This window comes from Nostoc sp. UHCC 0251 (genome assembly GCF_034932245.1).
Lineage (GTDB): Bacteria > Cyanobacteriota > Cyanobacteriia > Cyanobacteriales > Nostocaceae > Nostoc.
In genome coordinates, this window is record NZ_JAYGHD010000295.1 from 1 (window position 1) to 57,010 (window position 57,010).

Consider the following 57,010-nt stretch of genomic DNA (forward strand, 5'->3'; position numbering starts at 1 on the left):
TGGGGAATGGGGAATGGGGAATGGGGAATGGGGAATGGGGAATGGGGAATGGGGATGGAGCATTAGTTATTTCTTCCCTTGCTCCCCCTGCCTCCCCTGCTCCCTCATCCCCCTCATCCCCTACTCCCTACCCCCCACTCCCCACTCCCTCCTCTCCAGCATGATAGGAACTACGAACCAGAGGCCCAGAACGAACATGGTTGAATCCCATTTCCCATGCTAATCTGCCGAGTTGCTCGAATTCCTCTGGAGTCCAATATTTTTGGACTGGCAGATGTTCTAAAGAAGGACGCATATACTGCCCGATAGTCAAGCGATCGCACCCTACAGCCCTGAGATCAGCCATTGCCTCAACGACTTCATCATGTGTTTCTCCATGTCCTAGCATCAAACCTGATTTGGTGGGAATTGTCGGATCGATTTCTTTGACCATAGCTAGTACCGAAAGGGAGCGATCGTATTTGGCTCCCCGGCGCACTGGCCCAGTTAACCGTCGCACTGTCTCAATATTGTGATTAAAACAAGCAGGTTTGGCTTTTACAATCAGCGCTATTCGTTGGCGTTGACCTGACTCCCCAATACCAGCACCACCCCAAAAATCTGGTGTCAGCACTTCAATTTGAGTCTCTGGGTTCAACTGGCGGATAGTTGCGATCGTCTCCACAAAGTGACCTGCGCCCTGATCAGGCAAGTCATCACGGGCTACAGAAGTCAGCACCACATAGCGCAATCCCAAAAGCTGCACTGCCTGTGCTACCTTTTGGGGTTCCTCTAAATCAAGAGGCATCGGTGCATGACCTTTATCTACTTGACAGAAAGCACAAGAGCGTGTGCAAGTAGGCCCCATTAGTAAGAAAGTTGCAGTTTTTTGGGCATAGCATTCCCCCCGGTTGGGACAGCGCCCTTCTTCGCAAATCGTGTGAATTTGGCGCTGCTTAATAATACGTTGTACAGTAGAGATTTCACTGGCTTTGCCAATAGGACGACGTAACCAGCGAGGCATTGCCGTAATTTCAGACTTTAGTTTGGCTTGTTCTGACGAAATCATAGACATCCAAGCAAGATGCGGATATAGAGTAATGGTCTGTCAATTAACAAATGATAGATAAGAATAGACACGGGGATGCTCTTAATGAAGTCACCATGTTCCTTATGCCCCAATAAGCATTTTTCTCTCCCCCTGCCTCCCTCAACAGATTATTTTTTTAACTGAACTGTATTGCCTTATGCATTAGAACAACGCTAAAGCCTTAAATATCACCATGACACAAATTGAAAAGAGCGCAAGCAAAAGTTTTGCAAAACACCTCTATCAATGTCATTTATACCGAAATATACTATCCCCCAATTCATAGAAATTTTGTATATAGTGGGGGAATTCTCAATGACAATCGGCAAAGCCGCTATTTACACTTAAAGTTTCTGTTAGAGCAAACAGTCGTGGCAAGCAACAAGATTTTAGTTATCGATGACACTACAGTTGTCAGGGTAAAAGTACGAGAAATGTTGCCTCCGGGCAATTTTGAGGTACTGGAAGCAAAAGACGGTTTGGAAGGACTAAATTTTATTCTTCAGGAAAAACTCAGCCTAATTATGCTGGATTTTCTGTTGCCTAAAATGAGTGGCTGGGAGGTTTTCCAGAAAGTTCAAGCCGATCCGGAGTTAAGGAAAATTCCTTTGGTGATCATGTCTGGTCGCAAGGAAGAGGTGACTGAGAAAATTACAGAACCCTTTGAATACTTTGAATTTCTGGGCAAGCCTTTTGATCAGAAGCAACTAATTGGCGCGATTAAGTTAGCTATGGCCAAGGCGAAACAACCACGCCCAGAACTAGTAACAGTAGGAGCAGCAGTTGCCGTCAAAAATGGCACAGTTGCAACCCTTGGTGTAGCTAATACTACAGCAGCAGCCCCTAGTGTTACAAATACTGCGATGCCTACGGCGGCAAGCAACGCAACTCCTAGCACCGGAGGAGCTTCCAACGCAGAAATTGATGCATTGAATGAGAAAATTGTCAAAATGCAAGCTGAAATCGATGGCTTGAAGAAACAGTTAACTCAGGTTGTGACCTTTATTAAACAAAAAATCAAGTAGCATTTGTGCTCATTATTATTATCGCAGCCAAAAATACCTTGTTTCTAATAACGGGTGTCCGATTAAAAGCGGGTAAAAATAGTTAGTTCAAAAAACCTATGTTGACAACAAAATTCAAAAACTAGAAAAATAACTAGCAATTATCCGCGTCTCTATGAATTTTGAATTTTGAATTTCCTGATCGCGCAATGTCTTCACAAAAGAAGAGGTTGACAGTCTAGCAAAGCAGTCCCAAACACACTAAACCTGCCACAGTTTGCTCTTAAGCTAAGGAGAACGGCAGGCTTTTTTGTTGTTTGGTCTGCTATATTAAAAACCCAACTTGATAGCTACTTCACAAATAAAAAGCAACAAGAGCAAATATTTAGCAGGGAAATTTGCTTTACTAAGAGTGGGTTTGGCAAGCTATGCCTTTATATGAAAATTGACTTTTTCCAGAATTACATAGTTCAAGTTAAGATATTTAGTAAAAAATTATATTTTTAAATACATATTAAACAAAAAATTATTATTTCATGATAACGATAGTCTTCGCACGGGAATACTAAGTCATAGAAAGAAGAATTATGAGCATAGTCTGCAATGTCAGTAGTATTAGATACATTATATGCGTTTCCTGGCTATCGCCTCACTGAGCAAATCTACTCAGGCAGTAAAACCTTAGTTTATCGGGGCATTAGAGAACAAGACCAAAAATCAGTCGTTCTCAAATTGATGCGGAATGAATATCCTACCTTCGCGGAAATCGCCCAGTTTCGCAATCAATACATCATCACCAAAAACCTCGATCTTCCTGGGATAATCAAAACCTATAGCTTAGAAAGCTGCCGTAACAGCTACGTCCTAGTGATGGAAGATTTTGGCGGCATTTCTCTCCAAGAGTGGCGGCTAGAGGAAAAGGCGAAGGATGAAAACAGGTTTTCCCTAGATGAGTTTTTCCACATTGCCATTAAAATTGCTTCTATCCTTGATGGACTGCATCGCGATCGCATCATTCACAAAGACATCAAGCCTGCCAACATCCTGATAAACCCTACCACGAATGAAATAAAACTCATCGATTTTAGTATTGCTACCCTGCTACCGAGAGAAATTCAATTTGTTACGAATCCTAACATCTTAGAAGGCACCCTAGGTTACATTTCCCCAGAACAAACTGGAAGAATGAACCGAGGTATCGACTATCGGACTGATTTTTATTCTCTTGGTGTCACCTTCTTTCAACTCCTCACCGGACAGTTACCCTTCACAACTAAAGATCCGATGGAGTTAGTTTACTCTCACATTGCCAAGCAACCGCTACAAGCCAGTCGGATTAACTCGAGTATTCCGCTAATTTTGTCTGACATTATCAGCAAACTGATGGCAAAAAATGCCGAAGACCGCTATCAGAGTGCTTTGGGGTTAAAGCATGACTTGGAGGTGTGCCAAAGCCAGTGGCAAGCAACAGGAAATATTTTACCCTTTAAACTAGGCGATCGGGACATCTCAGACCGTTTCGTAATTCCTGAAAAACTCTATGGTCGCCAAAGTGAAGTTGAAACCCTACTCGCTGCTTTCAAGCGTGTGACAGAAGGGACAACAGAAATGATCTTAGTCGCGGGTTTCTCTGGCATTGGCAAAACTGCTGTGGTCAATGAAGTGCATAAACCTATTGTGCGGCAGCGTAGTTATTTTATCAAAGGAAAATTTGACCAGTTTCAACGTGATATTCCCTTATCAGGATTGGTGCAAGCTTTTCGGGACTTAATCGGGCAATTACTCTCAGAAACTGATGCTCAAATTCAACAATGGAAAGCCAAAATTCTGCGGGAATTTGGCACACAAGCTCAGGTGATTACTGATGTAATTCCTGAACTAGAACAGATTATTGGCAAGCAACCTCCGGTTACAGAACTCTCTGGCAGTGCTGCCCAAAATCGTTTCAATTTATTGTTTCAAAAATTCATCCAAATCTTTACAAAAAAAGAACATCCCTTGGTGATCTTTCTAGATGACTTGCAATGGGCAGATACGGCATCTTTGAAATTAATTCAGTTATTAATGTGTGAAAATACATTGTCTTCTATTTCAGAAGAAATAGAAGAGGTGCGTGAACCAAAGGGAGGTTTATTATTAATTGGTTCCTATCGAGATAATGAAGTTTCCAAGGCACATCCGCTTTATTTAACACTAAAGGAGATTCAAAAATTAGGAGCAACTATTAATACGATCACCCTAGCACCATTAAATCAGGGTGATTTAAATTATCTAATTGCTGATAGCCTTAATTGCCCCGAATTAGTTGCTGTTCCTCTCACTCAGATGGTATTTGCCAAAACTAAAGGCAACCCCTTCTTTTCCGTTAAATTCCTTAAATCTTTACACGATGACGGGCTAATATCATTAAACTTTGATGTTGGACATTGGCAGTATGATATTTCAAAAATAAAAGAATTAGCTCTTACAGATGATGTAGTAGAATTTATCGCACTTCAAATAGAGAAGTTGCCAATAAATACCCAAAAAGTTATGAAACTTGCTGCCTGTATTGGGAATCAGTTTGACTTAAAAACTCTTGCGATCGTCAATGAAAAATCTGTAGTAGATACAGCATCAGATTTGTGGCAAGCGTTGCTTGATGGGCTAGTTTTACCACAAACAGAAAATTATAATATTTTTTCTAAAGATAATACTAATCAGCATGGAATAGAATCTACACAATTTCTAAGTTCTAATTTACAGTTACCTAAATATAAATTCGTACATGACCGAGTGCAGCAAGCCGCGTATTTTTTGATTCCTGAAGAACAAAAAAAACCAATTCACTTAAAAATTGGGCTGCTGTTATTGAACAATATTCCGGTTGCAGAGCAGGAAGAAAAGATTTTTGAGCTTGTCAATCAGTTTAATGTCGCAATAGAATTCATCTCCCCTCAAGCTAAACGAGATGAACTAGCCCAGATGAATCTAATTGCTGGACGTAAAGCTTTAGCATCAACAGCTTATCCATCTGCGGTGAAGTATTTAACTACCGGCATCCAACTGCTGGCAGATGATAGTTGGGAGACTAAATATAATCTAATCCTAGCTTTGTATGAGGCAGCAGCAGAGGGGGCGTATCTAGCTGGCGATTTTAGGCAAATGGAGCAATTAGTAGAGGTAGTGTTGGCACGAGCGAAAACACTGCTGGATAAAGTAAAAGTTTATGAAGTCAAAATTAAAGCCTATGGGGCGCAGAACCAAGCACTAGAATCTGTCAGGACTGCATTAAGTGTTCTAAAGTTGTTGGAAGTTGAGTTGCCTGAAAAGCCCAGCCAGTCAGATATTCAGCTAGCGATCGCTGAATTAACATCAAATTTAAATGGAAAGCGTATTGAAGATTTAATTGACCTGCCAGAAATGACGGCAGAACAAACATTGGTAGTAATGCGGATTCTATCCAATGCACTTTTTTTCGCCTATGCAGTCACTCCTGAACTTTTTCCACTGATTGTTCTTAAACAAATCAATTTATCGCTCAAATATGGCAATGCTCCCTTGTCTGCCTTTGCATACGTTCTTTACGGAACGATCCTCTGTAGCGAAAAGGGAGATATTCAGTCTGGCTATGATTTTGGGAAACTGGCCTTAAATTTAGTGGCTAAGTACAATTCTAAAGAAGTTGCAGCAAAAATCATGCAGGTATTTCATGCAGGTATCCGCCATTGGAAGGAGCATCCAAAGGAAACATTAAATTCTGTACTGGAGGCTTACTCTCTGGCAATGGAAACAGGAGATTTAGAATTTGCAGCCTTAGCTCTTCAGTTTTATTGCTTCAGTTGTTATTCCATAGGTAGAGAACTGACAGGGTTGGAACGTGAGATAGCAAGCTACAGCAATGCTCTCAATCAAATCAAGCAAGAAAGAGCGTATAACTGGAATTGCATTTATCAACAAAGTGTCTTAAATTTACTCGGTGTTGTAGAAGATCCTTGTCGTTTAATTGGTGAAGCCTATGATGAAGAAAAAATGCTGCCGCTTCACTTGGAAGCTAAGGATGGAATCGGACTTTTATATCTATATTTCCACAAACTACATTTATGCTACTTGTTTCAGCAGTTCGCTCAAGCAGCTGAAAATGCCACCCTGGCAGAAAAGTATTTAGATAGTGGTACAGGACAACTGGTTGTTCCTTTTTTCTATTTTTACGATTCTCTGGCGAAACTGGCGGTATACACTGACGCACCTGATTCAGAGCAAAAGTGCATTCTCGATAAGGTGCAAGCTAATCAGGAAAAGATGCAATATTGGGCATATCAAGCTCCAATGAATAATTGGCATAAATTTTATTTGGTGGAGGCAGAGAGGCATCGAGTTAAAGGGAACTATCTTGAAGCAATGGAAGAATACGATCGTGCTATCTCCCTAGCTCAAGAACATGACTATAAGAATGAAGTAGCTTTAGCTCAAGAACTTGCAGCTAAATTTTATCTAAAATGGGACAAGCAAAAAATTGCCCAAACCTACTTAGTTGATGCCTACTATGGATACGTAAATTGGGGAGCTAAAGCCAAAGTTGACGATTTAGCAAAACGCTATCCCCAATTACTCACTCCTATATTCCAGCAAGAAAAACTAAGTATCCATCCCAGCGATGAAAGCACTTCTTTCAATAACATATCTATATCATCTTTATCTACCCTGAGTAATCAACAAACTGTTATTGGCTCGAAGACAAGTATTTCTGACTCACTGGATTTAGCCGCATTCATTAAAGCATCTCAAGCACTCTCTGGGGAAATAGAGCTTGAGCGGCTGCTTTCTACTTTGATGGAAGTTGTTATGGAGAATGCAGGAGCATCTAAATGTGCTTTAATTTTGAGCGAAGCTGATAACTTAGCATTAACTGTCACAGCTGTTTGTTCAAGTTCATATTTTGAGCATACCTACACTGAGTTTCCATCAACTAGCCTTGAGTCAAGCTACGATGTTCCTATTACTTTAATTAACTACGTTAAACGCTCCAGAGACATCTTGGTTATTGACGATGCAAAGGCTGTTTCTTTTCTAGCAAGTGATAGCTACATTCTTAGTGAAGAACCTAAGAGCTTGTTGTCGATACCTCTTATAAATCAAGGTAAATTAATTGGGATTCTTTATCTAGAAAATAATCTGACAACCGGAGCATTTACACGCGATCGCGTAGAAGTCCTCAAACTAGTTACCACTCAAGCAGCAATATCTCTAGAGAATGCTATCCTCTACAAAAATCTGGCACAAGCTAAAGAAAGCTTAGAGGAATACAACCATACGCTAGAGAACAAAGTCCAGGAAAGAACGCAGGAACTCAACGACAAAAATAGCTGCTTACAACAAACCCTACAGGAATTGCAACGTACCCAGATCCAATTGATTCAAAGTGAAAAAATGTCTTCTTTGGGACAAATGGTGGCGGGAATTGCCCATGAAATCAATAATCCTATTAACTTTATTCATGGCAATATTAGCCATGCTAGTGAGTATGTTAAAGACTTGCTGGATTTGGTAGCTGTTTATCAGCAGGAATATCCTCGTCCCTCGCCTTTAATTAAGGATAAAGCTGAGGAGATTGATATAGATTTTCTAGCAGAAGACTTGCCAAAGATTCTAGATTCCATGAAAGTGGGGAGTTCGCGTATCCGGAATATTGTTTTGGGCTTACGCAACTTTTCTCGCCTAGATGAATCTGAGATGAAGCCTGTAGATGTTCATGAAGGCATAGACAATACCTTAATGATTTTGCAGCACCGACTTAAAGAAAAGAGCAATTGTCCTGAAATTGAAGTCATCAAAGAATACGGAAAATTACCGGAAGTTATTTGTTACCCTGGTCAACTCAATCAGGTGTTTATGAATATCTTGAGTAATGCGATCGATGCTTTAGAAGAGTCATTTATCAGTGGTTATACATCATTGGTAAATGACAAAGAACAAATAACAAAGGACATAGAAGTGTCATCGGCTTCTTATAGGGTAGGAAAAATTCACATCTTTACTGAACTAACAGATTCTAATACAGCGATAATTCGGATTGCTGATAACGGTTCTGGTATGTCAAAAGCGGTACAGCAGAAAATATTTGACCCATTTTTTACCACCAAGTCAGTAGGAAGTGGCACTGGTTTAGGGTTATCGATTAGCTATCAGATTGTCGTGGACAAACACAAAGGTAGTTTAACCTGTGATTCTAGACCAGGAGAGGGGACCGAGTTTACTATTGAGATACCGATGCAACAGTTAGACGGCTAGATTAGTAATCTGTCAAGCCCAAATTTAAGAGTGCTATAAATCCAGTTTTTGTAAAAAACTGGATTTATAATTTTTATTAAAATAGTTCTGAGAGATTACTAAAAAACGGATGTAGTTGTCATATTCACTAGAGGCTTTTCACGCGCACTCTGTCCTGTAATTACCATTTTGACTCCATTAGCAGGTGCAAGGGTAAAACCTCGACGCTGAGGCCGCTCTGGCTGCCGATCAACTAGTGCTAACTGATAGCGCGACAAGACGGTTGCTAATACTAGCTTCATTTGAAATAGAGCCAAAGCCTCGCCAATACAACGACGGACACCACCACCAAAGGGCAGAAATTCATAGTGAGAGAATTTGCTTTCAACAAAGCGCTCTGGTTTAAATTGCTTGGGCTGAGGATATAAATCCTCTCGCTGATGAACAAGATAAATACTGGGAAGCAGTAAAGTCCCAGGCTGTAAAGGATGTCCCAAGAGTTCAACAGGTTCTTGTACTACCCTGGGAAGCGAGAACATAAGAACAGGATGGATTCGCAAAGTTTCATTACAGACAGCTGTGAGGTACGGCAGTCGATAAATGCTCATTGGATCTGGGAAATCACCAAGGGTATCAAGTTCCTGAAGCAGCTTTTCACGAACTAGGGGCTTTTGGTGAATCCAGTATAATCCCCAAGCTATTGCTGATGCTGTAGTTTCATAACCGGCAATTATCAGGGTTATCAAATGATCGCGTAACTCTTGATCAGTCATGGGTTGGCCAGCATCATCCCTTGCTGACATCAGCATGGATAGGATATCAACGCGTTTTGTATCGGGTTGCTGCCTACGTTCGTTAATTTCAGCGTAGATCAATATATCAACTTGTTCACGATCGCGCAGAAATTTTCCCCAAGGACTCCAAGTTCCTAAATCTTTTTGCAAAAATGAGAAAAAGAACACACTAGAAGTGAGCGGTGACTGAAAAAGATTCAACATTTGTAGCAATAGATGATTAAATTTTTGGAGTTTTTCTACCTCATGCAAGCCGAAGATAACTTGTAAAATAATTTGCAATGAAATTTCCTGTGTTAAATTACGCGCCAAGAAGGGCTGCTCTAGTGGTAACTGACTCAAAGCTTTTTCGGTGAGACTGCAAATCCGCTGACCGTAGCCTTGCATTTGCTCTCCATGAAAAGCAGGCATCACTAATTGTCGCCGCTGTTTATGAAGATCACCCTCTAGCAAAAAGACTGAATATTCTCCTACTAAGGGTTTTGCAATTCTGTTAGCTTCTGCAACAGCAAAAAACTTCTTTTTATCGTTTGTTAAAATTTCCTTGATTGCTTGGGGATGGTTTACAAAAACCACGTTGTCCCCAAAACCAATTCCCTCAGCAGTAAAAATGTCGGGATATTGTTGATCTGCATTTTCCATAAATCTAACAGGGTTTATAACCCACTGGATTTTTTGGAGTAAGGAGGGGGTTTTGAGTAGATTAGGTAGTTGTATTTGATTTTTCATACTAAAATTTGGTTACTTTTATATGTTGGATCTGAAGTAATATTGATTAACTTTAAAGCAGTAAGATTCTAGATGCCCCCAACCACCATTGTGAAAAAAGTTGTTGGGGGCATCATCGCAAATAGCCACTGAAATGGTATATTTTTTACTTAGGATGGTAGTAGAACTTTCATGTTTGAAAGTGCTTGCATATTGCTTTGAGATTTATCTAACTCCAAAATTTCTATTAACTCCAGTCTTTCTATAGTTTGGTAGCGATCAGAATTAAAGTACCAATCAAGATTGCCACGTATCCAGGCATACATTCCTGATATATACTTTGCAAGTTCAATATCTACTTCTTCTCCAAAAGATGGCAGAGATACTTCTAAGTTGATCAGTTCTCGTACCTCTTGATCATGGATTTCTACTGCACGCTTAATCGCTACTTCTAGAGGCAGTTGCTGTTGATAGTACAATACTAAAACTAGATTGTGAACATCACCACTTGCCATTTCTCTAGAATACGAGAAGATATCATTACACCAGGCAAGAATGTTAATTGTCTTCTCCTTAATTTTTTTGAAAATGTCATGCTGTCGTACAATATCAGGAATCAGTAATTGATCACAAAATTCAATCAGTACTACGGTGAGATCCCCTGCTGAACTTAAGTTCCGTATTCTGATATAAGTATCAATATCCGGTATAATCTCCTGTGCACGGTTACTTGCTTCTTGTACACATCCGGCGAAGTATTCCTCAAAGCTACAAACAAAGTGATGGAACCATTTTATGCTCACTTTTTGGAGCATCCGTAGTCGTAAATCACGTAAAGCATAGCTAAGTTGTATATCGTTGCTTGTAAGTTCTGCTCCGTTTAATACTTCAATAAATCTCTTGTGAAAAAGCTTGAGTGCTTCAGGTTGTTGGCCTAAATCTGACATATCGCATTGGTCGTCCCAAATAAACAACCAACTGAACAAGTCACTGGCAATATTTATTTTTTCCAGATTGCAGTAAGGATAAGCACCTGCTACTAGCTTGAAAAAATTTGACTTGGTGAAACGTCGATAAACTGATTCATTTGCCAGTAGCTTAAAGCGAGTTACCCATTCAAGAGAACACTCTTCTAAAACATCAACATACTTATTGATGTGAGATGAAAAGGGACAGTATAAATCAGAGGAAAGTAGTTCCTTCATAGAAATATCTTAATTATCAGTAACAAACATGATTTATAGGAAAATGAACTCAATAGACTTACACAGAGACTATGAAAATTTTTTGCAAAAGACTCGCTGGATTAACACATATTTATGCAGTGTGTAAATCATATTTAGGTCACTGTTAGGAATGTGTAAATCTATATGAATATTTCCAAACTTATTCAATATTGTTCAATGTTTTTTTAAAAAAAATAACCGTAATTATCTGGAATTATATTTTTTTTATAAAATTTTTATCAGAGAATATTATATTTAAGTAGGCTCCTGATAAACACTGTTGACTAATTGAAAAAATTAATTTAGGGCATCAAAAATATTTTTCTACTTAGCGCTAATTTTATAAAAAGGCAAGGGTAATAATGGCTAATTTCAGAGCGATCGCCTTGACGAGAGGGGATGTTCAACTTTAGTAAAAGTATAAGCTGGGGCGATGCCTGCGGTGGTCACTGAGCTTTGTCGTAAAGCCTGCGGCATAGCTACGCTTAGGGCGCAGCCTCTCGTAGAGAAGTGCGGGCTACGCCTACGCATACAAAAAATTAGTGTGAGAATGTTGCTGTTATCAGAGTTTTTGGGAACTATAGGATTGTCAGACGAGGAATTTGTCAATCACTCTGCCAACAAAATAGAGGTGACTTAGCTGCGATCGCAGGGCTAATAGTGAACAACTAACAAGGAGTCAAATTAAGTTAAGTACATGAATTATAAGCCAGAGATACAAATGCATTATGTAGCAGAAGATAGTTTAATTTTAGTAGTTGATGATACTACTACTAATTTAGAAATTGTCTTAGAAATATTAACTAATGTAGGCTTTAACGTTACTACAGAAAGTGATGGAGAAAGGGCAGTTAAACAGGCTGAATATATATTACCGGATTTAATTTTATTAGATGTCATGATGCCGGGAATAGACGGATTTGAAACCTGCAAAAGGCTGAAAGGGAATTCAGCTACTTGTGATATACCAGTAATTTTCATGACAGCCAATTCTGATACTGATAGTAAGGTAAAAGGTCTAAATATAGGTGCAGTTGATTACATTACTAAGCCTTTTCATGAAGAAGAATTATTAGCTAGAATTAAAACCCATCTTGAATTACGAAACCTCACCAAGACTTTAGAAAAACGAGTTGAAGAAAGGACAGTAGCATTGTCTAGAGCATTAAAAGACCTACAAGAGTCTCAACTTCAGCTTGTACAGACAGAAAAAATGTCTGCCCTTGGTCAATTAGTAGCAGGAGTGGCTCATGAAATTAATAATCCAGTTGGTTTTATTCATGGCAATCTCGGACACGCTTCGGCATATTTCCAAGATATGGTTAACATCATTAACCTCTATCAGCAGCATTATCCCAATCCGGTTCAAGAGATTCAAGAGGAAATTGCAGCAATAGATTTGAAGTATATGCTTGCCGATCTTCCTGATTTAATTTTCTCAATGAAACAGGGCGTTCAGCGCATTCGTAACATTAGTACTAGTTTGAGAATTTTTTCTCGCGCAGATAGCGATCGCAAAGTTTCTTGCAACATTCATGATGGCATCGATAGTACAATTATGATTCTCAAACACCGCTTAAAAGCATCCGAGGATCGTCCCGATATTCAGGTAATTAGAGATTACGATAATTTACCAGAATTAGAATGTTTTATCGGACAACTAAATCAGGTATTTATGAATTTATTAGCTAATGCTATTGATGCTTTAGAAGAGTCTAATATAGGACGCACTTATATTGAAATTGAAGCAAATCCCAATCAAGTTTTAATTCAGACTAGCCTCACTGAAAACAGAAATCAGATTTTGATTTGCATTAAAGATAATGGGGTGGGAATGTCGGCTGATGTGCAGCAAAAAATCTTTGATTATTTATTCACCACCAAGCCTGTGGGTCAAGGTACAGGATTAGGATTATCAATTGCCCGTCAAATTGTTGTCGAAAAACATGGAGGAACTCTTGAGGTAAATTCAGCACCCGGACAAGGTTCAGAATTTATCATTAAGCTTCCTATTTAATTAAAAATCGTATAAAAAATAATTCTTTATATAAATAAATTTATGTTTAAGGCAGTAGTAGGGCACAGTAACGATCCAGATTCTCTATCAGCAGTTGAAGAAGTTATTCAGCAATGTGTTAGTTTTCTTGCAGGAGATATACCAAAAGCTGGAATTCTTTTTGCTGCAATTGATTTTGAACATTCTCTCATTTTGCAGCAAATTCATCAGGCTTTTCCGGGGATTGAGTTGATTGGTGGAACAACAGATGGAGAAATTTCTTCAGTCTTAGATTTTCAGCAGGACTCAATCACCTTAATGTTATTTTGCTCAGATGAAGTTGAAATTCATGCAGGAGTTGGACGCCAAGTTTCAGGTGATTCAATTACTGCAACTAAGCAAGCTGTAGAGCAAGCAAAATCAAAAAGTACCGCAGCCCCAAAGCTATGTTTAACTCACCCAGAGAGCCTCACAACTAGTGGTGTATCTATATTGAATGGCTTAAAGCTAGCTCTTGGTCAACATGTGCCGATATTCGGTGGTTTGGCAGCCGATCAGTCCAGATATCAAAATACATATCAATTTTTTCAAACAGAAGTATTAAGTGATTCTGTACCAATTCTGCTTTTTTCTGGGACAATATTGTTTTCCCACGGTGTTGCAAGTGGTTGGCATCCCATCGGCCAAATAAGCAAAGTGACTAAGGTAGATAAGAACATAGTTTATGAAATAGATGGTAAGCCAGCTTTAGATTTTTATCACCATTATTTAGGTTTGCTTCCCCCTTCAATGGAATATCCGCTAGCAGTCTTTGATGATCAAAATAGAGAAAGTTTTTATATAAGAGCACCTATTGCTTACAATCAGGAATCTGGTAGCATAACTTTTTTTGGAGATATTCCTGAGCAAGCATTTATTCAAATTTCAGAAGCATGTCATGAAGATATTTTAGCAGCTTCCAAAGCATCATTCATGAATGCCTTAGATAATTATCCAGGTGCAGAGCCAAGTGCTGTTTTGTTCTTTTCATGTGTAGCTCGTCGGCAAATACTTGGTACTAGGGCGCAAGAAGAGTACCAGAATACGAAACTTTGCCTTCTTGACTATTTACCTGCTTGTGGATTTTATTCTAATGGAGAGATTGCTCCTATAAATCCAACTAGCCAGACACAATTTCACAATGAAACTTTTGTAACTTTAATTTTGGGAAATCGGTAAAAGCTAATGGAAATTGTGGATTATCAACAAGAAATTAAAAAACTAAAAAAAGAAAATAGAATTATCCAAAAGCAATTGGAACGTTCTGAGTCAGATCGAATAAAGCTTGAAGATATAAATAAAAAAAAAGAATGTTTGCTTAGGACAGTAATTGATGAATTAAAGGAATATCAAAACAACTTGCAACAAAGAAGCCATGAACTAGAAATGATGCTTCTTAATCTTCAAATAATGCAAAATAAGATGTCTACCTTGGGAAGTCTTGTTGCAGATGTAGCTCATGAAATTAACAATCCAGTTGGTTTTATAGCAGGTAATCTGACTCCGGCTCAAGAGTATATTGAGAATTTATTACATCTCATTAATCTTTATCAGCAGACTTATCCCAAAGCATCTCAGGAAATTCAAGAAACAATCCAAGTAATTGACCTGGAATATATGCGCGAGGATCTACCTAAACTGATTTCCTCGATGAAAGAAGGTACAGATCGCATTTGTAATATTAGCAACAGCTTACGAACTTTCTCTAGAGCGGATACCGAACAAAAAGTTTTCTTTGACCTTCATGAATGTATTAACAACACTCTCCTTATTCTCAAGCACCGCCTGAAAGCAAATAAGATTCGTCCTGCGATTCAAGTAGTTCAAGATTACGGCGAGTTCCCTTTACTAGAATGCTTTCCAGGACAACTGAATCAGGTATTTATGAATTTATTGGCAAATGCCATTGATGCTTTAGAGGAGTCCAACTTTGGGCTGAGTTTTGATCAAATTAAGGAAAATACTAACCAAATTACAATTCGTACTGGTCTAACTAAAGATACAAATCACGCAACGATTCGGATTCAAGATAATGGTGTGGGAATATCGGCTGATGTTCAGCAAAAAATGTTTGACCACTTATTCACAACCAAACCTGTGGGCAAAGGAACAGGATTAGGATTATCAATCGCCTATCAAATAATTGTCCAAAGACATAAAGGAACTTTGAAAGTAAATTCTGTGTTAGGAAAAGGTTCTGAGTTTATAATCACCATTCCCATTCATGAGAAATAAAAGCAACTCAAGTTAAGTTAAAAGAGATGCCTGTCTGCTAATTAGCAAACAGGCATGTATTTTAGTACAAAGTTTGGTTGAGAATCGGTTAAATCTTAGCAGTAGAATCAACTGAAGGTTGAGACTGATTAACCGAATCTAACTTTTGCAAAAGCACTAGATTTTGTGCTTTTATATTAGTGTTGATTGTTGCTTGCAAAAATGGGGTATTGGAGATGGAATTATTAGCCAAAGTAAACAGTGGATTTGACAAAATCCCTGCTACTGTAGTGGCAATTAATGTTACTACCAACCCGACTTGCAAAGGTCTTAGCCCAGGCAAATCCCAACGCACTTGGGGATAATTCTTCACCGCGTCCGACATTTCATGGGGTTCTTTGACTACCATCATCTTAACTACGCGAATGTAGTAATAGATGGAGACGACGCTGGTAACTAAGCCCAGCAAGACTAACCAATAAAGTCCTGCTTGCCAACCAGCCCAAAATAAGTAAATCTTGCCGAAAAATCCTGCCAATGGTGGAATACCACCCAAGGAAAGCAGGGAAATACTCAATGCCAGTGTTAGGAGTGGGTCTTTTTGATATAAACCAGAGTATTCGGCAATCTGGTCGGTTCCTGTCCGCAATGAGAACAGGATGATGCAGGTAAAGCCGCACAGGTTCATGAACAGATAAACCAGTAGGTAAAATATCATACTGGCATAGCCCGCCTGTGTACCAGCAATCAAGCCAATCATCACAAACCCAGCTTGGGCAATGGATGAATAAGCTAGCATCCGTTTCATGCTGGTTTGAGCTAGGGCAACTACATTACCCAAAATCATGCTGAGAACGGCTAGAGCTGTGAAGACAAACCTCCACTCGTCAGCAACAAGAGGGAAGGCTGTTGTCAGCAAGCGGATGGCTAGGGCAAACCCAGCTGCTTTGGAACCGACAGATAAAAAGGCTATGACTGGGGTGGGAGCGCCTTCATAAACGTCTGGTGTCCACTGGTGGAAGGGTGCAGCGGAGATTTTGAAGCCAATACCCGCGATCGCAAATACCAGGGCAATCACTAAACCTAAAGATTGTCCCACTTTTGCTGTGGCAATGCCATTAGCGATCGCACTTAGTTCGGTTTGTCCTCCAGATAGTCCATACAGCAGGGATACACCGTACAAAAATATTGCTGTACTGGAAGCTCCAATTAACAAGTATTTCAGCGCCGCTTCATTGGAGCGGGGGTCACGCTTAGTATAACCTGTCAACAAGTAAGAGGAGATACTCAGGGTTTCTAGGGAGATGAAAATCATCACCAACTCACTAGCCCCGGATAAAAACATCCCTCCTAGAGTAGCACTCAGCAAAATAGCGATGAATTCGGCTAAAGCAGTGCCGCTCTGCTCAACGTAGCGAATTGACATCAGTATAGTGGCGATCGCAGACAAGGCAATAATACCGCGAAAGACGATACTCAGGTCATCACTGTTAAAGCTACCGGTAAAACCGATGGGATTAGGAGAGTCCCATTGAAAATAGAGGGCGACAATCGAAGCAAATAAACCTGCGATCGCTAGATATCCAATCCAGCGTGCGGATGTACGCCCCAAAATCAAATCAACAATCAAAACCCCCAAGAGGGTGAGAATAACAATCCCCTCTGGCAAAATCGTTCCAGCGTTTAGCTGGGATGCAATATTAGCAAAATCCATGAGATGTATAGGTTTTGGGGATTAGACATTAAGGCTAACTCTGTTCACTCTAGCAAGTTTTCTAATCCCCGGACTAGCTCTTTTAACAAGAGCTTAACAGCTTGGGTGCAGATGGCGATCGCACCAACCTTACTACTTTACCAGCAGCTTTCTCAGTATCCAGGGATTCACTTAACAACTTTCCTACTTCGTTTTTCAGGCGTGACTTTTAGCAAATATCATCAATAATTATGCTGCAACCAGTGCGATACTTACGTACAAAAAGCTTATAAAATTAATAAGGGCACAGCAATGCTGTGCCCCGATAATATTTATAACTCCTAAGTTTATTAAAAACCGACGGATGGCAGCTTGCCTTGTAATGACTGAAATTTAGACTGAACACAGTTGGCACAATTGCAACCAAGTTGATCAATAATCGGATTAGATGTTTGAATCAAGTATGGTGTTGCCAGATCGGGAATTTGTTGTGTAGAAACTACCGTCATAATTTGGGTAGCATAAGCAGATTTCAGGCTGGATGCGTGTGCTGGATTGACTATCAGCAACATGGATACCAGAAATGTAGGACAAGCAAGTAAAATCAGTTTGACTATGTTCATAATTTACACAAAGATACCTTTGCTGATACAGCATAGCCAATAAATTGCCGAGGTTCAACATTTAATTACTTGAGTATTGCTTAACTACGCCCGAATCCTTGACCTCGCAAAACCTTTGACCATACAAGTAATTCGCCATTCTCACCGCCTGCGGCCAGTAACTTCCCTTGGGGATGCCAAGCTAAAGTGGAAAATCCTGCTGAGACACCTGTGATAATTTGGGATACCTCCTTGGCTTTGTTCCACAAACACAACCAGCCATCAGCAGCAGCAGAAGCGAGAAGGAAGCTTTTAGGTGCAAAGGCGATCGCATTAATCACACCCACATGATTTGTTAATACTCGCGCTTCCCAACCTAAAGAATCATCCTCTAGCTTTTCCCACACCACAATACCTTCAACGCTAGAAGATGCCAGTATTGGCGCACCTAGTTTCGTAGTAGCTTCTGACCATGCCAATTGGCGAATTTTACCAGGGAAGCCGCGCATTACCCAAGGATCGGGGTTGTTCCATTCCAAAACGGTGACACTACGATCCATGTTGCCAGAAGCCAGGAATTTGCCATCGGGCGACCAAGCCATCGCTACGCTGACAGTAGTCATATCTAGGTTATATGGTTCTTCATCCCAGTTTTGACTGTGCCAAATTTTGACTCCCTTGTAACCACTAATGGCTAGGTATTGCCCATCAATGCGCCAATCAATGGCCAAAACTGACGAGTTTTCAAAATTCAGCGTCACGACAATTTCACGAGTATCTGCATCCCAAACTTGGACGTAACGCCCCAAACTAAAAGCTAGTTGGTTACTGGTGTAATTCCAAGCTAGCTTGTCAACCCATGCGGGGGCATTTTCCAAGGTGGCGATTAATTCAGTATTCTGCCAAATTTTCACTTGTCCATCTTGTCCACCAACGGCTAAAAATTTTCCATCTGGTGAAAAAGCTAGACAGTCTACTGATTTACCGTTACCAGTTTGTAAACTTGTAAGTTCGCCATTATTCCACAAAACTACTTCCCCGGCGGCAGAAGTTGCTGCTAAAGTTTTACCTTGTGGCGACCAAGCGATCGCAGTTACATAATCTGAAAGTGTCCCCGAATAGTGTTGTTCAAATTCCTTAGATTTGCTGGTTGTTGAGTTCATATTTGTAAAGGGGGAGTGGGGAATGGGGAATGGGGAATAGGGAATGGAGAATGGAGAATGGTAAATTCCCTACTCCCTACTCCCCACTCCCTATTTAAGCTAGACAAGCGAGAAAATCTTGCTTGAGTTGCGCTGCATCAAGGTTGCGACCGATGAATACTAGTTCGTTTTTGGGGGTTTCGCTTGCTTTCCAGGGGCGATCGGGTTTGCCATCAAATATCATGTGTACTCCTTGGAATACAAATCGATTATCTTCTCCAGCAATATTTAAAATGCCTTTCATCCGAAAGATATCTGGCCCTTGGGTACGAAGTAACTCCGAAAGCCAAGTGTTTAATTTTTCTCCATCCACTGCACCTGCTTCTACTAAAGCCACAGAAAAGACGCTTTCATCGTGTACGTGGGCATCTTCGCCTAAGAAATCTGGATCAATTTCTAATGCACGATCTAAATCAAAGGCTTTTACACCTAATAAAGCATCCATTCCTAGTTCAGAATTTTGGGTACGGTAGATTTTTGCGATCGCATTCATCGCCCGAATCCGTTTCTCCAATTCATTCAACTCTTCTGGCGCTACCAAATCTGTTTTATTAAGTAAAATTACATCGGCAAAAGCAATCTGTTCTTGTGCTTCGTCTGCATCCCAGTGCTGCGAGATGTGCTTGGCATCTACGACTGTCACCACCGCATCTAAAGACAATTGACTTTGCAAATCTTCATCAACAAAAAATGTTTGAATCACTGGTGCAGGATCGGCTAATCCAGTCGTTTCAATTACTAAATGGTCAAATTTATCGCGCCGCTTCATCAAATTGCCAATGATGCGAATTAAATCGCCGCGCACTGTGCAACAGATACAGCCATTATTCATTTCAAATATTTCTTCATCTGCATCGATAATCAATTGATTATCAATACCCACTTCCCCAAATTCATTAACAATCACAGCAACTTTTTTGCCGTGTTCGTAGGTGAGGATGTGATTGAGTAGAGTCGTTTTACCTGCTCCCAAATAGCCTGTAAGAACAGTAACGGGAACTGAATTGTTGATTACGTCAGCCACCATACTCTGAATTCCTCTTGTCTCACCTTATGGATAATCATTATCGCCCATGATAAATCTTTTTATATTTTTGTGCGAACTTGCTGTTATTTTGAGTTTCAGCAAAATCATTACATAGTTTAATGAACAAACATTTTATTTTTATGCATCTGTAATAAGTAATAGATATTCAAAAGTTGGCTGGCAATATTGCATACAAGCCAACACCCTGCGGTAAGTCGCAGGTTAATACCTTGACAATCTGACTACTAAAATGATAATCATTATCTCAGGCAAAAAAATTATACTTTGATGGAGTAGCGTGGTGGTTTCAAAAAACACTACCGACTTGAGAAAGCAATTAACTCAAGCAGGACAAGCATCTGCGTCTATTGCAATAAGCTTTTTTATCGTTGCACCGTTGGTTTTATCTACCGCTTTGACACCCGCACAAGCAGATGATACTCATAATCATTCAGAAGAAACGGGCTTTTATATTGGGTTAGATGGTTTGGAGGCTCTCTCTACAGGGACATACGCAGGTTTGGAGAACCCTAACTATAATCGTTTGACCCTTCTGTTTGCACACAGGAATGAAGACACGCCGGAATCTAGCCATTTCCACGGCATTGGTGCTTATAGCTACTCAGGGTCATTAGATAACCCAACCATTAACCCAACCAATACAAATAACCGAATTCCTGAGTCATACTCAGAACAACCGCCGCTAACATTATTACCTGGCACAGGGTTGTATACTGGTCGTTTGATTAGTACTGCAACAGATAAGGAATATAGCAATCTGACAATAGAACCTATAGCGTCTCTAAAAACTTCAAAAGAATTAGACAACCAGTATTTGTTTAATAGCTCTAATGGTCGTTGGCAGTCGTCTCTTGAGGGTGCAAATATTGGTTTACAATTAGCGTCAATTAGTAATGGATTGAATATTGGCGATTCAGCAGGCGTTGATATTGTCAAGTCAGTCGGTGATCTTTACACAATCGGCAGTGGTGATAATTTTTCGTTCACCCCTACTTTTTGGACTGATGCTGCTGCACCACTGGGAAGTTATTCTGCATCATTCAAATTAGTGGATTTAGGCACTGATAATCACCGTATTCCCTTTAAAGAGTCTGGCACTTTCAATTTTGATTTTGAAGTCAAGGCAGTGCCTGAGTCATCAACTGTTCTTGGTCTTGGTATAGTCGGTTTACTAGCGCTTTCTCTGTCTCGCTTGCAAAAACTTACTCGCAGTAGCTTGAACTAATCTAATCTCGCACCAAGATGCAAAACGATTCTTTGCGTCTTGGTGCGAGGATTTAATTTTCTGGAGAGAACAAAAAATCTTGAACTGCTTCTAAAACAACTGCTGGGTATTCTTCATGTAGTCCCAGAGAACCAGGGATAACAACGCTTCTCACTCCTGGTAAGGCTACCAAAGCGTTCATTTCTTCTCGTGATTTGGGGGGGCTAGATTCCCCAACTACTACCATGAGCGGTACGGTTAAAGACTGCACAAGTCCCAGAAAATCAGATTGTTCGTGTACAGCATCGAGATTACCAGTTACAAAGGCAGCAGATGCAAATCGCGCTCCTGGTTGTTGAGTCGTTTGCCATTTCTTCTCGATGAAACTGGGTGTAATTTTAGCCGCGTCAGTAAATACATGACGGCGATACATCAAACTTAAGAAGGATGGGGTAGTGTTGAGTTTGTAGAGAGCTTGACCAAGTATAGGCGATCGCACCAATTCTCTCACAAAGCCAGCTATTTGCTGACTTGCCCCCATTGTCGGCAAAGGCCCACGCCAAGTAGGAGCTAACAATAAAATTCTTGAGAAAGTAGCAGGTTGTTTGACAGCTAATTGTAAAACATAACTAGCAGTATGGCCAGCCGCTACCACAGTAATGGGAGTATTAAAAATAGCTTTGACAAAATCTTCCAGAAAGTGCTGATATATTTCTGGTCGGTAATTCAAGCTAGGGCGAGAAGATTCACCAAAACCTGGCCAGTCTACGGCTACAACTTGAAAATTGGGAGCTAGTAACCTGGCAAGTTCACCCATTTCTAAGCGAGTTGAAACACTGCTGAAAGATGGTAGAAGCAATAGCGGTGAACCTTTACCAAGGGTTTCATAAACAACGCGCAATTGCTGATTTTCCCAATTCCAGAGATATTCTTGAACTACTCCACCAAAGCCAACAGCAGCAGGAGTAGATAATAAATTGGTTGACATAAGACTAAATTTTGGTAATTGTACGTTTTTTGTCATTTGTCAGTTGTCCTTTGCAAATGACCAATGACCAATGACTAATGACAAATGACCAAGTTTAGCTAGGCAAATCTAACTTACATTCCAATGCTTTTTTTTGCATGGTTTTAAAAATATTGTAAAATCCATTAGCACGGGAAGGTGTCAGGCTAACATTTAAACCTGTTTCTTGAATAAAATCTGGGGTAAGTTGGACAATCTCAGTTGGCGTTAGTCCATGTAATCCTTCAACCAGAAGCCCTACTAATCCTTTAGTTAACTGAGAATCGGAATCGCCCTGAAACACAACCTTACCATCATCCAAGGTTGCTGTGATATAAACTTGAGATACGCAACCAGGAACTTTATTTTCAGGTAATTTATCAGCTTCTGGGAACTCCTTGAGCTTCTGAGCATACCAGATTAGCTGTTCGTAGCGCCGCTTCGGTTCGGAAGCGCGTTGAAAGCGCTGGACAATTTTAGCGAGCGCAGGTGGCAAAGAATCTAGAGTTGAGGACATAACAGAAGCTGAAAACGATCGGTACCACTTTGAGTGTAGATTATCTTTAGAGCGATGCCTACGGCGGTCACTGAGCGCAGCGTCTCGCAGAGAAGTGCAGGCTACGCCTACGCGCCTCCGGTTGACTTGGCATTATGAAGCTTGCCACTACTGAATATAATTTATCAAATCCAGATAATTACTGCGTAGGCGCAGCCCAACCTAGACATCGCATTCATCTTCGTCAGTTTTTTTGATGCGTCTAATTACAAAAACTTAATTTTTTTATAGGTAGGCTTTAACAGCAACTCTAAAGGAGTTACGGTTGTATCAGTATAGACTTATTGCTATTACGTAAGTATGGGGTATGGCAAAATCAGATGTAATTAGCTTTTAACTAAGTAGCTAGGTAATAATCAACAATTAAAAATTAAAAATCAAAAAAAAATTCTGATTTTTAATTTTTAATTTCTCTCCCTTAGGGATTAATTCGTAGTTTGTGCAGCTAGCATCTGCTTCAGCTTTTCTAATTCCGAAGCCCAACGTGGATCTGGACGAATAGCGTCTGAATCGGTTGTTGTAGTGCTGTTTTCACGAGAACCTCCACCGCCACCGCCGCCACGACGAGGCTTCTTAGAGCTTTTCTCGCGGCGGCTACCTTCTCTAGTAGGCATAGGAGTGGGGGTACTACTAGCAGCAGTAACTGGTTTGGGAGCTTGCTCGTCGCCCTCTTCACCCTTTGTCCGAGGTAATGCTTTCTCTAGCTTAATGGGAGTGTCTTTGAACATCTGACCATTATATTTTTCAATAATTTCGTCAGCTTGTTCGTCGTTGTTAACTGTCAGAAAACCGAAACCACGGCATTTGCCAGTTTTACGGTCTTTAATTAATTTAGTAGTTACAGCATCACCTTCTGCTGCAAAAACTGCTTGCAGATCCTGACGATCTATTTCTTCTTTAGGCAAATTACCTATATATAGGCGAATGGACATGAACTATACCTCCAGAGTTGAATGAACATGGCAAGGTAAGAAAACAATAACTTGGCTTTGGCTTTTAAATAGATGCTATTGACCAAGACTGCCATCAACCAATTTTTTTTGCTCGAAACTGTTAACCTATACAACAATACAGTTTTTCGTCGGGATCAAGCTTGTTTAATCCAAAGGCCCACACTATGGTGAGCTAATAACACCTTAATTCTAAGAATTGTAAATTTAATAGCCTATTGCCTGCTAAAGTACACGCTTTCTTCCATGCCTTTTTCGCAGAATCAAATACCATTCCTTACATTACCACGGTATTTTCTACGTAGCTAGTTTAGCGCATACATTTCCGACATTAGTATTGTTGCATCGTAACATAAAACACATTTTTTATTCAAGTGAGCATATTTTGAAACAAAAACCAGCCATTGGCTGGTTAATTTCCTGCTGTGTTGGGAGGATAAAAAGGTATGGAGCGGGGGAAAAGCATCCGATTTCACAACTAAGTTGTAGTACTGAGTTATATCGGCTGCTATTGTTCGTGTAAATAAATGTAACACTTTCAAAGAAAACCTGCAACTTTTCTTTACATTCCAATTTGTCCTTTGTCTTTTGCTAATGACCAATGACTAACCAGTGAGAAAAACATATGCGCCCCAAGCCTGTGCTGCAACTGCCAAAAAAGTAGACCAAATAGGATGCGGGCTATGAATGGTTTTTCCACTTTGGGTTTCCAGGGTTTGGATATCGATCCAAGGTGTTGCTCCTCGCCGGAACCAACCTGTGACGATAATTTGCCGCCCGATTAGATCCTGGTGATTGACTGACTGTCCTAGCCAAGAAATGTGGTGTAATTTCACTAAACCTGCGCTGGATTGGAGGATTAAATCTTGCGCTAGGGAATTGCTACTGCCTTGACGACCTAATAATTTACCTACAAGACGCACGCTGACGCTATCAATTGGTAGAGCAGAAGGGTCAGCTAACAGGTTGGGTAAGTAGTCGTCAGTTTGCACAGTGACAGGTTTAATATCGGGGAAAAAAGAATTAATCCGCATCACTGTACCAATGCTAAAGCCAATCAGAAGGCAGCCTGTAATGAAAGACCAATCTTCATATATCCACTTTAGATTTAAAAACTTGAGTGCGAATGCTAGTTGCCAGGTTAACCAGACTAAAGCTGCAAACAGAACCCCTAGAGGAATTCCCAGCCAGGGGGCGATGTGTAATAAAAAAGACTGACGCTTAACCTTTGATGGTTCGCTTGCAAAATGTAGTTCGGTGTCTAGATGCCAGTGACGGGCTATTTGGCAGAGGCGTTCGATGCGATCGCCCATTAAAGGATGACTATTATTAATCGTAAACCATCGGCGATAGGGATTGGCAGTATCCCACTTCAAAAATGATTCAAAGGATAAATTACTGGCAATAGTGCCCAAAGAAAGGCTTTGTAGGTGGCTAACTGGTATCAAGAAATTTAAGCTTTCTAGCTGCCAACTGGTCTCTTCCTGTTTTTGGATATCAGCTGCAATGCCAATGGCGATTTTGAGTAAAGCGCGAATCAGGGCATTGGGATTACCAGTAATTTCAGAGGCGACGCGATCGCTATAATAAAGCCGCAACCGCGACAACCACAATGCAGTCCCAGTCAGCAAACACCAAACTCCATAAACGAGACTCGCCAGAATTGTCAGCGGCCAGCGCCAAATCCCTGATATTTTGTCTCCCCACTGCGACACTTGCTGATATAGCTTATAAATTGGTAGTGTCACCAGCAGCAACAAAGACATCACAGCAAAATCCCAGTGAGCAATATGCCCTAGCTGCGTAGCGTAGATAATTGCAATTTCATCATCTGCCAGTTGCTCTAATAACCCCTGACTCACAACAATCCTGGCATTACGTGGTAAGCTACCATAAGTCAGGATAATTGGTGCAGCCATTGGTAAAATCCGCAGTTTGGGTAACGGCCAGTGCCGCTGTTGGCAACAACGTTGTAGCACCCGGACGGCTTCGCGGCTATGGGCATTCAATACATCTTTGCTAAATTCTCGCTGACCATACAAGTTCGCCAGTAGCAGATCCAGCAACCAAGGTGATACTGCGATCAGAATCACCAATGCTATTAGCAAGAATTTAGTAGGATCGCGGTATAAAAGCTGTAACGGCTCCAGATAGGGTAGTTTAACTAAAGTCTGGTTGATGAATCCAAATGCTAACTTGAAGATTTCCCGAATCACCCAAAACAGGGCAATGAATGTTCCTGCTGTCAGCAACCGCAAGGGAATTAATTTCGGTTTACGTAAGGGTTGCCATGCTTTGGCGCGTTGTGCTTGCCGCCAATAAATGACACCAAATAATTTAGCTTGGGTGCGGGTAACAGAACCCATGAAACCGCTTAGAGGGACAGCCGATGGTGGTGGCGGTGGTGGTGTTGTTACTGTAGATTTGAGTCTACCTAGTGGCACCATCGGCGGGGTATTGTCGCTCTTGGTTTCTATTACTTGATCTTCTGGCTTTTCCTCTAATGTAGGAGTTTCCGCGGGGGTAACTGGGGGAGAATCTGGAGTTGAATTAGCAAAAGCAACAAATCCAGTTTCGACATTTTTTGATTCTTGATCGCGTTTTTTACGTTTTGTCAGGTGTTCGAGAGCGCGTGTTGCCCACTCTTGAACTTGCGGATTGTTACTCTCAATGAGATTCTGGGAAATAGCGATCGCTTTGGGAACTTCGCCAGTGCGAGCATAAGCCATCACTAAACCAACCTGGGCTTGTAAGCTAGCAGTACCATTACTTTGGCTACTAGCAACAGGTTCTAGTTGAGCGATCGCTGTTTGGTAATTCCCCTGCTTGAGGGCAACTAAACCAGCCTCCAAAGACGGTTTGGCATGTGAAGGCATACAAATTCTGGCACTCCAATCTCTTCTATATGATCCACGTTTGTGCAAAAGCGCGAACCTCGGATGCCGTGGAAATCAACCGCGCTCAAGTTTTGCTTGTCAAGTGAATGATAAAGATTGAATTCAGAAGTCAGGAATCAGAATTCAGTTGGCTCTTTTGTAGGACTAATTCAGAATTCTGTATTCTGTATTCTTCTTCATTCCTTCACTGGTTGTTGACTAGAAAATACTGGAGCGATCGCGCTTAATTTTAACTCTGGATGGTCGCCCAGCAACTGTTGACAATTCCATTCATTGCGGAATAGCAGCACTGGCCGTTCCATACTGTCTTTAACTGTAGTGGTATTGAATATCCGTCCCACTTTTTCTAATGCTTCCCAACCACCTTCAACCCAACGGGCGACACTATAGGGCAATAACTCTAATATGGTTTCTACACCATACTCGTTTTGTAAGCGAAATTGCACTACCTCGAATTGCAACTGACCCACCGCCGCCAAAATTGGATCGCGCTTGGCTTCATCAGTTGAATACATAATTTGCACAGCACCTTCTTCTCGCAATTCCGCAATGCCTTTTTGGAATTGTTTAGACTTCGAGGGGTTGGGATTCCTCAGAGATGCAAACAGTTCCGGCGAAAAATACGGAATTCCCTCATATTCCAGCTTTTGTCCCGTGTAAATTGTATCCCCGATCGCAAAAACACCGGGATTGTTCAAACCGATCACATCGCCAGGATAAGCCACATCAATAGATTCTCGCTCTTGGGCAAAGAGTTTTTGCGGGCGAGACAGACGGATGAGTTTACCGATGCGGGCGTGATTCACCATCATATCTTTTTCAAACTTACCAGTGCAAACCCGGATAAATGCGACGCGATCGCGGTGTTTCGGGTCCATATTCGCTTGCAGTTTGAAGACAAACCCCGAAAATTCCGGGTATGTAGGAGCAACTTCGCCAAGACTGCTGTAGTGAGAACCGGGTTTGAGGGCATAGTCGAGGAAGTATTTAAGGAATAACTCTACCCCAAAGTTAGTCATGGCGCTACCAAAGAACACAGGCGTCATTTTGCCTTCGTGTATCAACTGTAAATCTAGCTCTGGCCCAACTCCATCTAACAGTTCCAGATCATTTTTCAGTTGGTGATACAGGCTTTGTTCTAGCTGTTCTTCTATTCTCGGATCGCCTAATTCGACTATCGTATCACGGGCTTCTCGGCTGCCGTGGGCGCTGCGTTCAAACAAGTGAATTTGTTGCTTGTGCCGATCAAAAACACCTTTAAAGCGATCGCCCATCCCAATCGGCCAGTTTACCGCATAGGTTTGCAATCCCAATTCTTGCTCAATTTCATCCAACAATTCCAGAGGTTCTCTTCCTGGGCGATCAAGCTTGTTGATAAATGTAAAAATCGGGATACCCCGCAACTTACACACTTCAAACAATTTGCGGGTTTGGGGTTCCAAACCTTTTGCCGCATCAATCAACATTACTGCATTATCGGCGGCGGCGAGGGTGCGATAAGTATCTTCACTGAAATCTTGGTGTCCGGGGGTATCTAATAAATTTATCTGACAGTTCCGGTATTCAAATTGCAACACTGTGGAGGTAATAGAAATACCCCGTTGTTGCTCCATCGCCATCCAGTCAGAGGTAGCCTTACGCTGTGCCCGTCGCGCCTTCACCGCCCCAGCTTCGTGAATTGCACCTCCGTATAGCAGCAGCTTTTCTGTTAGTGTAGTTTTACCCGCATCGGGGTGAGAAATAATCGCAAAGTTGCGGCGAAGTTCAACTGCTTGAATAAGTTCAGACTGAAGTTCAGTAGACATAAGTGTATTTGTTTGTTAGCTAACTTAATTTTTTTGACTCTAGTAAGTCTTTTAATCTTAAGACAACGATGCTCGTGATAGGGTCGTAATATAACCAACAATTTGACTAAATAGGAGAAAAGAATGTACGACACAGACAAGCGAAAGCTTCTATCTGGCTTATCGCATGGAGCCATTTTTCTCAGCACGACATTGGTATCTGTAGGTATACCTATTGCGATACTGTTCGTATCTGATGATCCTGTTGTTAAAGAAAACGCCAAAGAATCTATCAATTTCCACTTTAACGTCTGGCTTTATGGAGGAATTCTGGGAGCGCTGTTTTTTCTATTAGGTTGGTTGGTGTTACCCTTATTAGTGCTGGGGCCACTAGCGGGTATCGGATATTTGTTGCACTGGGGATTAACAATTTGGGCGCTCATCGGAGTTCTCAGCAATCCTGATGTACCCTTCCGTTATCCCTATATTTTTCGATTTCTGTAGCACAAATTCTCATCGGGCATTGCAAATTGGGAATTGTCGGGTCTTTTCTATTAAGCTGTTGAGCCTTGAGTTTGCACACACCCAATCGCCAGGATTTCGCCAACAGGGAATTTTACCATTTTGAATTTTGAATTGCTTACTATGTTGTTTTTTTTCCAGCCCGTCGGATAGATGCAACCAAGCTGTAGAATACAAAATTGCCCTACAACTTGATTAAGAGTAGGGCAAAGGACAGTTAAGCACTGTTTGTAGTCTGTCTGACGGCAGGGAAATTTTAGCCTGCTTTTGTGACGCTTTGTTTTGTGTCCCTTTGCGTTGTTTTTCTTCATAAAATTTTATGTTTCCTACACATCGCCCCCGTCGTCTGCGTACTCATCCTCAACTGCGCCGGATGGTTCGTGAAACTGTTTTAACAACAAATGATTTAATTTACCCACTATTTGCCGTACCGGGTGAGGGAATCGCTAACGAAGTAAAATCAATGCCCGGAGTCTACCAACTTTCGGTAGATAAAATTGTCGAAGAGGCAAAAGAAGTTTATGACTTAGGAATTCCTTCTATTATTTTATTTGGTATTCCGGCTGATAAAGATGTGGATGCCACTGGCGCTTGGCATGATTGCGGTATCGTCCAAAAAGCAGCGACTGCGGTAAAAGCAGCAGTGCCAGATTTGATTGTAATTGCTGATACTTGTTTATGTGAGTACACCAGTCACGGTCATTGTGGTTATTTACAAACTGGTGATTTAACGGGACGAGTTTTAAATGACCCAACTCTGGAATTGTTGAAAAAAACAGCAGTTTCTCAAGCGAAAGCCGGTGCCGATATCATTGCGCCTTCTGGGATGATGGATGGCTTTGTTCAGGCAATTCGCGTGGGTTTGGATGAAGCCGGATTTCAAGACACGCCGATTTTGTCTTATGCTGCTAAGTATGCTTCGGGTTACTATGGCCCATTTCGGGATGCAGCAGACTCGACACCGCAATTTGGGGACAGAAGGACTTACCAAATGGACCCAGGTAACGCCCGCGAAGCGATTAAAGAAATTGAACTAGATATCGCTGAAGGTGCTGATATGCTCATGGTTAAGCCAGCCTTGGCATACATGGACATTATCTGGCGGGTGAAAGAAGCGAGTAACTTACCAGTTGCCGCTTACAATGTTTCTGGTGAGTATGCGATGGTGAAAGCTGCGGCTCTCAATGGTTGGATTGATGAAGAACGCGTGGTTATGGAAACTTTAACTGGGTTTAAACGGGCTGGTGCAGACTTGATTTTGACTTATCATGCTAAAGATGCGGCGCGATGGTTAAAGTAGGATAGACATATTGAATACTAATTTATGGGGAAATCTCACGCAGAGGCGCAAAGACGCAGAGTTGTGTTTTGGTGTTTGGGCGTGAGATTCTTTGTATTTTGGGTTTGGCTGGTGCGAAATTCAAACAAAATCTAACTAATCCACGTTATACTTGTCATACGTGTATTGCGAGTATGATAAAAGTTATGCTCAGTGTCAGGCTGGATGAAGAAACAGAACGGCAGCTAGCCGATATTTTAGCTCACGAGCAAACCGAAAAGAGTGAATTGATCCGACGCTTAATTGCTGAACGCTGGCTAACCTTACAAGCGGGTAAAACTTTGGTAGAGAGGCGGGGTGGACACCCTGAACATCTTCTACAAGATGCACCAATGGATTTATCGGAACGCTCAAACCGTAAGAAAGCGATCGCTCAATATCTCAACAAGCGCCATTCATGACCTACTATCCGCTTATACTCGCAGATAGCGGTTTTTTGTTTGCGTACTACAGCGCCAGAGATCAGTATCACCAACAGGTGCGTCGCTTCTTTGAAAACTGTACTTCCAGGCTGGTAACTACGCCTATTTGTATTGCAGAAGTGGTATGGTTGCTGAACCTTGATTGGCGTACACAAAACGAGTTTCTTCTAGATGTTGCTAAACAACTCTATGAGTGTGAGCAAATATTACCGCAAGATTTTTCGCGTATTGCTGAGTTGAATACTCAGTACAGAGATTTACCAGGGGATTTTGCAGATTTATCCTTGATTGTCATTTCGGAACGCTTAGATATTGCTGCGATCGCCACCTTGGACAGTGATTTTAATATTTATCGACGTTATCGGAAAAAACCTTTTGAGCGGGTGTTTTAGGGATGCAAAGTCTCCGACAAACACTGAGTTTTGTCAGAAGCTGACAAAGCATATTTTTCGTACATTGTCAATGCTATAGTACATATATAAATAGAGAATTCTCTCGTCTGCCAGAGTGGAAAGCGATCGCTCATAAAACCTCTAAAATCTAAATTAAATAGCTTTGATCTAGTTATGGCAATTACTCGCTCTACGCTTGGGGCGGTTCATTTAAAAAACCCAATCTCTAACTAGTGCGATCGCTCACCGTATTTGCGACAGCAGCACGATAAAATTCTATAACCATAATCGTACAAAAAGGTCTAAATGGCAGAAACATTATTCTTCAACGCCTTACGGGAAGCCATTGATGAAGAAATGGCGCGTGATTCCAGCGTATTCGTTCTCGGTGAAGACGTAGGACACTACGGCGGTTCCTATAAAGTTACCAAAGACCTGTACCAAAAATATGGCGAACTCCGCATTCTAGACACCCCCATCGCTGAAAACAGCTTTACTGGCATGGCAGTGGGAGCAGCGATGACTGGGTTACGTCCCATCATTGAAGGCATGAATATGGGCTTTTTACTGCTCGCCTTCAACCAAATATCCAATAACGCTGGGATGCTGCGCTATACTTCTGGCGGTAACTTTAAAATTCCTATGGTGATTCGCGGTCCTGGGGGTGTTGGACGGCAGCTAGGCGCAGAACATTCCCAGCGACTAGAAACTTACTTCCAAGCTGTGCCAGGGTTGAAGATTGTTGCCTGCTCCACACCAAGAAACGCCAAAGGACTACTAAAATCTGCTATCCGCGATGATAATCCTGTGTTGTTCTTTGAACACGTTTTACTTTACAACTTGAAAGAAGATTTACCAGAAGAAGAATATTTGCTACCGCTGGATAAAGCAGAAATGGTGCGCGAGGGTAAGGATGTCACAATTATTACTTATTCTCGGATGCGGCATCATGTGCTTCAAGCCGTAAAAACTCTTGAAAAACAAGGATATGATCCAGAAGTTATCGATTTAATATCTCTCAAACCATTAGATTTTGATACCATTGGTGCATCAGTAAGAAAAACCCATAAAGTCATTGTTGTGGAAGAATCCATGCGAACTGCCGGCATTGGAGCAGAAGTCATCGCCTCAATAAACGATCGCTTATTTGATGAATTGGATGCGCCAGTACTACGGCTTTCTTCCCAAGATATTCCCACACCTTACAACGGCAATCTGGAACGACTAACAATCATCCAACCAGAGCAAATTGTGGAAGCTGTGGAAAAAATGGTAGCTTTGCGAGTCTAGGAAATAGGGAATAGGGAGTAGGGAATAGGGAAGAAATTCAACCCCTACTCCCCACTCCCCATTTTCCAACCCATAACTCCATAAAAGAGCGCTATTATAGCCTTTGTCAGTTGCGAGTTATGGTATGCAAAGACAGCGATCGCTATTAATTTTGATTTTAGTTCTGGTAATCGCCGCTATTGCGGTGATTGCCACAATTCCAATTCCCTTGGGACTGGACCTGCGCGGAGGCTCACAGCTAACAATTCAGGTGAAACCATCCGCGGATATTCCCAAAATCACCGAACGAGAATTGGAAGGTGTAAAGAAAGTTGTCGAAGGTCGGATTAATGGTCTGGGTGTTTCTGAGCCAGTTATCCAAACAGTCGGCGCAGATAAAATATTAGTGCAACTACCAGGAGTTAATGATCCAGAGCAAGCTGAACGGGTGCTAGGGGGTACGGCACAGTTAGAATTTCGCACCCAAAAGCCAAATACAGAAACCCAACTGTTGGCTTTTCAAGCATCTAGAGCCGAATTGAAAGCCAAGCAAGAAGAGTTGAGAAAGAGTACTGATAAAGCGGCAATTGTCAAAAATCAAGAAGATTTGCAAAACAATAATCAAGCGATCGCTGAATTGTTTGAAAGCACCAATCCACCGTTAATTGGCAAATACCTCAAGGATGCTTATGGTGAACCCACTCAAGGTGACAACTGGAACGTTGCCATTCGCTTCGACCAAAAGGGTGGTGAACTGTTTGCCAATTTGACGAAAAATCTTGCCGGGACTGGACGGAGCATTGGTGTTTTTCTGGACAATGAACTGATCAGCGCTCCTACTGTGGGTATAGAATTTGCCGCTACTGGTATTACTGGTGGCGCTGCTGTAATTACAGGACGGTTTACCGCACAGCAAGCTAATGACTTAGGTGTACAGTTACGCGGTGGGGCATTACCCGTACCGGTAGAAATTGCAGAAATTCGCACTGTTGGGGCAACCTTGGGTAAAGACAGTATTACTAGCAGTATCTATGCTGGTATTGGTGGACTAACTTTAGTATTAATATTTATGGTGGTGTACTATAGACTACCAGGACTGATTGCCAATGTAGCACTATTGATCTACGCCCTGCTAACCTGGGCTACCTTTGCTTTGTTGGGCGTCACCCTAACCCTGCCAGGAATTGCCGGTTTTATCCTCAGTATTGGGATGGCGGTGGATGCAAATGTACTAATTTTTGAGCGGACGCGGGAAGAATTGCAAGCAGGCAAATCCCTGTATCGTTCTGTAGAATCTGGTTTTTACCGCGCCTTTTCCAGTATTTTAGATGGCAACGTGACTACAGTCATTGCTTGTGCTGCACTATTCTGGCTAGGGGCTGGTTTGGTGAAAGGCTTCGCTCTAACTTTGGCTTTGGGCGTAGCAGTGAGTATGTTTACAGCAATTACCTGTAGTCGCACCTTAATGTTTTTAGCAATTACAATTCCCACACTCAAGAAACCAGAACTTTTCTGTCCGAACCTGCCAAGATCAAATAAGGCAGAGGTGGCTCAATGAAACTAAGTATTAATAAATCGCGATCGCTTTGGTGGGCTATTTCTAGTGCCATCATTCTGGCTGGTATCATCTCAATGGTGATTTCTTGGCAAAACCCGAACATCAAAGCACCCCTACGTCCCAGTTTGGATTTTGTCGGTGGTACACGATTACAGTTTGAACGAGATTGTACCAAACCCGGTAACTGTGACCAGCCAATTGATATTAATATCGTTCGGGAAGTAGCTAAAGCACAGGGGTTGGGTGATAGCAGTATCCAAATTGTTGCTGACAGAGACACGGGTGGACAAAATGGTATATCAATTCGTACAAAAAACTTAGATCGCGAACAGCGTACCAATTTGCAAAATGCCTTAAGTGAAAAAGTCGGTACTTTTGACGAGCAAAAAAATCAATTTGACACCGTTGGCCCGACTCTAGGGGCAGAACTGTTTAGGTCTGGGGTCATAGCTCTAATAGTTTCCTTTGCAGGCATCATAATTTACTTGAGCTTCCGGTTCCAGTTAGATTATGCATTGTTTGCGATCGTTGCATTATTACATGATGTTTTCATTACGGCAGGGATTTTTTCGATTTTTGGTTTAGTATTGGGTACTGAAGTAGATAGCTTGTTCATCGTTGCTCTACTGACAATTACAGGTTTCTCAGTCAACGATACAGTGGTTATTTACGATCGCATTCGGGAAACCCTCAAGACCAATCCCAACGGAGCGATCGCTGACATTGTGGATGATGCCGTTAACCAAACTTTAGGACGGTCAATCAACACGACCTTTACCACAATGCTGTCATTGTTTGCTATCTTTCTGTTTGGCGGCGAAACTCTGAAAAACTTTGCTTTAGCTCTAATTATTGGCTTTACAGCAGGGGCTTATTCAAGTATTTTCATCGCCAGTACTCTTCTAACTTTATGGCGAGAGCGCAATGGTCAAGCACCTATGGTAGTCAGCGGTGAGTCGATTGATACATCTGCTGGTAACTAATTATTGGGTATTGGGCATTGGGCATTAGTTATTCTTTTTTTCTCCCTTGTTCTCTTTAGCTTCCCCTGCCTCCCCTGCCTCCCCTGCCTCCCCTGCCTCCCCCATCTTCCTCATCCCCCACCTTCCCACAGCCTATGGATCAATCCGAACAATTGTCAACAACTGACCCATCCTTTGCTCAACAAGTACAAAGATTACACAAGCTGACGATATATGGCAGGTGGCTATTTGTCGCCTGTTTGTGGCTGACTATTGCGCCTGTTAGCTTGTGGGGTCTACGTGCAGAAATTTCTCTGTGGCAACAATATTTTACCTGGGTAGCGGTGCGATATGGACTCTTCTATCATCCACTGTCTACCTTCGGTTTAGCCTTTTGTATTGGGATGACTGCTGCTGTTTTAGTTTGGCAAAGTCGGAATATCTTACTTGGATTACCACCGCAGGAAAAACAACGTTTAGAAAAACAAGTTTATCGAATACGTCAGCAGGGGCCAACTCATCCTCTATGGAAGTGGGTTTGTCATTAAGCTTTCTTTCTTGTTGAAGATATTATGTACACGTACAGCAATTTCTTGCAAAATATGACTTAAGCATACAAAGATACTCCCAAAGGTGGATGCCATATAATGAACGAGTCTCAGATTAAATTTAGCGAACAGCTGCGCTGCGCCAAAGGCGAACGCAAGTCTGAAATCGACCTTTACCAACTCCAAGAACTGTTGAACGTTTCAACTTTCTGGGCAAAAGGTCGCAGTATTGAAGATTTAGGTATAGCTATTGCCAACAGTGAGCCAGTGATTTCCGTCTACGATCGCGATCGACTCATTGGCTTTGCTAGAGCAACATCTGATGGCATATATCGCGCCACAATTTGGGATGTTGTGATTCATCCAGATTATCAAAGTAGTGGATTGGGAAGCAAGTTAGTAGAAACTGTTTTGAGTCATCCCCGGATGAGGCGGGTGGAGCGAGTTTATCTGATGACTACTCACCAGCAGGGTTTCTATGAAAAGATTGGTTTTAAACCCAACACCACTACTACGATGGTGCTACACAACCTACCTAACCCTGCTTTCATTTCTGCTACAGAAGTTCAGCTTCAGGAATCACTAGGGGGATAGAGATTTGTAGTCTGGTAACCTGCACAGATGTTTCTTTGGCAATGGTCGAGGGCAGGATTTCTAACTTTCCTCCCATAACTTCTATTAAAGTCTGATTCATTAATAGCCTCATTCCTGGTGAAAGAACAGCGTTTCCTTGGTCAATCTGGGTTAGCTGATCTTCAGATTTGATCAAATCAATCGGTTCGCTCCAGGGTATAGCATGGGTCGGTACATCCAACCAAATGTTGACAAAATTATTTGTAGGTAAAGTACTGCTGGAAATACAGATACTGCCTTCCTCCATTTGAGTAATGGCAGTGTCTATTAAACTTATCAATATTTGGCGGAGCCAGAGATAATCTGTCAAAACATAAATTTCTGGGTCGGCAGGTAACAATTGCAACGGAAAATTGCGATTGGCCGCCAGCATATAAGTTAAGTTATGAACTTCCTGTAAAACTTGGGCTAACGGTCTGGGCTGAATATCTAATTTATTAGTACCGTGTTCCATTCTGGCAACGCTGAGAATTTCGTCCATCAGCTTGAGTAGCTTCAGCGTTCGCTCGTGAGCTTGGGCAATAAATTCTCGCTCTTCGGCGGGGTCTTCACACAAATCCGACAAAATTAACTGATGCAAGCCTATTAGACCACTAAGGGGCGATCGCAATTCATGGGTAGTCCGCGCCAAAAAACCAGCTTTAAACTGGCTCATTTCCCTTGCCATTTGGTATGCCAGCTGCGTTTGCTGTAGCTGTTGCGATATTGTTGGCATATCCTCTTGAGCTAATGGCGCTACTGGGAATGAACTAGATAAGACGTTTGACGAGCGCCCAAAGAAATGACGGAAAATTATACCTAGTGATATTCCTACTCCTAGATATATCCAGTTACTCCAATTCATAATCTGGCAATTATTCACTTGTTAATTAAGCACAACAGCGCAAACTAAAGTTCCAGATTTCTCTGTTGCTAAAATTCAGTAAAACAACATTATAACTACCTATATCTGGTTATCACTTGAAATATCTAAGTTTATCGCACCTTGCCGCAAAATCTGCCAATTCATCCCTGTCCATTTAGCAACGGTAGAAGGTACACCAAGCCCCCGCATTTCACTCTGGTATTCTGTCGTTGCTAGAGTCAGAACCTTGGGAAACTGAGCCTCAATTTCTGCCATCGTTTGTAAAGGTGGCTGACCAGAAAAATTAGCGCTAGTGGTAGCAAGAGGGCCTGTTTGCGCCAAAATAGTTTGAGCGATCGCACTGTTTGGAACTCGGATACCAATTGTTGTTGGATCAATAGGGTTCATAACTTTTGGCACACGCTCTGAAGCTGGTAAAACTAATGTCAGTCCTCCTGGCCAATATTTGCGTGCCAGTTCTTGCCAAATTTTATACTCATTCTCACTACCTTTAACATACAGCCACAAATCTTCAGCACTAGCAGCCATCAAAATCAAAGGTTTGTCTTGACTACGTTGCTTCGCCGCAAAAATTAATGCTGCTTTTTCTGGTATAGCTGCAAGCGCAGGAACAGTATCCGTGGGAAAGCTGACCAGAAGACCAGAGTGTGCGCCAGCTATTAGATTTGTTAAAGAAACTTGTGTCATGTTTATGGGTTTGGGCATGGAGCATTTTTCTTATGCGCTATGCCCCATGCCCCATCCCCTATTTCCTAACTTTTATAGGCCACGGCAAAGCGTTCAATTCCAGCTAAATCAGCGTGAATTTGAATTTTACAATAGCTACCTTGATTTTGTAAAAGTTCTCGCACTGCATCCGCTTGCCCAGCCATCATTTCAATTAACCAAACGCCACCAGGTTGCAAATACTTGGGAGAAATTTCTATCAAATGGCGAATGCAATCTAAGCCATCAGTGCCACCATCCAAAGCTAGATGTGGTTCATGGTTAACTACTTCTGGTTGCAGGGTAGGTAAGGTACTGGTGGGTATATAAGGGGGATTCGATACCATACCACTAAACTGACCTTTGAGAAATGTTAGTGGCTCCCACCAAGAACCTTGATAAAATTTAATCCGGTCAGCAAAACCTAAATTATGGGCGTTGGCTTGAGCGATCGCCAAAGCTTCTAAACTGAAATCAACTGCATGAATTGTTGCTTTTGGCAAGACATCTGCTAGTCCTAAAGCGATCGCTCCACTCCCAGTACCTAAATCAGCCCAGTGTCCTGAAGCATTACTAGCAGATGCTAAAGCTAAATCAATTAAGCATTCTGTCTCTGGTCTGGGAATCAAAACTGCACTCGACACCGCGATTTGAAAGTTGCGCCAAGGTGTAACTCCCGCAATATACTGCACTGGTAAGCGATCGTTTAAGCGTCTCTGCCAGAGCTTGTCTAACTCTTCTAGCGGCAATTGCAGCTGAATTTGAGGCCAGTTTTTGAAAGATTCCAAACGCAGTGCCAAGCGGTCTAACCCAGAAACTTCTAGGAGTAACCAATCTACTTCGGAAGGCGGAACATCAGTAGCGATCGCAGCCTGATGAGCAGTATTGCGCCACTGCCATAGTTGTAACCCAGATATCAGATGTTTCTCCCCCATGCCTCAACCTTGGTAGCCCATATCCGTTATTTTTTTGGAGCAGCAGGCTTGGCAGCTGGAGATTGATTCGGTGCAAGCGAACGAATAAAATTGATGGACTCCCGTGATGGATACAGAACAATTTTATTTATACTAGGGTCAGTACTACTATTTAGAGCCTCCATAACACCGTACAAATCCACCACCTGAATTTCAGTATTCGCTCCTTCCTTGGGCACGGCTTTTTTGAATTCGTCTAACAGAGCGGTTGCCTGCTCTTTCTCAAAAAAGAAAGGTATATATCGGTCTTTGCCATTGGCGACGGGAATCGTCAAATAGCTATTATCTTTCTTAAATTTGGGTACAAATAAGGGAATACCATTAAATTGTTCCCCTTTTTTACCATTTTGATTCAGCATACTTGTTGCCGAAGCTACCTGTGCTTGCGTCGGTACTAAAGTATAAATTACAGAGTCTGATTTCTTTTTACTTTCTTGGACTATTTTATAGTAGTCAGCCAAGGACAAAGGTCTTACCTGTAGGGTGCTTGCCAACTGAGGGTTTTCTTTCTTGAGCCGATTGTCAAGGAATTTTTGAGCATCTTGCTTGCTAATAAAAAATCCGACTTGGGAGATTGGCTTAGATTCATTGTTCCTTGAAAGAACTACAAATTCGCCTTTAGGATTAGTAAGCGTGAATACAGGTACTTCTTGGAGCTTTTTCACTACCTGATCTTGTGGCAATGCGATCGCCTCTAAATTGCCTATTCCTGGTAGATTGCCTATTCCTGAAAGCCCCGTTAAAAATACACTGCCAGCTATACCCAATGTTGCGCCCAAGCGAATAAATGATTTCATGACTGCTCCTCGCATCAATAGTCCAATTAAATTAAACAAATGGTTGGATTTCCACAGCACCAACTAGCTTTAGTTATATAGCAATCTATTTCAGTTGTGAAGAATTCATTGTGTACGTTGAGGTAAAGTGTTAACCATCAACGGTCAAAATCCAATATTCCCCAACTATTTAGGGTTGCTGTAGTAGGGCTTTGAAAAATCGAGTGTGCTAAAGTTGTGTTTTTCTCGATTTCGTTTTGCTATTCACCACGAAATGCTGTAGATGCCTATTATATGTCTTCGTCAAACCCTGAAAAATCTCCCTGTCTCTCGACCTTGGAGATCATACAATGCCATTTTATCGGCTTTCTCTAATATCGGGTGACGCTATTACTTAATTAATCGTTCCATCACACTTGCTTTAATATCTTCTCAAATCTATACAAAGCTTAGTGTCAGGAATATCTTACTGCTTAATAGCGAAATTTGCCTGTTAGGCTTCAACACCTAATTCAACACTATAACAGGCAATTTGTTTTTATCCCTAAAAATCCAAAATTTAATTGCACATCTTAAGCAAGAGAACTCCAGTCAATTGCCTCAGCCCTTAAATATATTACTTAAATCGGGATGACAGGATTTGAACCTGCGGCATCCTGCTCCCAAAGCAGGCGCGCTACCAAGCTGCGCTACATCCCGTTTAGACTGATCTACTTTTTTTGGTCTGGTTTTAATTTACCATCAAAGCGATCGCGCTTTAACAAAAGCATTAAGGTAACTATATCACATCAAACCGCTTATGCCTAATCTTTTTTATCCTTTGCCAAAGACAAGATAGATTACATTTTTACACTGATAAAGATTTTTTGCCGACTTAGTTTGACAAGATATATACTTGCGCCTTCGTCGGCAGAAAAAAAGCATAACTACATCAAAATAATAGATTTTCGCTATTTTACCTGACTTTCTTGTGCAAATCGGGTTTTATTTTGATTAACTGCTAGTGAGGATACCAGAACATGCCTTTAATGCCTTCCGGATCAGCCATAAACCCCATAGTTCGGTAGAAATCTACAACGTGGGGGTCGGCGAAGAGGGTGACATTACTAATTTCTTCACTCCTAAGTTTTTTAAGAACGTATTTCATCAGTGCCTTACCCAGTCCTTGACTTTGAAAGTCTGGGTGAACCACCACATCCCAAATAGTGGCATTAAACGCGTGATCTGAGGTAGCACGGGCAAAACCAATGAGCCGCTTTTGGTTTCCTCTCACCTGCCACATTGAAGCAACGAGAAAACTATGCTCAATAGCCTTTTTCACTTTTCTTAGAGGACGACGCGACCAACCAACTGCATCACAGAGTTCTTCTAGCTCATACAGGTCAATGTCCCGCTCCGTACTGAAGACGATGCGAGTCTCTTTTGAAGAAGCTTCGCTAACGCTGCTGGAGTTGGAGTTGCCCGCAGCATCGGCTCTATATTCTTCAAAGGGGTTTGTCCTAGTTGTCGCTACAGATTCAGGAGTACTAAACCAAGTTTTCCAAAAACCCATGCCAACGTGGTTCGGGTAGTATAACTGAATTGGTTTCCACTCTTAGGAGTGTTGATTCACGTCTAACATAGCTACCCCATTTACTACCTTTTACACTCAAATTTTTTCGGTTGTTTTCGGGATTTGCAATGGTAACAGCCAGTTAGGGCGTGTTTCACACCAATCATTTTCAACTTTAGCATTTTGTTGTAAAAGCTAGGAGAAATTCACCAAAAGGGTAAGGATATAAACAATTCAAAATCACGCCCTGTTTATTTCGCTTTCTTGCTTGCTCAAGCTAGACGCTCTTGCTAGCAAGATATACGCGGACTCGCTCTAAGCGTACTCTCGTTCGCGTTAGCCTCTTTGTACCACTTAGTAGAAGCAAGCTAGCAAGAGCGGCATCCATAGGAAAAGGAGAAGAAAAGGCTTGACGCTGCGCTATCAGACACCTAAGTTCTAATTGTCGGAAGCCTTTGCTCAAAATTCCAAATGGAAAAACCTAATCGTGGCAATTGCTCGTATAGAGTTTAAATGCACGTTAGCTTAGGAGTGAATTGTATACAAAAGATTGAGTATTTGAGAAAATTCTTCCTTAGTACCCAACATCCAGCCTCTAGTCCCCAGATGATGAAAGCAAGCGAGTCTTAACCTTAACAATGGCTTCTGGTTTAAAATCTTCAACACTGGAACTCCTAAAACGCTTTAATCGAGCGTTTCCCCAGTTTTATGAGCAATTTGTCAGCAGTGAAATTCAACTGCAAAATTTGCGCCTAGCATACCGTCTCTATAAAACTAGACGCGCTGTTATTGAGCTGAAACCGGAAGGTAGCAAAAGTGCCCTGCATTTTGCTTACCGCAACCAGTCTTTTCTTCTCAGCGATATTTTTGGTGTACTAGCAGCTTATGGCTTGACTATTCACGGTCTGAGTCTATACGGTCAGATCCGTCCGCCAATGTTAGTTTTTATCAAACTGTTGGTATCTCGTGGTAGTAAAGCCTTGACCGAGAAAACCGCAGAAAATGTCTGTCGTGCCATTCGCGAGGCTTTAGGAGGTCGGTTTGAGGTAGAAGAGATGCTGGCAGTAGAATTCAATCTTGATACTGGCTTAGAGCAGGTACAAACTGAGTTCTATGTTGATCCGGTCTTTCATCTCCCTGCCCTGATGATTGAAGCCGATAATCAACCAGGATTATTCTACAAAGTGATGTACGCCATCTGGCAGGAAGACCTGCTGGTAGTCAATGCAAATTTACTGGTTTGGCGTGGACGTACACGGCTAATTCTCTACCTGTTAGGGCCGAATGAAAGCCTCATTCCTGAATATCTGGGTCATAAAATTGCTGAAGGGGTGCGACAGAGGTTGCTGGATAAATAAAAAGTTATAAAAGGCGTCGGGAAAACCTATTCTTTCCTAGAAAGGGGATGAGAGAAGCTTTTTTAGTCCGTTAACAGTCAACAAAAAGTCTTTCGTGTTATCCCATCCCTTTTAGGGTGGGATAAGCTTAACTCTTAACTCTTGGCACTCCGTATTTAGTCGCACCCACCCTTGGGGGTACGATATAAGTATGGCTACTATCGAAATCTTGGGCGTTCCACACGCATACGAGCTAACGGCTCCCACTTCCTGCCCCCACGCTTTAGTATTTATCCACGGTTGGCTTAATAGCCGTGGATATTGGCAACCTGTGATTTCCCGCCTATCAGATGATTTGCAGTGCCTTTCCTATGATTTGCGGGGTTTTGGTGAATCCCAATCCCAGGTAAAAACCGATTTTAGTCGGGCACAAATGTCTTTGAGCCTTACGCCCATCTCTAGTAATGCGCTTGGCTCACCAATCGATTCTCTTTATACTCCTCTTGCCTATGCTCAGGATTTAGCTATTCTCCTGAAACAGCTGAATATTACTAGTGCTTGGCTCATTGGCCACTCTCTGGGAGGCACGATCGCTCTTTGGGGAGCAGATCAAATACCTGAGTGTGTTAAGGGAGTTATCTGTATCAACGCTGGCGGTGGTATTTACCTTAAAGAAGCCTTTGAGCAATTTCGCTCGGCGGGTCAAAAATTTTTGCAAATCCGCCCGCGGTGGTTGTCCCAACTACCTTTGATTGATTTACTGTTTACTAGAGCCAGTGTGGTACGTCCTTTAGAGCGCCATTGGGCACGTCAGCGCCTGATTGATTTCGTTGTAGCTGACCCGGAAGCAGCTCTAGGAACTCTGTTAGACTCCACAACTGAGGAAGAAATCAATCGTTTACCTGAGCTAGTATCCCAATTGAAGCAGCCAGTTTATTTTTTAGCTGGTGCTGAAGATAAAGTTATGGAACCCAAGTATGTAAGCCATTTAGCTAGCTTTCACAGACTGTTCCAATATTGTGGTGACAATGTTTTGGAAATTCCTGATTGCGGACACCTGGCTATGTTAGAACAACCGGATGCAGTGGCTGATCACATCCGGTCGATAGTCAATAGTTATAGGGCATAGGGCATGGGGCATAGGGCATTGGGCATTGGGCATGGGGCATTGGAGCAAGCAGAAAATTCTTCTCTCTTGACAAATGACTACTCAATAGAATGATACAACTTCATGATTTGAGTAAGCCCTAACCTAGACTCAACGCCTAGCGTGAGGGGGGATGTATGACCACGAGATAGATGTTCTGCGGCAGCACAGCCAATCATGGCGGCGTTATCGGTACAGAATTTTAGAGGTGGGAATAGGACGCGTAAGTTATGTTCAACGGCGGCGGCTTGGAGGTTTTTTCTCAAGCCGCTATTAGCAGCTACACCGCCACCAATAGCAATTGTGTCTAGACCATAATCTAGAGCACAGGCGATCGCTCTTTTTGTTAGCGATCGCGCTACGGTTTCCTGAAAGCTAGCTGCTACATCTGCCACTGGTACTTGTCCACCATCTTTCTCTAAGTGCTGCACTAAACGCAATACAGCCGTTTTTAACCCGCTAAAACTCGCATCATAACGATGGAACCCCCCGCCAGGTAAAGAAACTTTTCCTTCTGGTAAAGCAAAGGCTTGGGGATTCCCCTGTTGCGCCAACTTGTCAATCGCTGGCCCACCGGGATAACCCAGCTTTAACAATCGCGCCACTTTATCAAAGGCTTCACCCGCAGCATCATCACGGGTTTGTCCTAGTGTTTCGTAGCTACCACAATCTTTGACATAAATCAAGCTTGTATGTCCGCCAGAAACTAATAAACTCAAGAAAGGGGGATTTAAACTTGGTTCGCTCAAATAAGTTGCGTAAATGTGACCTTCAAGGTGATGAACTCCCAAAAATGGTTTGTTGTGTACCATCGCTAGGGTTTTGGCAGCAGTTAGCCCCACCAACAGCGCTCCTACAAGTCCAGGGGCACAAGTGGCGGCAATTGCGTCGATTTTTCCCCAGTCTAGTTGGGCTTGCTCTAAGGCTTGTGCGATCGCAACATTTATCGTTTCCAAGTGTTCACGAGACGCTACTTCTGGCACTACCCCGCCATACTGCTGATGGACTGGAATTTGCGAGGCTACAATACTGCTGCAAACTTTACGATTGTTAACAATTGCGACTGCTGTTTCATCACAACTGGTTTCTATTGCTAAAACGGTTGCCATTGAGGGTGCTGAGTGCTGAGTTTTGAGTATTAGAGACAAAATCTTGCTTCTTTACTACCCTACAACAACAATTCTTATACTTAAGAATCGTTACTAACTACTTAGCACTCGATAAGGTCTTGGTTGAGAAGCTTTAACTTTTATTTACTTAAACTTTACTCGGTTCCCACCCAAGAGTATGATGACTTCCTAGTTATGCAAATAAACAACTGTACAAGCCGCTTCGTTTTGTACATAAAACTTTTTGTTTTGTAGTAAAAGGAAACAACTCTATGCGACGATTGTTTGCTTTGATTTTAGCGATTTGTCTTTGGTTCAATTTTGCCTCCCCAGCAAAAGCTTTAGGGGCTAATTTGACACCGTGCAAGGATAATCCCGCTTTTCAACAGCTAGCTGCTAATGCCCGTAATACGACTGCCGATCCTGAATCTGGGAGAAAACGTTTTGAGCGTTATTCTCAAGAGCTATGCGGCCCTGAAGGTTACCCTCACTTGATTGTTGATGGTAGTCTAAATCATGCTGGTGACTTTTTGATCCCCAGCATTCTATTTCTATATATTGCTGGTTGGATTGGTTGGGTAGGTCGTGCCTATCTGCAAGCGATCAAAAAAGACGCTAACACTGAACAAAAAGAAATCCAAATCGATCTTGGTTTGGCACTACCCATAATAGCGTCAGGCTTTACTTGGCCAGTAGCAGCACTCCAAGAGTTTCTGTCTGGAAAATTAACAGCCAAGGATACGGAAATTCCCATTTCCCCACGCTAAATCAGCTTAACTAATTGTTTTGGAGACTAAATTCATGGCAGACAATAACAACCAATCATCCTATTTGGTTAAGTTTATTTCTACAGCGCCTGTGGCAGCTACTATATGGCTGTTCATCACAGCAGGTATCTTGATTGAATTCAACCGCTTTTTCCCCGACCTACTTTTCCACCCACTGCCATAAGTGGAAAATAGAATTTAGGACAGTTGAATGAATGCCTTATTTTTGCCTAATATTGTGTAGTTGATATATACAGCTTAATTTAGGCAGATTTATCACCAAAATACGCAGCAAAAATACTTTTTTGAAACTCGTGATACTGTTTACAGATCGCGAGTTTCACTGTTTTAAAAAAAGCTAAATTAATTTTTCTAAACTTATTAAGCAAAAGCCATCTTTAGCTACAATTATTATTAATATAAAAATGCCACCATTTTAATTTAGAGGCGAACATAAAAATATGGCACAAGCAGTAGATGCATCAAAAAATCTCCCAAGCGATCCTAGAAATCGCGAAGTTGTTTTTCCGGCATTCCGCGATCCACAGATCGGTAATCTAGAAACCCCGATTAATGCTTCTCCCTTGAGCAAGTGGTTCATTAATAACTTGCCAGCTTATCGTCCTGGTATAACTCCTGCAAGACGCGGTTTAGAAGTTGGTATGGCTCATGGTTACTGGTTACTTGGCCCCTTTGCCAAATTAGGCCCACTGCGGGATACAGATAATGCAAACTTAGCTGGGTTATTGGCAGCCATTGGCTTGGTCGTTCTTCTTACGGCAGGACTATCCCTCTATGCCAATAGCAATCCTCCGAAAGCGCTTGCCAGTGTTACTGTACCCAACCCTCCAATGGATGCTTTTAATTCTAAAGAAAGCTGGAACAACTTTGCTAGTTCTTTCTTAATTGGTGGTATTGGTGGTGCAGTAGTTGCTTACTTTTTGACTAGCAATCTGGGAGTAATTCAAGGTTTAGTTGGTTAATTACTAGAAGTTAAAAGTTAGGAGTTAGGAGTTTAAATTCATAACTTCTAACTCTTAACTCTTAGACTATTTAAACAAAACCGTTTCAATGTCATTTAAAGCAGTTTCAAAATCGTCATTAACGATTTGAATATCAAATTCATCTGCCGCTTGAATTTCTTCTTGGGCGCGGAGTAAACGACGGGCGATCGCTTCTTCAGAGTCTTGGGCGCGAGAGCGTATCCGTTTCTCTAATTCATCAAAAGAAGGCGGTAAAATAAAAATGCTGAAGGCACTGGGGAAGGAAGCACGAATTTGTCTTGCTCCTTCTAACTCAATCTCTAGCACCACCAATTTGCCTAAATGAATTTGGTTAAGCACAGCTTCACGGGGAGTGCCATAATAGTTACCAGCAAATTCTGCCCATTCCAAAAATTCACCTTCAGAAACTAATTGTTCAAACTTACTGCGGCTGATAAAGTAGTAATTTTTGCCATCGATTTCTCCTAGACGGGGAGAACGAGTCGTCACGGATACAGAATAATAAAGTTCTGGATGACGTTCTAGAAGCGATCGCATTAAAGTGCCTTTACCGACCCCACTGGGGCCAGTTAAGACAATCAACCTGCCTAAATGTAAGCATTCCTCGGTAGTAGCAATACTCTGGATGGGTAAAACTGGCATCATCCCTTCAACCTGTGAATCAATCAATAGATATTATTCATTAGTCTTGTGTTCCTGGCCAAGTCCATTAGTAACGCAAGGCGGAAATAAACAGTCCAAAGACTTTAATTTTGTCCTTTCTGGTTATTTTGAATGGTAGGTTTATTTCCGCCGGACTGTACTAGTGACTAAAGAATTTGTAGCAAGGGTGACACAAAACTTGTCTAATTCACATGGTACTGCTGATGTGGTGCAAATAAAAGTGAGATTGTTAATCTACTCTTAATCAATTATCTACAGTTTGATGCTCGCGGGAAATTACAAAGCGATTCGCTACCGTTTCCGGCTGAATCGCCGACAGAATTACGTGGCTAGAATCGGTGATAATTACAGCCCTAGTCCGCCGACCGTAAGTTGCATCAATCAATTGGCCCCTGTCCCGTGCATCGGTAATAATCCGTTTAATCGGGGCAGACTCTGGACTGACAATGGCAACTACTCGATTGGCAGACACGATGTTACCAAAACCGATATTGATTAACTGAATCTCCATAAAAAACTGACGCCAAACGCGGTTTGAGAAGCTTGAAGTAAACTTATTTACATGTTATCGCCAAAAAACGGGAGTTACAAAGATTAAATTCAAGCCAGCCTTCGTTTTTAAATAATGTCTGCTTTTTTTTCGCTGTTTATCAGCTATTTTTCCTCAAAATCCTCCCTAAGATACAGGCGCAATTACACTGATACAAGCTAGTTGGATGATGTACCTTATCAATAAATAAATGGTGGTAAATAATCCACATCTAAAATTTGCTCAATGCTATAAGGGCAAGTTTGTGGAAAACAATTCAATCCACTTTTCTTTTTTGCTTGTCGTAGCGCATCAATGTAAACTTCTTCAAGCACCGTAAGCAGATAGTTGTAGAGGTTTTTAGATTTGCTTAATTTCCTAAGTTCCACCCGAAAATTATCAATTTCCACTTCCCAATGATTTTTACATTCAGGAAGACTCCAATGTTGATACAAAAACAGATGTTTGAGAAGTTGCAGTAGATAACTTTCGAGCTTGTGTTTCTGTTCATTACCCAATCTTTCAATCTCCTCAATCAAATGATCCCAATCAAGATGCTCTAAATCTCGTTCTTGCAATTGTTTCAACGTAGTTTCTAACCACAAGTGATAATCCTGTTCATAAATAATTTGAGTGAGTATTTTAGACATTATTTAATATTCATCCTAATTTACGAAGATTTGGAATTAGGTTTTATTGACCAAAGAGGCCGGGGAGCAGGGAGGGCTTTGCTGGGGGAAAGAATTTTGAAATTCCCCTGTCTTCATCGTTACAGAGCAATTCAAAATAAAAATATTTATTTCGATAGCGCAGCGTAAAGCCTTCTCTACGAGACGCTGCGCGAACGGCATGGCTTCTCTACGAGACGCTACGCGAACGCTTAGAGCGAGTCAGACGCTCCTACGTCGCTAACGCTACGCTATCGAGCGTTGACGCAAAGCACGTTTGCCTTTAGCGTCTTGTAGAGAGAAATAATGTGTCCAAGTTTTCAGCAGTCCTAAATTTATGGGGTTCTTTCCCATGCCCCCTGCCCCCTGGCCCTTTTCCTCTTCTTTGACGTACACTTCCAGCTTGACAATCGCGTAACCAAGTTTTAACTCCTTGGGCAACAGTGCCGTTACTACTATCGCGTGGCGGAGATAGTGGCTGCTGTGCTGAATAGGAACCAGTTTGAGAAAACATCATCACTAGTTGCCAACCAGTTTTAGTTTTAGTCAAAAATAGCCAGTGGAATTCCTGCAATTCTACCGCTTTCTTTCCTATGTACTGCCGCTCCAAGGTAGTAAAGAAAACTTGCTCAACTCCTGATGCAAAGCTTTTAGGTGCATCTGCACTATATTCTTCAAGGTTAAGAAGCAGAGGAGTAAACTCAGGTCTTCCTGCCACTAGCATATAACTGTAAATATCACTGCTTCTTCTGAGGCGGCGGGCGCGTTGACTAGCGCGATTGGTGTAACTAGGTAAATCTTTTAGTAGCTGTATAGTTAATGTTTCTAAATTTTGCTCAGAACACAAAGACTCCACCCCACCGTTGACATTTTCTTTTTCTGCTAGTGCAGAGAGTTTAGGGGTGAAGTTTATCGAGAAGGCTGGGTAAGCAAGGTTATTTGATACTAAAACCCAGAAGCCACAAGCTAAAAGCCAACTATAATTTTTCTTTTTAAGCGAAGAGGTAAGATTCTTCTTCTCTAGATGCTGCACCTTATCCCCCGGCTTCTTACTGACTTTTAGCTTCATGCCACCGTGGTTAACTCCTCAGAAATCCTCTTCCAAGCTAACTCCGGCTCAGTAGCAGTAGTAATGGGACGCCCAATCACGAGATAATCTGCACCAGCAATAATTGCTTGTGCTGGGGTGAGCGATCGCTTTTGATCGCCTTTATCTGCCCAAGTTGGTCTAACGCCAGGACAAACTAGCAAAAAGTCATCTTTGAAACGTGGTCGTAATTGTGCCAACTCTTGGGGCGAACAAACTACCCCATCTAATCCTACATCCCAAGCCAGCAGTGCCATATCTAGTATATATTCTGGCAATTCTACAGGAACCTTTAAATCAAATGCCAACTGCCTGGAAGAAATGCTCGTTAGCAAAGTAATCGCTATTAATTTAGGTGGTTTGACACCAGCTTGTGTAGCCGCCTCCTGCACCGCTTCACTTGCCGCTTTTAGGGCATCTTCACCAGCAGCAGCATGAATTGTCAATAAATCCACCCCGTATCTAGCTGCACTCCGGCAAGCACCAGCGACTGTGTTAGGGATATCGTGAAATTTTAAATCTAGGAAGATGCGCTTTTCCTTAGACTTCAGTACTTCCAGAATTTTTGGGCCAGTGCTAGTAAACAGCTCTAAGCCGACTTTCCAAAAACTGACTTGGGGAAGTCGATCTATAAGAGCGATCGCACTTTGTTCATCTGGCACATCCAAAGCCACAATAACTCGTTTTTCTACCTGTTCACTATTCCCCATTCCCCACTCCCCATTTAAGGCACTAATCGGACAAACTTATTTTTCCCAACTTGTAAAACCTTACCTTGTAATTCAGCAACAGAAGCAAAAGTAGTATCAACATCGGTAATGCGATCGCCATCTAAGCGCACTCCACCTTCTTGAATTTTCCGCTTTCCTTCCCCTGTACTTTTGCATAAGCCAGTGACATTGAGAATATAGGCTAACTTAGTAGGAAACTGCGATACCTCAGCTAGAGAGAATTGTGGAACGGCACCTGCCTTTCCGCCACTTTGGGCGGCTTCTTTCGCCTCTTGGGCTGCTTGTTCGCCGTGGTACTGTTTGACAATTTCCCATGCTAAAAGTGTCTGGCGATCGCGGGGATTTTCTGGCAGATTATCTAAAGGTAAATCCGTTAGTAGTTCAAAATACTGTTCCAGCAGATTATCTGGAACTCCTTGTAACTTCTGATATTTTTGCCCTGGATGTTCTGATAACCCAATATAATTACCTAAAGACTTGGACATTTTTTGCACCCCATCCGTGCCAATCAAAATTGGCAGCAGCATCCCAAACTGCGGTTTTTGACCAAAATGGCGTTGCAAATCTCTGCCTACAGCAATGTTAAATTTTTGATCAGTCCCTCCTAATTCCACATCTGCCTCAACAGCAACGGAATCGAAACCTTGCATTAACGGGTATAGGAACTCATGGATAAAAATCGGATTCTCTTTTCTATAGCGATCGGCAAATCCTTCTTTCGCCAACATCTGCCCCACCGTCATCGTGGAGAGTAACTCCAAAATTTTCTCTAAGTTGAGCTTAGAGAGCCATTCGGAGTTATAACGCACCTCTAATCTTCCTGGTGTGTCAAAATCCAAGATAGGACGTACTTGGTCAAGATAAGTCTGAGCATTTTGAGCTACATCTGCTTCTGTAAGCTGACGACGCACTTCAGATTTACCTGTCGGATCGCCAATGCGTGCTGTAAAATCGCCAATAATTAGAACTGCTATATGGCCTGCATCTTGAAACGCTCGCAGTTTCCGTACTGGTATGCTATGACCAAGATGAATATCAGTACCCGTAGGGTCAATGCCCAATTTGATCCTCAAAGGTTGGTTTGTAGTTACCAAGAGCTTTTCTAGACTTTCACTGTTAACATCAACTGGTTGTGGGAAAACTTCTACTACACCACGACGCAGCCAAGCAAAATCTTGCGTCATACTAGAAAATCCACTGTTAGCTATGTTTTGCACACTAGAAGTTAAGTTGGTTATAAACACTTGCAATTTATCCGCTTTCTCATCTGCCAAACTACTATAATTGCAAAAAATTAACCGCCTTACTTCGTCCAATCAATTACAGTTAACTTTATAAGTGAGGAAGTGAAATCGCCGTGTCGTCTTCTAGGACTTTTGAAGATAAACAGCCACAACGTCGGGCTTCATCAGGTTTTGATTTTTTGAAAGGAGTCGGTCAGGTAGCTGGCGGTACTCTCCTCTCAATCACCATGCTGGCAAGTTCCATTGTAGCCGGAGGACTGGTTGGTTTAGCCATTAGTTTCCGTAATTTGCCAGATGTGAGACAGCTACGTAATTTCTTTCCCTCAGAAACAACTTACATCTATGACGTTAAGGGTAAACTTTTAACGAGTATCCACGGGGAAGCCAACCGGGAGGTTGTGCCCCTGGATAGAATTTCCCCGAATTTAAAACGGGCGGTATTAGCAAGTGAAGATAGCCACTTCTACGAGCACCACGGTATCAACCCCACTGGTGTTGGTCGTGCTGTAGTAGTTAACGCTGTAGCAGGTGGAGTCAAAGAGGGTGGCTCTACTGTCACCATGCAATTGGTAAAAAACCTATTTTTGTCTCGCAAGCGTGCCTTTACCCGTAAGTTAGCGGAGGGGGTGCTGGCAATTCGGTTAGAACAAATTCTCACTAAAGACCAAATTTTAGAAATGTACCTCAATCAAGTTTATTGGGGTCATAACAATTATGGTGTACAAACGGCAGCCCGCAGTTACTTTAATAAGTCAGCAGAATATTTAAGCTTAGGTGAGTCAGCGATGATGGCGGGTTTGATCCAAGCACCAGAAGAATTCAGCCCGTTTGCGAGTATGAAACTGGCAAAACAGAAACAAAAAGAAGTGCTGGGACGGATGCGGGAATTGAATTGGATCACCGATTCAGAGTACGACAATGCCCTCAAGCAAGAAATCAAACTTGGTAGAATCAAATCGTTTCAAGGTAGTGCCTTACCCTATGTAACCAATACTGTAGCGCAGGAGCTGGCTAAAAAGTTTGGGCGTGAGACACTACTCAAAGGTGGGATGCGGGTGCAAACTACAGTTGACGCCAACTTCCAACTCATGGCGGAGGAAACTGTTGTTAAGTGGCATAAATCACTGCTTGGACAGGGATTATCTAAGAATCAAATCGCCTTGGTGGCAATTGATCCGCGCACGCATTTTATTAAAGCGCTAGTGGGCGGCGTAGATCCTAAGACTAGTGAATTTAATCGTGCAACTCAATCTCAACGGCAGCCAGGATCTTCTTTTAAACCGTTTGTCTACTATACTGCTTTCGCTACTGGTAAATATGGACCAGACTCAACGGTAGTAGATTCTCCAGTTAGTTATCAAGATGGTAATAATCGGTACTTTCCCAGAAATTATGATGGGGGATTTAGCGGCCCGATGCCAATCCGCACAGCCTTAGCCCAATCGCGCAACATTCCTGTGATCAAAATTGGTAAGGCTGTTGGTATGAATAGAGTGATCGAAACTTGTCGTACCTTGGGCATCATGAGTCCGATGGAACCTGTTACCTCCCTACCTCTGGGTGCTATTGGTGTCACTCCCCTAGAAATGGCTAGTGCCTATGCTACCTTTGCTAATTATGGTTGGCAATCTCCACCAACTGTAATTGCCCGTGTCACCGATAGTAGCGGTAATGTGTTACTAGATAACACCCCTAAACCCCAGCTAGTTCTAGATCCTTGGGCATCAGCAGCCATTATCGATGTGATGCGAACGGTAGTTACTAATGGTACAGGTAAAGGTGCTGCTATACCTCGTCCAAGTGCTGGCAAAACAGGTACAACTTCCTCAGAAAAGGATATCTGGTATGTTGGCACTGTGCCACAGCTAACCACTGCTGTTTGGGTAGGGAGGGACGACAACAGACAATTAGCTAGCCGTGCTACGGGTGGCGGTATGGTTGCTCCCATCTGGAAAGATTTTATGGAAAAGGCACTTAAGAATGTACCAGTAGAAAACTTCAAGCCACCTTCCCAGTTTTCTCGCCCCAAGTCCCAATAATTTAGGATTTTGAATTTTGGATTTTGGATTGGCAATTAATCCAAAATCTAAAATCTAAAGACTAAGGCTGTTTTTCTAGCTCGGCTTTCATCCGTTCTAAAGTCAGGTGCATTTGGTCAAACATTTGTTGCGGGGTAACACCGAACTGACCTAATTGCGTTTTCAGTTGTTCTACTGTCATTTGTGCCATGAAATCTTCTGATAGCTCGAAGCGCTTCATAAAGACGCGATACCGATCCATCATGGCTTCCATTTGCTCAATAAACAGCTTTTTGCCATCGCGGTCAAATTTACCATAGCTGTTACCAAGCTTAATTAGCGCTTGATAATCCTCAAACAGCTGTTTTGCTTCTTGCTGAACTATCTCAGAATCGAAGAATCCCATATTGCTTATATTAAACTGAGTGTCCAGACTCAGTAGCTTAATAGTTTTACTTCTATTATTATTTTAGTCTAGGGGAGTAATTTAGTAACAAAGCTTCGGTTTTAGTACGGTTTGTTACCGAAATTTCAACACTTGACTTTAGAACCTTTCCGCTATGTAAACCGACTTAATAAAGCCGCAATACTCACAGCTTTCGCCATTGATTTAGGATTGATGTTTTTACCAGGTTGAATTGCCAGCCTGGGAGCGTATTTCAAAGCTAGTGAATTGTGCGGGTTCAGTTTTAATGCATGATGGATGTAAACCCTAGCCATACCGATAAATTTCTGTTGGAGATGTACCAATCCTAATAAAGCATAATATTCGCTGTTATTTGGCTCTAACTTGATAGCATCACGCAATTCTTGTACGGCTAGAGACCATTTAGCTAACCTGACGTAATCAATAGCTCGTTGGTAGTGACGTTGAGCGTAGTTTGTCAAAACTGGTTTGACATTAGTTTTTTCATCTAATGTCAATTCAACTGGCTTGACTTCTACTTCAGAGATAACGGAAACAGGTTTTTGTGGTAATAACAGGTCTGATTTATGCAAACGTAGGTACACTAAATTCAGTATCCGAATTTGTTGCGTCACCTGATAAAACTGATCTAGTGATTGAGATTGAGCTTCTGCATAACAGGCGATCGCTTTTTCGTAAAACAATTTTGCCTCCGGTGCAGACATTTCCATAATTTCCTGAGCTATGGCACTTTGAGAAAACAAAGCTTGCTGCTGCAAAACTTTTGCTTGGGATCGCAGCATAGCGATCGCAATCAAGCGCTTGTGTGGATGTTTTAGGTGTTCATAAGCTGGATTGATTAAATGGCTAAATATTGCCGTTGCTAATTCTGGCTCTAGATTGCAGTTTTTGGTATAGCGATCGGGATGTAGCAGTTTCGCTAAAGTATGATAGCGTTTTAAAATCTGACGATCATCAGCACTCACAGAAATTCCTAACACAGCGTAAGGATCACAAAGCTGTTCAAGCCATTTTGGCGGTAGGAAGGTCTGTGACATAGTAGTAATAAAGCTGTTAAAAACTTAAAATTAGCATCAAAGCTCAATGCACAGTCATGTGAAACTTACTCAAATTTCTTCAAATACTAAATTGTGCGTGGGACTTTCCATTCAAAGGTCTGAAGGACAAAGCAGGGTAGTTGATTAAAATGATTGCCAAAGTTGTATTTCTTTTCTTCTCTACCAGAGGCTGCGCTCACGAGACGCAACCAACGCAAACATTTAGAATTTTGAATGGCTTATAGCTGTCTTATCGTAGAAATTGTGGTATTGGTATATTTCTTAAAAATATGTTGACTAAGCGCAAAAGTCGAAGTGTTGCTGCTGTTTTAGCTTTTTCTGGCACGCTAACAATTTCAGGATTACATAAATTTTATCTGGGACAGCCGTTGTGGGGTGTTTTGTATGTTTTGCTTTCCTGGACGCCGATCCCCAAGGTAGCTAGTGCCATTGAGGGAGTTTGGTATTTAGCCCAAGACGAAGAAGCTTTTGATCGTAATTTTAATCTAGGCAAGTCAGCGTCAAGGAACTCACAAAGGGCGAGTAATCAGGTAGGAGCGATCGCTGAAGCAATGCGAGAATTAGATGCTCTGCGCCAGGATGGACTAATTTCAGAGTATGAATTTGAGCAAAAACGCCGCCAATTGCTAGACCAGATTTCTTGAGGTAAGCGACAACATGAATAACTGGCTACCTTTGAACCCCAGGCTGCAAAAGCTCCGGGCCAAGCTCCTCAACGATCCTTACTATCGTCTACAATCTGGGGAAGAAATTCAGATAGCGGCTAAATTAGGTATTCGCATTGATGTTAATCAAGCCACTGTAGATGATTGGTTGCGCCTACCAGGTTTGTCAATTCACCAAGCGCGATCGCTTGTGGAACTTTCACGTTCAGGTGTTAAATTTTACTGTATTGAAGACATCGCTGCGGCTTTGGCTGTACCAGCGCCGCGCTTAGAGCCATTAAAGCCTCTACTGAATTTTATTTACTATGATCACGAATCTTTAGAAAATCCTCCGCATTTAATTAATCCGAATACAGCAACTGTTGAAAAATTAACCCAAATTCCATTTATAGATTTGTCTCTGGCGCAAGCAGTGGTGCAAAATCGGCAATCAGCCGGGCCTTACCGTAACCTGGCTGATTTCCAACGGCGGTTGGAGTTAACTGGTGATACGATCGCTCAATTGATGTATTATTTAAGATTTTAAGTTAGAAGTAAGTTTTAAAATAACTCCTAACTCAGCAAATTTTAGATTTTGAATCGAACCTTTGGTGCGCTTACAGCGCAACTTGGATTGAAAGAAAAATCTAAAATCCAAAATCTAAAATCTAAAATTGATTAAATAAACCCAATGCGATCAAGGGGCCAAAAGCGAAACGTTGCCCGACCAATGACATTTTTTCTGGGTAAAAAGCCCCAATAGCGAGAGTCATTACTATCGTTGCGATTATCTCCCATGACAAAAAACTCATCTTCTGGAACTGTCACTGGTCGATATGGCTGATTTGGTGGTTCAGCGATGTAGTCTTCTACCAAGGGTTGACCGTTAAGGTAGACTTTGCCAGAAGCAACACTAATTACCTCACCAGGCTGGCCAATCACCCGCTTGATGAAGGCTTGGTCTTTGGGATATCCTCGACGTTGTAGTTCTGCGGGTGGCTGAAAAACAATAATATCCCCAGTTATGGGAGGGTGAAAATGGTAGGATATTTTTTCAACTACCAAGCGATCGCCAGTATGTAAGGTAGGCAGCATCGAATCAGAAGGTATATAGCGGGGTTCGGCGATAAAAGTCCGGATCAGAAATGCCAAACACAATGCGATCGCAATTAAAATCAGATTTTCTTGCCAACTACGCCATACTTTTAACGACGCACGCTCTTGTTTTGCATCACTTTCGTGAGGAATCATAAAAGTTTCTAGCCAGTTTCAGAAGTGGGACAAATACCTTGATTATTTTGACTCAAAAGGTATACTAATAAACAAGCTGGGTTCTGCATCAACCCATACAGATATTAAATAATACAATTATTTATCGCATTTACGAAAGATAAGCAAAAGTACTGCAAATAAGCTGTGACCTCTCCAAGGCAATATAAGCCGATGATTAGGATTTTTAGATAGACAATTAAAAATCTTAATTCTAATTGCTGCAATTATAAGGCAAGTTATAAGATGATTTAACTTTTGCTTCTTACCTACTAAAAAAGCAGTTACCAATTGTTAGACCAATACAGCCAGTCGTTTTTTGTTTGAGCAGAAAACTGGTTGTTGAGTGGCAAAACAAGTTATCAGATGCCTTGCAATATCTGCCTGCTTTTATTGTAAAAAAGCAGAGGGCATTCTTGTTGGAGAATCAGTTGGAAGAAAATATATTCGGTATAGATAGTAATCTTAAATAAGATGATATTACACAAAATTAATGGGAGCATCCACTTTTGGAAGAAACACCTAATCAGACAGCAAGTAAACCATTAAG

Annotated in this window: 52 protein-coding genes and 1 tRNA gene; 24 read left to right on the forward strand and 29 right to left on the reverse strand. The window is 41.8% G+C overall.

Going from position 1 to position 57,010, the window contains the following annotated elements:
- Positions 1–127 precede the first annotated feature (127 nt).
- Positions 128–1,048 carry a lipoyl synthase gene (lipA, locus tag VB740_RS21225; RefSeq protein ID WP_323201940.1) on the reverse strand — a complete coding sequence of 307 codons (921 nt, stop codon included), beginning with the start codon at positions 1,046–1,048 and terminating at the stop codon, positions 128–130.
- A 392-nt stretch (positions 1,049–1,440) separates the two neighbouring features.
- Here lipA and VB740_RS21230 point away from each other — a divergent pair, with 392 nt between their 5' ends.
- Complete coding sequence (locus VB740_RS21230; protein ID WP_323201941.1) at positions 1,441–2,094, forward strand: response regulator; 654 nt, start codon at positions 1,441–1,443, stop codon at positions 2,092–2,094.
- Positions 2,095–2,676: 582 nt separating this feature from the next.
- Entirely contained in the window at positions 2,677–8,343 is a 5,667-nt protein-coding gene (locus VB740_RS21235; protein WP_323201898.1) for an AAA family ATPase, read from the forward strand.
- A gap of 98 nt (positions 8,344–8,441) precedes the next feature.
- Here the strand turns inward: VB740_RS21235 and VB740_RS21240 are convergent, their stop codons facing one another.
- A complete protein-coding gene (locus VB740_RS21240) occupies positions 8,442–9,833 on the reverse strand; it encodes a cytochrome P450 (RefSeq protein WP_323201942.1) in 1,392 nt (463 codons plus the stop codon).
- A gap of 161 nt (positions 9,834–9,994) precedes the next feature.
- Positions 9,995–11,029 carry a terpene synthase family protein gene (locus tag VB740_RS21245; protein ID WP_323201899.1) on the reverse strand — a complete coding sequence of 345 codons (1,035 nt, stop codon included), beginning with the start codon at positions 11,027–11,029 and terminating at the stop codon, positions 9,995–9,997.
- 718 nt (positions 11,030–11,747) lie between these two features.
- On the opposite strand from VB740_RS21245, the gene VB740_RS21250 reads away from it, so the two are divergent.
- The 3 genes from VB740_RS21250 to VB740_RS21260 are packed head-to-tail and all read left to right on the forward strand — an operon-like array spanning position 11,748 to position 15,320.
- A complete protein-coding gene (locus tag VB740_RS21250; RefSeq protein WP_323201900.1) occupies positions 11,748–13,067 on the forward strand; it encodes a response regulator in 1,320 nt (439 codons plus the stop codon).
- Between the two features lie 42 nt (positions 13,068–13,109).
- Positions 13,110–14,264 (forward strand): FIST signal transduction protein, encoded by a 1,155-nt coding sequence (locus VB740_RS21255; RefSeq protein ID WP_323201901.1) that lies wholly within the window; start codon positions 13,110–13,112, stop codon positions 14,262–14,264.
- Positions 14,265–14,270: 6 nt separating this feature from the next.
- Positions 14,271–15,320: a sensor histidine kinase gene (locus VB740_RS21260; protein WP_323201902.1), complete on the forward strand. Its 1,050-nt coding sequence runs from the start codon at positions 14,271–14,273 to the stop codon at positions 15,318–15,320.
- A gap of 88 nt (positions 15,321–15,408) precedes the next feature.
- Here VB740_RS21260 and VB740_RS21265 read toward each other — a convergent pair whose 3' ends face one another.
- On the reverse strand, positions 15,409–17,013 hold the full coding sequence (locus tag VB740_RS21265; RefSeq protein WP_323201903.1) for an NAD(P)H-quinone oxidoreductase subunit N: 1,605 nt from the start codon (positions 17,011–17,013) through the stop codon (positions 15,409–15,411).
- Between the two features lie 3 nt (positions 17,014–17,016).
- On the opposite strand from VB740_RS21265, the gene VB740_RS21270 reads away from it, so the two are divergent.
- Positions 17,017–17,241: a hypothetical protein gene (locus VB740_RS21270; RefSeq protein WP_323201904.1), complete on the forward strand. Its 225-nt coding sequence runs from the start codon at positions 17,017–17,019 to the stop codon at positions 17,239–17,241.
- A gap of 101 nt (positions 17,242–17,342) precedes the next feature.
- Here the strand turns inward: VB740_RS21270 and VB740_RS21275 are convergent, their stop codons facing one another.
- The 3 genes from VB740_RS21275 to VB740_RS21285 all read right to left on the reverse strand — a co-directional run bounded on the left by VB740_RS21275 (position 17,343) and on the right by VB740_RS21285 (position 19,823).
- Complete coding sequence (locus VB740_RS21275; protein ID WP_323201905.1) at positions 17,343–17,615, reverse strand: hypothetical protein; 273 nt, start codon at positions 17,613–17,615, stop codon at positions 17,343–17,345.
- An 80-nt stretch (positions 17,616–17,695) separates the two neighbouring features.
- Complete coding sequence (locus VB740_RS21280; protein ID WP_323201906.1) at positions 17,696–18,757, reverse strand: WD40 repeat domain-containing protein; 1,062 nt, start codon at positions 18,755–18,757, stop codon at positions 17,696–17,698.
- A gap of 94 nt (positions 18,758–18,851) precedes the next feature.
- Positions 18,852–19,823, reverse strand: coding sequence for a GTP-binding protein (locus VB740_RS21285; protein WP_323201907.1), 972 nt, complete (start codon positions 19,821–19,823; stop codon positions 18,852–18,854).
- A gap of 301 nt (positions 19,824–20,124) precedes the next feature.
- Between VB740_RS21285 and VB740_RS21290 the strand changes: the two genes are divergently transcribed.
- Positions 20,125–21,069: an all3515 family Zur-repressed PEP-CTERM protein gene (locus tag VB740_RS21290; RefSeq protein WP_323201908.1), complete on the forward strand. Its 945-nt coding sequence runs from the start codon at positions 20,125–20,127 to the stop codon at positions 21,067–21,069.
- 52 nt (positions 21,070–21,121) lie between these two features.
- Here VB740_RS21290 and VB740_RS21295 read toward each other — a convergent pair whose 3' ends face one another.
- From VB740_RS21295 to prfC, 5 genes are all read right to left on the reverse strand, one after another.
- Positions 21,122–22,036, reverse strand: a complete 915-nt coding sequence (locus VB740_RS21295) for an alpha/beta hydrolase (protein ID WP_323201909.1) — start codon at positions 22,034–22,036, stop codon at positions 21,122–21,124.
- 94 nt (positions 22,037–22,130) lie between these two features.
- Entirely contained in the window at positions 22,131–22,571 is a 441-nt protein-coding gene (locus tag VB740_RS21300) for a SufE family protein (protein WP_323201910.1), read from the reverse strand.
- Between the two features lie 464 nt (positions 22,572–23,035).
- Complete coding sequence (locus VB740_RS21305) at positions 23,036–23,542, reverse strand: RNA-binding protein (protein WP_323201911.1); 507 nt, start codon at positions 23,540–23,542, stop codon at positions 23,036–23,038.
- Between the two features lie 623 nt (positions 23,543–24,165).
- Positions 24,166–26,436 (reverse strand): M48 family metalloprotease, encoded by a 2,271-nt coding sequence (locus tag VB740_RS21310; RefSeq protein WP_323201912.1) that lies wholly within the window; start codon positions 26,434–26,436, stop codon positions 24,166–24,168.
- A gap of 197 nt (positions 26,437–26,633) precedes the next feature.
- Entirely contained in the window at positions 26,634–28,262 is a 1,629-nt protein-coding gene (gene prfC, locus VB740_RS21315; RefSeq protein ID WP_323201913.1) for a peptide chain release factor 3, read from the reverse strand.
- Positions 28,263–28,385: 123 nt separating this feature from the next.
- Between prfC and VB740_RS21320 the strand changes: the two genes are divergently transcribed.
- The gene (locus tag VB740_RS21320) at positions 28,386–28,745 is read left to right on the forward strand and encodes a DUF4870 domain-containing protein (RefSeq protein WP_323201914.1); all 360 of its coding nucleotides are present in this window, start codon (positions 28,386–28,388) and stop codon (positions 28,743–28,745) included.
- Positions 28,746–28,795: 50 nt separating this feature from the next.
- Here VB740_RS21320 and VB740_RS21325 read toward each other — a convergent pair whose 3' ends face one another.
- On the reverse strand, positions 28,796–29,074 hold the full coding sequence (locus VB740_RS21325; protein ID WP_323201915.1) for a hypothetical protein: 279 nt from the start codon (positions 29,072–29,074) through the stop codon (positions 28,796–28,798).
- A gap of 8 nt (positions 29,075–29,082) precedes the next feature.
- On the opposite strand from VB740_RS21325, the gene hemB reads away from it, so the two are divergent.
- The 8 genes from hemB to VB740_RS21365 all read left to right on the forward strand — a co-directional run bounded on the left by hemB (position 29,083) and on the right by VB740_RS21365 (position 35,847).
- Complete coding sequence (hemB, locus tag VB740_RS21330; protein WP_323201916.1) at positions 29,083–30,063, forward strand: porphobilinogen synthase; 981 nt, start codon at positions 29,083–29,085, stop codon at positions 30,061–30,063.
- 185 nt (positions 30,064–30,248) lie between these two features.
- Positions 30,249–30,503 carry a hypothetical protein gene (locus VB740_RS21335; protein ID WP_323201917.1) on the forward strand — a complete coding sequence of 85 codons (255 nt, stop codon included), beginning with the start codon at positions 30,249–30,251 and terminating at the stop codon, positions 30,501–30,503.
- The gene (locus VB740_RS21340; protein ID WP_323201918.1) at positions 30,500–30,916 is read left to right on the forward strand and encodes a type II toxin-antitoxin system VapC family toxin; all 417 of its coding nucleotides are present in this window, start codon (positions 30,500–30,502) and stop codon (positions 30,914–30,916) included. The genes VB740_RS21335 and VB740_RS21340 overlap by 4 nt, the downstream gene beginning before the upstream one ends.
- A gap of 306 nt (positions 30,917–31,222) precedes the next feature.
- Complete coding sequence (locus VB740_RS21345; protein WP_190892814.1) at positions 31,223–32,206, forward strand: alpha-ketoacid dehydrogenase subunit beta; 984 nt, start codon at positions 31,223–31,225, stop codon at positions 32,204–32,206.
- A gap of 124 nt (positions 32,207–32,330) precedes the next feature.
- On the forward strand, positions 32,331–33,743 hold the full coding sequence (gene secD, locus VB740_RS21350; protein WP_323201943.1) for a protein translocase subunit SecD: 1,413 nt from the start codon (positions 32,331–32,333) through the stop codon (positions 33,741–33,743).
- Positions 33,740–34,726: a protein translocase subunit SecF gene (gene secF / locus VB740_RS21355; protein ID WP_323201919.1), complete on the forward strand. Its 987-nt coding sequence runs from the start codon at positions 33,740–33,742 to the stop codon at positions 34,724–34,726. The genes secD and secF overlap by 4 nt, the downstream gene beginning before the upstream one ends.
- Before the next feature lie 134 nt (positions 34,727–34,860).
- Positions 34,861–35,253 (forward strand): hypothetical protein, encoded by a 393-nt coding sequence (locus tag VB740_RS21360; RefSeq protein WP_323201920.1) that lies wholly within the window; start codon positions 34,861–34,863, stop codon positions 35,251–35,253.
- Positions 35,254–35,352: 99 nt separating this feature from the next.
- Positions 35,353–35,847, forward strand: coding sequence for a GNAT family N-acetyltransferase (locus VB740_RS21365; RefSeq protein WP_323201921.1), 495 nt, complete (start codon positions 35,353–35,355; stop codon positions 35,845–35,847).
- Here VB740_RS21365 and VB740_RS21370 read toward each other — a convergent pair.
- The 6 genes from VB740_RS21370 to VB740_RS21395 all read right to left on the reverse strand — a co-directional run bounded on the left by VB740_RS21370 (position 35,810) and on the right by VB740_RS21395 (position 40,758).
- Positions 35,810–36,730 (reverse strand): HAMP domain-containing sensor histidine kinase, encoded by a 921-nt coding sequence (locus tag VB740_RS21370; RefSeq protein ID WP_323201922.1) that lies wholly within the window; start codon positions 36,728–36,730, stop codon positions 35,810–35,812. The genes VB740_RS21365 and VB740_RS21370 overlap by 38 nt on opposite strands.
- A 99-nt stretch (positions 36,731–36,829) precedes the next feature.
- Positions 36,830–37,438: an L-threonylcarbamoyladenylate synthase gene (locus tag VB740_RS21375; RefSeq protein WP_323201944.1), complete on the reverse strand. Its 609-nt coding sequence runs from the start codon at positions 37,436–37,438 to the stop codon at positions 36,830–36,832.
- Between the two features lie 65 nt (positions 37,439–37,503).
- Complete coding sequence (gene prmC / locus VB740_RS21380) at positions 37,504–38,391, reverse strand: peptide chain release factor N(5)-glutamine methyltransferase (RefSeq protein ID WP_323201923.1); 888 nt, start codon at positions 38,389–38,391, stop codon at positions 37,504–37,506.
- A 26-nt stretch (positions 38,392–38,417) separates the two neighbouring features.
- Positions 38,418–39,227 carry a Tic22 family protein gene (locus tag VB740_RS21385; protein ID WP_323201924.1) on the reverse strand — a complete coding sequence of 270 codons (810 nt, stop codon included), beginning with the start codon at positions 39,225–39,227 and terminating at the stop codon, positions 38,418–38,420.
- 604 nt (positions 39,228–39,831) lie between these two features.
- A tRNA-Pro gene (locus VB740_RS21390) sits at positions 39,832–39,905 on the reverse strand.
- A 301-nt stretch (positions 39,906–40,206) separates the two neighbouring features.
- Positions 40,207–40,758, reverse strand: coding sequence for a GNAT family N-acetyltransferase (locus VB740_RS21395; RefSeq protein WP_323201925.1), 552 nt, complete (start codon positions 40,756–40,758; stop codon positions 40,207–40,209).
- A 638-nt stretch (positions 40,759–41,396) separates the two neighbouring features.
- Here VB740_RS21395 and VB740_RS21400 point away from each other — a divergent pair.
- Both VB740_RS21400 and VB740_RS21405 read left to right on the forward strand, forming a co-directional pair.
- Positions 41,397–42,116 (forward strand): hypothetical protein, encoded by a 720-nt coding sequence (locus VB740_RS21400; RefSeq protein WP_100899857.1) that lies wholly within the window; start codon positions 41,397–41,399, stop codon positions 42,114–42,116.
- A gap of 190 nt (positions 42,117–42,306) precedes the next feature.
- Positions 42,307–43,224: an alpha/beta hydrolase gene (locus VB740_RS21405; RefSeq protein WP_323201926.1), complete on the forward strand. Its 918-nt coding sequence runs from the start codon at positions 42,307–42,309 to the stop codon at positions 43,222–43,224.
- Positions 43,225–43,301: 77 nt separating this feature from the next.
- Here the strand turns inward: VB740_RS21405 and tsaD are convergent, their stop codons facing one another.
- On the reverse strand, positions 43,302–44,351 hold the full coding sequence (gene tsaD, locus VB740_RS21410) for a tRNA (adenosine(37)-N6)-threonylcarbamoyltransferase complex transferase subunit TsaD (RefSeq protein WP_323201927.1): 1,050 nt from the start codon (positions 44,349–44,351) through the stop codon (positions 43,302–43,304).
- A gap of 272 nt (positions 44,352–44,623) precedes the next feature.
- Between tsaD and VB740_RS21415 the strand changes: the two genes are divergently transcribed.
- The 3 genes from VB740_RS21415 (at position 44,624) to VB740_RS21425 (ending at position 46,101) form a co-directional block, all read left to right on the forward strand.
- Entirely contained in the window at positions 44,624–45,118 is a 495-nt protein-coding gene (locus VB740_RS21415; RefSeq protein WP_323201928.1) for a Photosystem I reaction center subunit III, read from the forward strand.
- Positions 45,119–45,152: 34 nt separating this feature from the next.
- Positions 45,153–45,302, forward strand: a complete 150-nt coding sequence (gene psaJ / locus VB740_RS21420; RefSeq protein WP_323201929.1) for a photosystem I reaction center subunit IX — start codon at positions 45,153–45,155, stop codon at positions 45,300–45,302.
- A 277-nt stretch (positions 45,303–45,579) separates the two neighbouring features.
- A complete protein-coding gene (locus VB740_RS21425) occupies positions 45,580–46,101 on the forward strand; it encodes a photosystem I reaction center protein subunit XI (protein ID WP_323201930.1) in 522 nt (173 codons plus the stop codon).
- Between the two features lie 66 nt (positions 46,102–46,167).
- On the opposite strand, the gene gmk is transcribed toward VB740_RS21425, so the two are convergent.
- The 6 genes from gmk to tyrS all read right to left on the reverse strand — a co-directional run bounded on the left by gmk (position 46,168) and on the right by tyrS (position 50,984).
- Positions 46,168–46,767, reverse strand: a complete 600-nt coding sequence (gene gmk, locus VB740_RS21430) for a guanylate kinase (protein ID WP_323201945.1) — start codon at positions 46,765–46,767, stop codon at positions 46,168–46,170.
- A gap of 262 nt (positions 46,768–47,029) precedes the next feature.
- A complete protein-coding gene (gene remA, locus VB740_RS21435; RefSeq protein WP_100899850.1) occupies positions 47,030–47,296 on the reverse strand; it encodes an extracellular matrix/biofilm regulator RemA in 267 nt (88 codons plus the stop codon).
- A 218-nt stretch (positions 47,297–47,514) separates the two neighbouring features.
- Entirely contained in the window at positions 47,515–47,964 is a 450-nt protein-coding gene (locus VB740_RS21440; RefSeq protein ID WP_323201931.1) for a DUF29 domain-containing protein, read from the reverse strand.
- Positions 47,965–48,265: 301 nt separating this feature from the next.
- Positions 48,266–49,051 carry a hypothetical protein gene (locus VB740_RS21445; RefSeq protein ID WP_323201932.1) on the reverse strand — a complete coding sequence of 262 codons (786 nt, stop codon included), beginning with the start codon at positions 49,049–49,051 and terminating at the stop codon, positions 48,266–48,268.
- Positions 49,048–49,779, reverse strand: a complete 732-nt coding sequence (pyrF, locus tag VB740_RS21450; protein ID WP_323201933.1) for an orotidine-5'-phosphate decarboxylase — start codon at positions 49,777–49,779, stop codon at positions 49,048–49,050. Before pyrF ends, VB740_RS21445 begins: the two co-directional genes overlap by 4 nt.
- A gap of 14 nt (positions 49,780–49,793) precedes the next feature.
- The gene (gene tyrS, locus VB740_RS21455; RefSeq protein ID WP_323201946.1) at positions 49,794–50,984 is read right to left on the reverse strand and encodes a tyrosine--tRNA ligase; all 1,191 of its coding nucleotides are present in this window, start codon (positions 50,982–50,984) and stop codon (positions 49,794–49,796) included.
- Between the two features lie 173 nt (positions 50,985–51,157).
- Here tyrS and VB740_RS21460 point away from each other — a divergent pair, with 173 nt between their 5' ends.
- The gene (locus VB740_RS21460; protein ID WP_323201934.1) at positions 51,158–53,083 is read left to right on the forward strand and encodes a transglycosylase domain-containing protein; all 1,926 of its coding nucleotides are present in this window, start codon (positions 51,158–51,160) and stop codon (positions 53,081–53,083) included.
- A 61-nt stretch (positions 53,084–53,144) separates the two neighbouring features.
- Here the strand turns inward: VB740_RS21460 and VB740_RS21465 are convergent, their stop codons facing one another.
- The gene (locus VB740_RS21465) at positions 53,145–53,468 is read right to left on the reverse strand and encodes a DUF1825 family protein (protein ID WP_323201935.1); all 324 of its coding nucleotides are present in this window, start codon (positions 53,466–53,468) and stop codon (positions 53,145–53,147) included.
- A 152-nt stretch (positions 53,469–53,620) separates the two neighbouring features.
- The gene (locus VB740_RS21470; RefSeq protein WP_323201936.1) at positions 53,621–54,526 is read right to left on the reverse strand and encodes a J domain-containing protein; all 906 of its coding nucleotides are present in this window, start codon (positions 54,524–54,526) and stop codon (positions 53,621–53,623) included.
- 290 nt (positions 54,527–54,816) lie between these two features.
- Here VB740_RS21470 and VB740_RS21475 point away from each other — a divergent pair, with 290 nt between their 5' ends.
- Positions 54,817–55,191, forward strand: coding sequence for an NINE protein (locus VB740_RS21475; protein ID WP_323201937.1), 375 nt, complete (start codon positions 54,817–54,819; stop codon positions 55,189–55,191).
- Positions 55,192–55,204: 13 nt separating this feature from the next.
- Complete coding sequence (locus VB740_RS21480) at positions 55,205–55,738, forward strand: ComEA family DNA-binding protein (protein WP_323201938.1); 534 nt, start codon at positions 55,205–55,207, stop codon at positions 55,736–55,738.
- 131 nt (positions 55,739–55,869) lie between these two features.
- Here VB740_RS21480 and lepB read toward each other — a convergent pair whose 3' ends face one another.
- Positions 55,870–56,442 (reverse strand): signal peptidase I, encoded by a 573-nt coding sequence (gene lepB, locus VB740_RS21485; RefSeq protein WP_323201939.1) that lies wholly within the window; start codon positions 56,440–56,442, stop codon positions 55,870–55,872.
- Between the last annotated feature and the right edge of the window lie 568 nt (positions 56,443–57,010).

What these genes read in the sequence shown, in the direction of transcription:
- lipA (WP_323201940.1), bottom strand. Translation starts at nt 1,048, where the DNA reads ATGATTTCGTCAGAACAAGCCAAACTAAAGTCTGAAATTACGGCAATG.
- VB740_RS21235 (WP_323201898.1), top strand. Translation starts at nt 2,677, where the DNA reads ATGTCAGTAGTATTAGATACATTATATGCGTTTCCTGGCTATCGCCTC.
- VB740_RS21245 (WP_323201899.1), bottom strand. Translation starts at nt 11,029, where the DNA reads ATGAAGGAACTACTTTCCTCTGATTTATACTGTCCCTTTTCATCTCAC.
- VB740_RS21250 (WP_323201900.1), top strand. Translation starts at nt 11,748, where the DNA reads ATGAATTATAAGCCAGAGATACAAATGCATTATGTAGCAGAAGATAGT.
- VB740_RS21255 (WP_323201901.1), top strand. Translation starts at nt 13,110, where the DNA reads ATGTTTAAGGCAGTAGTAGGGCACAGTAACGATCCAGATTCTCTATCA.
- VB740_RS21260 (WP_323201902.1), top strand. Translation starts at nt 14,271, where the DNA reads ATGGAAATTGTGGATTATCAACAAGAAATTAAAAAACTAAAAAAAGAA.
- VB740_RS21265 (WP_323201903.1), bottom strand. Translation starts at nt 17,013, where the DNA reads ATGGATTTTGCTAATATTGCATCCCAGCTAAACGCTGGAACGATTTTG.
- VB740_RS21270 (WP_323201904.1), top strand. Translation starts at nt 17,017, where the DNA reads ATGTATAGGTTTTGGGGATTAGACATTAAGGCTAACTCTGTTCACTCT.
- VB740_RS21275 (WP_323201905.1), bottom strand. Translation starts at nt 17,615, where the DNA reads ATGAACATAGTCAAACTGATTTTACTTGCTTGTCCTACATTTCTGGTA.
- VB740_RS21280 (WP_323201906.1), bottom strand. Translation starts at nt 18,757, where the DNA reads ATGAACTCAACAACCAGCAAATCTAAGGAATTTGAACAACACTATTCG.
- VB740_RS21285 (WP_323201907.1), bottom strand. Translation starts at nt 19,823, where the DNA reads ATGGTGGCTGACGTAATCAACAATTCAGTTCCCGTTACTGTTCTTACA.
- VB740_RS21295 (WP_323201909.1), bottom strand. Translation starts at nt 22,036, where the DNA reads ATGTCAACCAATTTATTATCTACTCCTGCTGCTGTTGGCTTTGGTGGA.
- VB740_RS21300 (WP_323201910.1), bottom strand. Translation starts at nt 22,571, where the DNA reads ATGTCCTCAACTCTAGATTCTTTGCCACCTGCGCTCGCTAAAATTGTC.
- VB740_RS21305 (WP_323201911.1), bottom strand. Translation starts at nt 23,542, where the DNA reads ATGTCCATTCGCCTATATATAGGTAATTTGCCTAAAGAAGAAATAGAT.
- VB740_RS21310 (WP_323201912.1), bottom strand. Translation starts at nt 26,436, where the DNA reads ATGCCTTCACATGCCAAACCGTCTTTGGAGGCTGGTTTAGTTGCCCTC.
- prfC (WP_323201913.1), bottom strand. Translation starts at nt 28,262, where the DNA reads ATGTCTACTGAACTTCAGTCTGAACTTATTCAAGCAGTTGAACTTCGC.
- VB740_RS21320 (WP_323201914.1), top strand. Translation starts at nt 28,386, where the DNA reads ATGTACGACACAGACAAGCGAAAGCTTCTATCTGGCTTATCGCATGGA.
- VB740_RS21325 (WP_323201915.1), bottom strand. Translation starts at nt 29,074, where the DNA reads ATGAAGAAAAACAACGCAAAGGGACACAAAACAAAGCGTCACAAAAGC.
- hemB (WP_323201916.1), top strand. Translation starts at nt 29,083, where the DNA reads ATGTTTCCTACACATCGCCCCCGTCGTCTGCGTACTCATCCTCAACTG.
- VB740_RS21335 (WP_323201917.1), top strand. Translation starts at nt 30,249, where the DNA reads ATGCTCAGTGTCAGGCTGGATGAAGAAACAGAACGGCAGCTAGCCGAT.
- VB740_RS21340 (WP_323201918.1), top strand. Translation starts at nt 30,500, where the DNA reads ATGACCTACTATCCGCTTATACTCGCAGATAGCGGTTTTTTGTTTGCG.
- VB740_RS21345 (WP_190892814.1), top strand. Translation starts at nt 31,223, where the DNA reads ATGGCAGAAACATTATTCTTCAACGCCTTACGGGAAGCCATTGATGAA.
- secD (WP_323201943.1), top strand. Translation starts at nt 32,331, where the DNA reads ATGCAAAGACAGCGATCGCTATTAATTTTGATTTTAGTTCTGGTAATC.
- secF (WP_323201919.1), top strand. Translation starts at nt 33,740, where the DNA reads ATGAAACTAAGTATTAATAAATCGCGATCGCTTTGGTGGGCTATTTCT.
- VB740_RS21360 (WP_323201920.1), top strand. Translation starts at nt 34,861, where the DNA reads ATGGATCAATCCGAACAATTGTCAACAACTGACCCATCCTTTGCTCAA.
- VB740_RS21365 (WP_323201921.1), top strand. Translation starts at nt 35,353, where the DNA reads ATGAACGAGTCTCAGATTAAATTTAGCGAACAGCTGCGCTGCGCCAAA.
- VB740_RS21370 (WP_323201922.1), bottom strand. Translation starts at nt 36,730, where the DNA reads ATGAATTGGAGTAACTGGATATATCTAGGAGTAGGAATATCACTAGGT.
- VB740_RS21375 (WP_323201944.1), bottom strand. Translation starts at nt 37,438, where the DNA reads ATGACACAAGTTTCTTTAACAAATCTAATAGCTGGCGCACACTCTGGT.
- prmC (WP_323201923.1), bottom strand. Translation starts at nt 38,391, where the DNA reads ATGGGGGAGAAACATCTGATATCTGGGTTACAACTATGGCAGTGGCGC.
- VB740_RS21385 (WP_323201924.1), bottom strand. Translation starts at nt 39,227, where the DNA reads ATGAAATCATTTATTCGCTTGGGCGCAACATTGGGTATAGCTGGCAGT.
- VB740_RS21395 (WP_323201925.1), bottom strand. Translation starts at nt 40,758, where the DNA reads ATGGGTTTTTGGAAAACTTGGTTTAGTACTCCTGAATCTGTAGCGACA.
- VB740_RS21400 (WP_100899857.1), top strand. Translation starts at nt 41,397, where the DNA reads ATGGCTTCTGGTTTAAAATCTTCAACACTGGAACTCCTAAAACGCTTT.
- VB740_RS21405 (WP_323201926.1), top strand. Translation starts at nt 42,307, where the DNA reads ATGGCTACTATCGAAATCTTGGGCGTTCCACACGCATACGAGCTAACG.
- tsaD (WP_323201927.1), bottom strand. Translation starts at nt 44,351, where the DNA reads ATGGCAACCGTTTTAGCAATAGAAACCAGTTGTGATGAAACAGCAGTC.
- VB740_RS21415 (WP_323201928.1), top strand. Translation starts at nt 44,624, where the DNA reads ATGCGACGATTGTTTGCTTTGATTTTAGCGATTTGTCTTTGGTTCAAT.
- psaJ (WP_323201929.1), top strand. Translation starts at nt 45,153, where the DNA reads ATGGCAGACAATAACAACCAATCATCCTATTTGGTTAAGTTTATTTCT.
- VB740_RS21425 (WP_323201930.1), top strand. Translation starts at nt 45,580, where the DNA reads ATGGCACAAGCAGTAGATGCATCAAAAAATCTCCCAAGCGATCCTAGA.
- gmk (WP_323201945.1), bottom strand. Translation starts at nt 46,767, where the DNA reads ATGATGCCAGTTTTACCCATCCAGAGTATTGCTACTACCGAGGAATGC.
- remA (WP_100899850.1), bottom strand. Translation starts at nt 47,296, where the DNA reads ATGGAGATTCAGTTAATCAATATCGGTTTTGGTAACATCGTGTCTGCC.
- VB740_RS21440 (WP_323201931.1), bottom strand. Translation starts at nt 47,964, where the DNA reads ATGTCTAAAATACTCACTCAAATTATTTATGAACAGGATTATCACTTG.
- VB740_RS21445 (WP_323201932.1), bottom strand. Translation starts at nt 49,051, where the DNA reads ATGAAGCTAAAAGTCAGTAAGAAGCCGGGGGATAAGGTGCAGCATCTA.
- pyrF (WP_323201933.1), bottom strand. Translation starts at nt 49,779, where the DNA reads ATGGGGAATAGTGAACAGGTAGAAAAACGAGTTATTGTGGCTTTGGAT.
- tyrS (WP_323201946.1), bottom strand. Translation starts at nt 50,984, where the DNA reads ATGACGCAAGATTTTGCTTGGCTGCGTCGTGGTGTAGTAGAAGTTTTC.
- VB740_RS21465 (WP_323201935.1), bottom strand. Translation starts at nt 53,468, where the DNA reads ATGGGATTCTTCGATTCTGAGATAGTTCAGCAAGAAGCAAAACAGCTG.
- VB740_RS21470 (WP_323201936.1), bottom strand. Translation starts at nt 54,526, where the DNA reads ATGTCACAGACCTTCCTACCGCCAAAATGGCTTGAACAGCTTTGTGAT.
- VB740_RS21475 (WP_323201937.1), top strand. Translation starts at nt 54,817, where the DNA reads ATGTTGACTAAGCGCAAAAGTCGAAGTGTTGCTGCTGTTTTAGCTTTT.
- VB740_RS21480 (WP_323201938.1), top strand. Translation starts at nt 55,205, where the DNA reads ATGAATAACTGGCTACCTTTGAACCCCAGGCTGCAAAAGCTCCGGGCC.
- lepB (WP_323201939.1), bottom strand. Translation starts at nt 56,442, where the DNA reads ATGATTCCTCACGAAAGTGATGCAAAACAAGAGCGTGCGTCGTTAAAA.